Genomic DNA, 51,508 nt, shown 5'->3' on the forward strand with positions numbered 1-51,508 from the left:
CGAATTTTTTGCACAACTCTTTTTTCGCCTTTTTCTACTGTTTGAATACTTTTCGCTCCTTACGGGTAGATCTTGCACGATCTCCGCCATTTTCGGCTCGATCCAACCGGCTGTCTGGTTGTAATTCCACCAGCAAAGGATAGTATTGCCAGTAAATTATGATCTTATTACGGGGCTTTGTTATGTCTGATTCTATTCGTCGTTACCTAAATTACACTCCGATCCTTGGCCAGAAGGTAATGATCGATAAATCGAGCGTAGTGATCGGCAATGTTTTGCTCGGTGATGACGTCAGCGTGTGGCCGTTAGTTGCTATTCGCGGCGATGTAAATCAGGTCAAAATTGGTGCTCGCACCAATATTCAGGATGGAAGCGTCTTGCATGTCACCCATCAGTCCGAATACAACCCTACAGGTCATCCTCTTATCATCGGCGAAGACGTGACCGTCGGACATAAAGCGATGCTTCACGGCTGCACGATTGGTAATCGCGTATTAGTCGGGATGGGTTCGATTCTGCTGGATGGCGCGGTTATAGAAGATGATGTGATGATTGGCGCTGGCAGTTTAGTTGCGCCCGGTAAAAGATTAGTCAGTGGTTACCTTTATATGGGAAGCCCGGCTAAGCAGATTCGTCCGTTAACCCCCGCAGAGCTGGAAGGATTGATTTACTCGGCAAACAACTATGTACGTTGGAAAGATGATTACCTGGCTGAAGAAAAGTAATACCCCCCTTCTTGTTCTCTATCTATATAGAGGGAAACAATAGACTCCCTCTATATAGACATATATCTGATGCCTAAATAAAACGACACCTATGCCAATCAGTGGCCGAGTTCTTCGCTCAAAAGCGCTAATACCGGCGTAATCTCCGGCATCACGCCATGCCAAAGATAAAACGCATGCGCCGCCTGCCCTACCAACATTCCTAAACCATCGGCATACTGCGTTGCTCCCAACGCGGAGGCCCAAGTAAGGAAGGGCGTATCTCCCTGTTGATAAAACATATCGTAACAACGAGTGTTTGGGGCAATAAGAGAAGCAGGGAGTGCGGGAACGTCGCCATGAATGCCCGAAGCTGTAGCATTAATAACAAGATCGAAGCACTGCCCTTCAAGATCTGCCATTTCTACTGCTTCTATTTCGCCAAGGTGCCTAAACACTTCGGATAACTGCTGCGCCCGACTAAAAGTTCGGTTAGTAATAACGATCTTACAACCAAAAGAAAGCAGAGGCAGGATCACGCCACGCGCAGCGCCACCGGCACCGACCAGCAGGATACGATCCTGCGGCTTGATCAGCTCCAAACGCTCCAGATCGCTGAGCAAACCGATACCATCGGTGTTATCTCCGAGTAAGCGGCCATCTTCCAAAACCTTTAAGGTATTCACCGCACCGGCAAATTCGGCACGCTCAGTTAACTCCGCCGATGCTGCATAAGCCCGCTCTTTAAATGGCGTGGTGATATTTGCACCTTTCGCCCCCTGAGCAAAAAACGTAGCCAGCGTTGTTTCGAACTCATCATGAGGAGCCAGCACCGTTCCGTAATGATGCTCAATACCCGTTTGGGCGGCAAAAAGGGCATGTATTCGCGGCGACTTACTATGGGCTATCGGATTGCCAAAAACTGCAAACGGTTGTTCCACTCTCTTTCCTTAACCTTGACGGAAACGCTCACCGGTGAGGGCATCACGAATTTCAGATGGATTTAAACGCCCGCCCACCAGCCCGGACAATACTGCCAGATCGGTTCCAAGCTGCTTTCGAACCTCTTCTTCCGTACGGCAAGGCTCTAACCCACTGAGGTTCGCGCTGGTTGAAACCAGAGGCTTTCCATAATAGGTACACAACTGTTGCACTAAGGGATGGTCGCTAACCCGAACGGCCAGAGAGTCAAAGTGCCCCGTCAGCCAACGAGGCGTCGTTTTCCTGGCTGGAATAACCCATGTCACCGGACCGGGCCAGCTGGCAAATATTGTTGCGCGTTGCGTTTCATCTAACTGCGAGTCATCAATATAAGGCAAGAGTTGCTCATAATTTGCTGCAATCAGAATCAGCCCTTTCTGCCAGGGACGCTGTTTTAACGCCAGCAAAGCATTTACCGCTTTTTCACTATCGGGATCGCAACCCAGGCCGAATACAGCCTCAGTTGGATAGGCAATAACGTCTTCTTGCTGCAAAGCTTGCAGTACACCTTCAAAAAGGGAGATATCTTCTTTACACATGGGTTCTTACTCGATTGCCACTGGTTTCCCACATAATTTGCTAGCACAAAAACGCTTCACGCCCTGCGCAGTGCGTTTTTCCATTAGAAGCGGGTAGTGGCAATGGGCACATTCTCCGGCTATAGGTTGCTGATTAAGCGCAAATTGGCAGTCAGGATAGCGATTACAAGCGTGAAAAACCTTTCCAAAACGGGATTTACGTTGCAACAGTTTTCCCTTACCGCATTGTGGGCAAGTAATAGATGTTTCATCTGGTTTATCGATAACTTCGGTATGGTCACATTCAGGATATTTGCTACAGCCAATAAACATACCGTAGCGCCCTTGTCGTAACACCAATACCGCCTGACACTTCGGACATTCCTGCCCTTCCAACACTTTAACTATGTGTCCGTCCGCCTGCGCCTTTAACGGCCGCATATATTGGCATTCGGGGTAATGAGAACAACCAAGAAACGGGCCATGACCACCGCGGCGGATCACTAATGCTGACCCACACTCAGGGCAGGACCCATTATCCTTCGCAGTTGCAGTTTTTGTCATAACGCTTTCTCTAATCGATTAATCTGCGCCGATATTACCACCTAGTGCAGATAACCCTCATTAACTTCAAAGAGCAATTCTTCCATCTGTTGATAGGCATTTTCATATTCAGGCACGTTGAACAGCACCATCAGCACCACCCATTTAAGATCTTCCAGATCAAACTCGGCTGAATCGAGCGCCATAATACGATCAATAACCATTTCGCGGGTATCGAGTTTTAGCACATTAATTTGTTCGAGGAATAGGATAAAACCACGGCATTCGACGTCCAACTTCATGATTTCTTCAGGAGTATAGATACGAAGCGCCAAAGGATCGGCACTGTACTGATAAGGCGCTATTTCACCTTCCTGTAAATCAGCCAACGCCTCCAGCCAATTCAAGGCGTTATAGATGTCTTCACGATAGAAACCCGCATCCGCTAGATCGTCAGTAATTTTGTCCTGATCGGCGAGCATTTCGGTGTCGTTATGCATGTATGTTTCAAATAGGTACATCAAAACGTCGAACATGGCCTGCCCTCCTTATTCGGACATAGCCGCCGGGTACAGCTGCGATCCACCCTGCTAACTCCAGCTCGAGTAATTTCACTACGATTTCTGGCACAGTATGGCCGGCACGTTCGGCGACGACATCAATGGGTGTCACCTCATATTCTACGTTAGCCAACACATCAGGAAATGGCAATTCAAGTTGCGGTTCTGGCGCAGAAATAATTTCTTCCATAGGCAAAGGTAGCCAATGTAAGGAACTCCCCAGCTGCTCAATGACCTCCCGCGGATGGCAAACCAGGTTCGCTCCTTGCTGAATCAGCCAGTGTGTCCCTTCACTCCCAGAGCTATCGAGTGAGCCGGGTAGAGAGAAAACTTCCCGGCCTTGCTCCAAAGCATACCGAGCCGTAATCAAAGAGCCACTTTTACGCGTTGCTTCAATGACGATCACCCCCGCGCTTAGCCCACTTATAATTCGGTTTCTCCGAGGGAAATGAGCGGCAATAGGTAATGCCGTAGATAAAAACTCAGAAACCAGCGCACCGCCATTTGCCTCAATTTCTTGCGCCAATCGCCCGTGCCGCTTGGGATAAATATTGGCAAGCCCACTCCCTAGAACCGCAATAGTTTTACCACCGCAACCCAATACTGCCTGATGGCAAATACCATCAATTCCTAACGCCAACCCGCTAGTAATCGCCAGGCCACTTTGAGCAAGTTCAGCAGCAAAATAACGCGCCCAACGCTCTCCGTAATGGCTGTAACTCCGACTGCCAACCATCGCTATCTGCGATGCAGGTAATAGCTCTTTATTTCCAGAAACAAACAACAGCAAAGGGGGCGATAAAATCGCCATTAACTGCGCTGGATAGCCAGGCTGACCATAGACCAGTAAATGGTGGCCAGGTTGTTCCAGCCAGGATAACGTCTTCTCGATATAACGCGGGTTTAGGCTCCAAAATTGTTGAATTTGTTTATCATAAAGCCCCGATTTCCGTAGTGCTTCTGCGCTGATATCACTGAGTTTTAGCAACCCAATCCCTAGTAAGCGACTTTTGCTGGTATCAAGCCCCTGAACTCCATTGATCCTTAGCCATAGCTCCGTTGCTAACATTCCCCCTCCCTGGCGGATTTGTCTGTCAACATCAATTTGTTCAATTGGTAGTCGATGCTGTCAATCGGAGCCAAAAATGTCTAGAATAGAGACTGAATATCATTCACCAATCGGACGCAGATCTAGATATTTATGTCAGTATTACAGGTGTTACATTACCCAGACGACCGGCTGCGCAAAGTTGCTGCGCCGGTAAAAGAAGTCAATGCAGAAATCCAACGCATCGTGGACGATATGTTCGATACCATGTACGCAGAGGAAGGCATTGGGCTTGCCGCTACGCAAGTAGATGTCCATCAGCAGATTATCGTTATCGATGTTTCTGAAAACCGCGATCAGCGCCTGGTCTTAATCAACCCTGAGCTGCTGGAAAAAAGCGGTGAAACCGGTATTGAAGAAGGCTGCCTCTCTATTCCTGAGCAACGCGCCCTGGTTCCTCGCGCAGAAAAAGTCAAAGTCAGAGCCTTGGACCGTGATGGGAAACCTTTTGAACTGGAAGCAGACGATCTGTTAGCGATCTGTATCCAGCACGAAATGGATCATTTGGTTGGCAAACTGTTCGTGGACTATCTGTCGCCTCTGAAGCGTCAGCGTATCCGCCAAAAGCTGGAAAAACTGGCTAAGCTCAACGCGCGCGCTAACTAATCCTTTTTTATGCAGGAAACCAAACGTGTCTGATTCATTGCGGATTATTTTTGCCGGAACGCCTGATTTTGCAGCGCGTCATCTTGACGCGCTACTTTCTTCCAAGCACCAGATTATCGGGGTTTTCACTCAACCCGATCGCCCTGCTGGCCGAGGTAACAAACTCACTCCAAGCCCGGTAAAGGTTTTAGCTGAGCAACACGATATTCCTGTTTTTCAGCCAAAATCTCTGCGGCCAGAAGAAAATCAGCATCTGGTAGCCGATCTTAACGCCGATATCATGGTCGTGGTGGCTTATGGCCTCATCCTGCCAAAAGCGGTGTTGGATATGCCACGTTTAGGTTGTATTAACGTACACGGTTCTCTGCTGCCCCGTTGGCGTGGAGCTGCGCCAATCCAGCGTTCACTCTGGGCTGGGGACAAAGAAACCGGTGTCACTATTATGCAAATGGACGTCGGGTTAGATACCGGCGATATGCTGTATAAAATTGCCTGCGATATACAGCCGGAAGATACCAGCGCGAGCCTATACGACAAACTCGCTGAACTTGGGCCACAGGGTATGCTGGCCACGCTACAACTGTTAGCGGAAGGTAAAGCCAAACCGGAAGTACAGGATGAAAGTCTGGTGACTTATGCGGAAAAACTGAGCAAAGAGGAAGCCAGACTGAACTGGTCACTTTCTGCTGCTCAGCTAGAACGCTGCATTCGCGCCTTTAATCCCTGGCCGGTTAGCTATTTTGTCATCGACGAACAGCCGATAAAAGTTTGGCAAGCTCATGTTCTACCCGCGGCATCTAATACTTTACCCGGCACCATAGTACAGGCGGATAAACAGGGTATTCAGGTGGCGACGGCTGACGGCGTGCTGAATATTACTCAGTTGCAGCCAGCAGGGAAGAAACCGATGTCGGCGGCAGATTTGCTCAATTCGCGACGCGAATGGTTTACCGTCGGTAATCAGTTGGCATAACCGACGAATTTTAACAACGACTTCATCGCCCGATACTTCACTATCGGGCTATTCTTTCCCTTTATTTTGCTGACATTTGTCAGCTTTTTTGGCTATGAAAAACACATATAACCTCCGCAGCATCGCTGCCAAAGCAATTAGCCAGGTACTGGATCAAGGGCAATCTCTCAGCACCGTCCTTCCTGGTCTCCAGAAAAATATCTCCGATAAAGACCGCGCGCTGTTGCAGGAGTTGTGTTTTGGGACTTTACGCGTGCTGCCGCAGCTGGAATGGTGTATTCAGCAGCTAATGGCACGTCCGATGACGGGTAAACAGCGGGTCTTTCATTACCTGATCATGGTGGGCATTTACCAATTGCTGTACACCCGGATCCCACCTCATGCGGCTTTGGCTGAAACGGTAGAAGGCGCCGTAGCCCTAAAGCGACCACAGCTTAAAGGTTTGATTAATGGCGTATTGCGCCAATTCCAACGCCAGCAGGTAGAGTTGTTGGAACGCGCAGCCAATCATGACAGCCGCTATTTGCATCCAAGCTGGTTACTGGCTCGAATTAAAAAAGCCTACCCGGAGCAATGGCAGCAAATCATCGATGCCAACAATCAAAAACCGCCGATGTGGCTGCGCGTTAGTCGCTTACACCATAGCCGAGCAGATTATCTGGAATTGATGCAACAAGCGGGTATTGAAGCGGAACCTCACGCTGAATACGCCGATGCCGTTCGTTTGATCACTCCATGTGCGGTAAACGATCTGCCTGGTTTTGCTCAGGGTTGGGTGACGGTGCAAGACGCCTCAGCTCAAGGCTGCGTTGATCTGCTCGATCCGCAGAACGGCGAACAGATCCTCGATTTATGCGCTGCACCCGGCGGTAAAACCACCCATATTCTCGAAGCCGCTCCCAAAGCGCACGTATTGGCGGTAGATATTGATGAACAACGTCTTAGCCGCGTAAAAGAAAATCTGCAACGCCTGCAACTGAATGCGGTGGTTAAGGTCGGTGATGGTCGTACACCTGATGACTGGTGCGAAGATAAGCTATTCGATCGTATCCTTTTGGATGCGCCTTGCTCTGCCACCGGCGTGATTCGTCGTCATCCAGATATCAAATGGCTGCGCCGTGACAGCGATATTGCCGATCTTGCCCAATTGCAGTCAGAAATTCTTGAGGCTATTTGGCCTAAGCTGAAGAAAGATGGCGTGATGGTTTACGCAACCTGCTCAATTTTGCCGGAAGAAAACCAACAGCAGATCGCCGCATTCTTGCAGCGCCATCCGGAAGCGCGTTTAGTAGAAACAGGCTCAGCGGCTCATCCCGGTAAACAAAACCTTCCTCACCCGGAAGACGGTGATGGCTTCTTTTACGCTAAGCTAATTAAAGGCTAATCAAACCTCAGAGTAGCGGTTATTGTTAGGCCTTCGGGCCTACTTTCAGGGTAAACAGAGAACGCGATGAAAATAATTATTCTCGGTGCGGGACAGGTTGGCGGGACGCTGGCAGAAAATTTGGTCGGTGAAAACAACGATATTACCGTTGTGGATACCAATACCAATCGGCTTCGTCAATTACAGGACAAGTTCGATCTGCGCGTAGTACAAGGTCACGGTTCGCACCCACGGGTGCTGAGAGAAGCCGGCGCAGAAGATGCAGATATGCTGGTTGCTGTCACTAACTCCGATGAAACCAACATGATCGCCTGTCAGATCGCCTACTCATTATTTAATACACCTAACCGTATCGCTCGTATTCGCTCTCCTGAATATATCCGTGAATCTGAGAAGCTTTTCCTACCGGAAGCTGTCCCAATTGATCATCTTATATCGCCGGAACAGTTAGTAATCGATTATATATATAAGCTGATTGAATATCCTGGCGCACTTCAGGTAGTTAATTTTGCCGAAGGTAAGGTCAGTATTGCCGCAGTAAAAGCTTATTACGGCGGTCCTCTGGTGGGCAATGCCTTATCTTCACTACGCGAACATATGCCGCATATTGATACGCGAGTAGCGGCTATATTTCGTCAAGACCGACCTATTCGTCCACAGGGTTCAACTATTATCGAAGCCGGTGATGAAGTCTTTTTTGTCGCCGCCTCCCAGCACATTCGCGCAGTAATGAGTGAATTACAGCGACTGGAAAAACCCTATAAGCGAATTATGATTGTTGGCGGTGGTAACGTCGGCGCCGGATTGGCATTACGATTAGAAAAAGACTACAGCGTAAAATTAATTGAACGTGACCAGCAGCGAGCGGCTGAATTAGCGGAGATGCTACACGACACTATCGTATTTTACGGTGATGCCTCAGATCAGGAATTATTAGCCGAAGAACACATTGAGCAAGTCGATGTATTTATTGCCATCACCAATGATGACGAAGCTAATATTATGTCTGCCATGCTAGCCAAACGTATGGGGGCCAAAAAAGCCATGGTGCTCATTCAACGCAGTGCTTATGTAGATTTAGTGCAAGGCAGTGTAATTGATATTGCCATTTCACCACAGCAAGCCACGATTTCCGCACTGCTCGGCCATGTGCGCAAAGCAGATATTGTTAGCGTGTCTTCACTGCGACGCGGCGTAGCAGAAGCTATCGAAGCTGTCGCTCATGGTGATGAAAGTACATCTAAAGTAGTAGGACGAGTGGTTGAAGATATTAAATTACCGCCGGGTACTACGATTGGCGCTATTGTACGTGGAGATGAAGTGCTTATCGCTAATAGCAGCTCGGTTATTCAACAAGGTGACCACGTTGTAATGTTTATTACCGATAAAAAATTCGTTCCTGACGTTGAACGCTTGTTCCAACCAAGCCCATTCTTCTTATAAGGCTATAATCTTAATTTCAGGGACGAGTGAATTAATTAAAACTATTCCCATGGGAAAGGATGAAAAATTTCCTATAATTCTTGAGGTACAGGGATTTCTGTTAGTTAAGATTGTTTCGTTTAATTTTGAAGGGGTGTTGCTATGAGCTTTATGAAAGAATTTCGTGAATTTGCCATGCGTGGGAATGTGGTTGATTTGGCGGTCGGTGTTATTATCGGTGCCGCTTTCGGGAAGATTGTTTCCTCGCTGGTCGCAGATATTATCATGCCACCTCTAGGACTGTTATTAGGCGGCGTGGACTTCAAACAATTCCATTTCGTACTACGTGAAGCCCAAGGTGCGATTCCTGCAGTTGTCATGAATTATGGTTCATTTATTCAAAGCATTTTTGATTTCGTTATCGTTGCACTGGCAATCTTCTCTGCAATTAAGCTGATGAATAAAATGCGTCGCGAAAAAGCAGAAGAACCAGCGGTACCACCGGCACCAACTACGGAAGAAAAGTTATTAGCCGAGATTCGTGATTTATTAAAAGAACAACAAACTAAATAATCACGATTTCAGTACGTCAAAAGCCATCGTAAGATGGCTTTTTTTATTCCTTAAAACCAGAAGGCCAGTGGTAAAGAATCTGCTGATTGTTTGCCACTGGCCTCCCAGTTACCGCCTTTCGCGTGTTTTGTTTTACGCTGATAGCTGCCTTTCCCTTTACTATTTTTCTCTATTCGCTGCCTGAACAGTGGGTCATGTAACAATGCTTCCAGAGCATTATCTTTAATTTTGCCTTTAGTGTGACGGTAAGTAGTCATGGTAGATCCTCATTGTAATAAACATTGTTTGAAAAACGTTCGAATCATACTGCTGTTCGTCCAGTAATGAAATAACTAGGCAAACAAATTTAGTTTCGCGAGGTTTCGTCCGTAGCGCCTTGCTCCAGCGCTTCTAAGATCGAACAGTAAGTGCTGGTATGGTGGCTACCGCAACAGGCATCGCTTAAACGTTTGAGAGATTCCCGCATTTTCTGCAATTCTTTAATTTTCCCCTCAACTTCACTGAGTCTGGAATCGACGATCGATTTGGATTCCTGACATGTATGATGCTCAGGATCGACTCGGATCGATAATAGTTCCGCGATCGTCTCCAGAGTAAAACCTAACTGTTTGGCATATCGGATAAAGCGTAAACGCTGTAAATCCTGTTCATTATATAAGCGATAACCGCCTTCAGTACGAATGCCATGTTCCATCATTCCCTGTTTTTCATAATATCGCACCGTATCAGGTGTGACATCGGCCAGCTTGGCCAATTGACCTATTTTCAACATCCTGATTCTCCAGACAGTTTTTCGGATAATGGCAGCTGATAATCACCGTGCAAAAAATCGGTATTCAATCCCGCTTGTTTCAACTTCAGTTCGAGTAAACCCAGCCGCTTCGATAATTTCTGATACTCCGCTTCATTGTGATCTAATTGCGCGAGTAGATGAATAATAGTCAGTGCTTCTTGCCGATCTTGTAACTCGACGGGAATATAGCCAGCATTCTTCAGAATTCGATAACTGACCCTAAGCTCAGTAGGAATATGAGTATCATCATCAAGTTCCAGGGGCACACCAAAACCGGGCAAATTTTCAAGTTCACCCTTTTTTTGCGCATCCATTATGTGCCTTTCAGCCCATTCATCAGTTAATGACATACACGTAGTTCCCAGCTTTAACCGATATACATAGCATAACGCATTAGGATGCAGATAATAAGCGAGGGAAATAATCACGAAGAACGGCTAAGACGGTCTTATTTTGGGCAGGGCTGTCAATAGACGTAAAAAAACCGGGCAAGCCCGGTTTTTTTACGCGTTCACAGATTACTCTGCAGCTACTACTTCTGCTTCAGACGCAGCACGATCAACCAGCTCGATGTAAGCCATCGGAGCGTTGTCGCCTGCACGGAAGCCACACTTAAGAATGCGAGTGTAACCACCGGCGCGGCTCGCGAAACGCGGGCCTAGCTCGTTAAACAGTTTTGCCACGATCTCGTTATCACGAGTACGGGCGAATGCCAGACGACGATTAGCAACGCTGTCGGTCTTGGCAAGAGTAATCAGCGGCTCAACAACGCGACGCAGCTCTTTCGCTTTCGGCAGGGTCGTCTTGATGATCTCATGACGAACCAAAGAGCCGGCCATGTTACGGAACATAGCCTGGCGATGGCTGCTGTTACGGTTCAGTTGACGACCACTCTTACGATGGCGCATGACCTTATCCTTCTCAGTAAAACCTTAACCTGTGATCCGGTTACTCGTCAGCAATACTTGCTGGCGGCCAGTTTTCCAGGCGCATGCCCAGAGACAGACCACGTGACGCAAGCACGTCTTTAATCTCAGTAAGAGATTTTTTACCCAGGTTCGGCGTTTTCAGCAACTCAACCTCGGTACGCTGTACCAGATCACCGATGTAGTGGATAGCTTCTGCCTTGAGGCAGTTAGCAGAGCGGACAGTCAATTCCAGATCGTCAACAGGGCGCAGCAAGATCGGATCGAACTCTGGCTTCTCTTCTTTGACTTCCGGCTGACGTACATCACGTAGGTCAACGAAAGCTTCAAGTTGTTCAGCCAAGATAGTGGCCGCACGGCGGATCGCCTCTTCAGGATCGATCGTACCATTGGTTTCCATCTCGATGACCAGCTTGTCCAAGTCGGTACGCTGTTCTACACGCGCTGCTTCAACATTGTAGGCAATACGCTCTACAGGGCTATAGCATGCGTCTACTAACAGACGACCAATTGGGCGCTCATCTTCTTCCGAATGAATTCGGGCAGAAGCCGGCACATAACCACGACCGCGCTGAACTTTGATACGCATGCTAATAGATGCGTTTTCATCGGTCAGGTGGCAGATCACGTGTTGCGGCTTGACGATTTCGACATCACCATCATGGGTGATATCGGCTGCAGTCACAGGGCCAATGCCAGACTTATTCAGGGTAAGTATAACTTCATCTTTTCCTTGAACTCTCACCGCCAGCCCTTTCAGGTTGAGCAGGATCTCCAGGATATCTTCCTGTACGCCTTCTTTGGTGCTGTACTCATGCAGTACACCATCAATCTCAACCTCGGTCACCGCGCAACCCGGCATAGATGAAAGCAGAATACGGCGCAGTGCGTTGCCGAGAGTATGGCCAAAGCCACGCTCTAACGGCTCAAGGGTCACCTTGGCGTGCGTCGAACTGACTTGCTCGATATCTACCAGGCGCGGTTTTAGAAACTCTGTCACAGAACCCTGCATTGTGTCCTCTCTTTGGTACTAAGCTTTACTTGGAGTAAAGCTCGACGATCAGGTGTTCGTTAATGTCCGCAGACAGATCAGTACGTTCAGGAATACGTTTGAACACACCTTCCATCTTAACAGCATCAACTTCCAGCCAAGTCGGCTTTTCACGCTGCTCAGCCAGCTCCAAAGCTGCCTTCACACGAGACTGCTTTTTAGCTTTCTCACGGATGCTGACTACGTCATTCGGAGATACCTGATAAGAAGCGATGTTAACAACGCGACCATTTACCATGATAGCTTTATGACTAACCAGCTGACGTGATTCAGCACGAGTTGCGCCAAAGCCCATACGGTAAACTACGTTGTCCAGACGGCCTTCCAGCAATTGCAACAGGTTTGCACCTGTGTTGCCTTTCAGACGTGCTGCTTCTTTATAGTAGTTACGGAATTGACGCTCCAGAACACCATAGATACGGCGAACTTTTTGTTTTTCACGTAACTGCACACCGTAATCAGACAGACGCGGTTTACGCGCACCATGCTGACCAGGTGGTTGTTCAATCTTACACTTGGTGTCAATCGCGCGAACGCCAGACTTAAGGAACAGGTCTGTGCCCTCACGACGGCTCAGCTTGAGCTTAGGACCCAAATATCTTGCCATTTTCTCTCTCCAACAAACCTAAAAGCAACGTTATACGCGGCGCTTTTTCGGCGGACGACAACCGTTATGAGGAATCGGAGTCACATCAGTAATATTAGTGATGCGGAAACCAGCCGCGTTTAACGCGCGAATAGTTGACTCACGACCAGGACCAGGTCCTTTAACCATAACTTCCAGGTTCTTAATACCGTATTCTTTCACTGCTTCTGCGCAGCGCTCTGCTGCAACTTGCGCTGCAAACGGAGTAGATTTACGAGAACCACGGAAACCGGAACCACCGGCTGTTGCCCAACCCAAAGCGTTACCCTGACGATCAGTAATGGTAACGATGGTGTTGTTGAAAGAAGCATGGATATGAGCCACACCGTCAGAGACTGTCTTTCTTACACGCTTGCGTGCACGAATAGGTGCCTTTGCCATTATTCAATCACCCCGATTATTTCTTGATCGGTTTACGCGGACCCTTACGGGTACGTGCGTTGGTCTTAGTACGCTGACCGCGAACTGGTAGACCACGACGATGACGCAAACCACGATAAGTCCCAAGGTCCATCAGACGCTTGATGCTCAGGGTCACCTCACGACGCAGATCACCTTCTACAACGTACTTGGCAACTTCGTCACGCAGCTTCTCGATTTGCTCTTCAGACAGCTCACTGATCTTAACATTTTCAGCAATACCCGCAGCGACACAGATAGCCTGTGAACGGGTCTTACCGATACCGTAGATCGCGGTTAAAGCGATAACAGTATGTTTCTGATCAGGAATGTTAATGCCTGCTATACGGGCCACTATGCACTCCTACTATTTTATACGGCAATACCATTCTGAAAAGCCCGTTTTCAGGATACTCAAATAGCATTGCTGTCACATACAAAAGATTGGCTGGCTAATCTAGCCAGCTCAACCCAACTTTGCAAGAAAAATATGCAAGATAAATCAGCCTTGACGCTGTTTATGCTTTGGTTCGGCACTGCAGATTACGCGAACGACACCGTTACGCTTAACAATTTTGCAGTTACGACATAATTTCTTGACGGAAGCACGAACTTTCATTTTTACTCTCCGTAACTTCTCAAACATATCTGATTAGCGATTATAGCCTTTCAGATTTGCTTTCTTCAATGCAGACTCGTACTGACTCGACATCATTAGAGTTTGCACTTGAGCCATAAAGTCCATGATGACCACAACTACGATTAGTAGTGAGGTACCACCAAAGTAAAATGGTACTTTCATCGCGTCACGCATGAACTCCGGGATCAGGCAGATGAAAGTAATATACATCGCACCAATTAAGGTCAGACGCGTCATTACTTTATCGATGTACTTCGCCGTTTGCTCTCCCGGACGAATTCCTGGCACGAATGCACCGGACTTCTTCAGGTTATCTGCTGTTTCACGCGGGTTAAACACCAACGCCGTGTAGAAGAAACAGAAGAAGATGATTGCAGACGCATAGAGTAACACATAAAGCGGCTGTCCCGGCTGCAAATACATCGAAATAGTCGTCAGCCAGTTCCAACCTGTCCCGCCCCCAAACCATGATGCAATCGTGGCAGGGAACAGAATTATGCTGGAAGCGAAGATTGCGGGAATAACCCCAGCCATATTCACTTTCAACGGTAAGTGTGTGCTCTGTGCTGCATAAACACGACGACCCTGTTGACGTTTCGCATAGTTAACGACGATACGACGTTGACCACGTTCAATGAAAACAACGAAGAAGGTTACTGCAAACACTAATACTGCAACCAACAGCAACAGGAGGAAGTGCAGGTCGCCTTGCCGAGCTTGCTCGATGGTATGACCAACTGCCGGCGGGAGACCCGCGACAATACCAGCAAAGATTATGATTGAGATACCGTTACCGATACCGCGTTCAGTAATCTGTTCACCCAGCCACATCAGGAACATAGTCCCGGTAACCAGGCTCACAACAGCGGTAAAATAGAAGGCAAAGCCTGGATTTAATACCAGACCTTGCATCCCAGGCATATTCGGCAGACCGGTAGCAATACCGATCGACTGGAATATAGCCAATACCAACGTGCCATAACGGGTGTACTGGCTAATCTTACGACGGCCAGCCTCCCCTTCTTTCTTTATTTCAGCTAACGCTGGATGAACCACCGTCAGCAGCTGGATAATAATTGACGCCGAAATATACGGCATAATACCCAGGGCAAAGATCGAAGCACGACTGAGAGCACCACCAGAGAACATGTTGAACATTTCAATGATGGTGCCTCTCTGCTGCTCGAGCAATTTGGCAAGCACAGTGGCATCGATACCAGGAATCGGAATAAAAGAGCCGATACGGAAAACAATAAGCGCACCGATAACAAACAAAAGTCTGCGCTTCAGTTCGCCTAATCCGCCTTTAGCACTTTGAAAATCTAATCCTGGTTGCTTAGCCATCTGCTACTTATTCCTCAATTTTACCGCCAGCAGCTTCGATAGCAGCACGAGCGCCTTTGGTGACACGCAGACCACGCAGAGTTACCGGACGAGTGACTTCGCCTGAAAGCATAACTTTCGCGAATTCAATCTGGGTACCAACAACGTTAGCGGCTTTCAGCGTGTTCAGGTCGATTACGTCGCCTTCCACTAAAGCCAGTTCAGACAGACGAACTTCTGCCGTGATCATTGCTTTGCGAGAGGTGAAGCCGAATTTCGGCAGACGACGATATAACGGCATCTGACCACCTTCAAACCCACGACGTACGCCACCGCCAGAACGTGAGTTCTGACCTTTGTGACCACGACCAGCGGTTTTACCCAGGCCAGAACCGATACCACGACCTACACGCTTAGGCGCATGCTTGGCACCATCAGCCGGAGACAGAGTATTTAAACGCATCTGTTACTCCTCAACTTTAACCATGTAGGAAACCAAGTTGACCATACCACGCACAGCAGGAGTATCCTCACGCTCTACAGTATGACCAATACGACGCAGACCTAAACCGAGTAGAGTTGCCTTATGCTTTGGCAAACGACCGATGCTGCTTTTTGTTTGAGTTACTTTAATAGTCTTTGCCATGGTTATTTCCCTAGAATTTCTTCGACGGACTTACCACGCTTGGCAGCGACCATTTCTGGGGATTTCATATCTTCCAGAGCTGAAATAGTTGCACGAACCACGTTGATCGGGTTAGTGGAACCATAGGCTTTGGCCAATACGTTATGAACCCCTGCAACTTCCAGAACGGCGCGCATTGCACCACCGGCGATGATACCGGTACCTTCGGAAGCTGGTTGCATGAATACGCGAGAACCCGTATGAGCACCTTTAACAGGGTGCTGCAGAGTGCCGCCATCCAGAGCAACGTTAATCATAGCGCGACGGGCTTTTTCCATCGCTTTTTGGATCGCTGCTGGAACTTCGCGTGCTTTGCCGTAGCCAAAACCAACGCGACCGTTACCATCACCAACTACTGTCAGTGCGGTAAAGCTGAAAATACGGCCACCTTTTACGGTTTTAGATACGCGGTTTACCGCGATCAGCTTTTCCTGCAGTTCGCCAGCTTGTTTTTCGATGTGTGACATCTTACACCTCTACCTTAGAACTGAAGGCCAGCTTCACGGGCAGCATCTGCCAGTGCCTGGACTCGACCATGATATTGGAAACCGGAACGGTCAAAGGATACTTTAGTAATCCCTTTTTCCAATGCGCGCTCAGCAATAGATTTGCCTACAGCTGCTGCGGCATCTTTGTTGCCGGAGTACTTCAATTGCTCATTGATAGCTTTTTCTAAAGTAGAAGCTGCTACCAAAATTTCAGAACCGTTTGGTGCAATAACCTGCGCGTAAATATGGCGTGGGGTACGATGTACCACCAGGCGAGTCGCACCCAGTTCTTTGAGCTTGCGGCGTGCGCGGGTCGCACGACGGATACGAGCTGCTTTCTTATCCATAGTGTTACCTTACTTCTTCTTAGCCTCTTTGGTACGCACGACTTCGTCGGCGTAACGGACACCCTTGCCTTTATAAGGCTCAGGACGACGGTAGGCACGCAAATCTGCCGCAACCTGACCAATCACCTGCTTATCTGCGCCTTTCAGCACGATTTCAGTTTGGGTCGGGCACTCTGCAGTGATGCCAGCCGGCAATTCATGGTCAACTGGATGAGAGAAGCCTAAGGCCAAATTCACCACATTGCCTTTAACTGCGGCACGGTAACCTACGCCTACCAGTTGAAGCTTTTTAGTGAAGCCGTCGGTAACACCAATAACCATTGAGTTCAGCAGTGCACGAGTGGTACCCGCTTGGGCCCAACCGTCTACAGCGCCTTCGCGTGGAGCGAAAGTCAGTGTATTTTCTTCTTGCTTAACAACAACGGAGCTATGGATGGTACGAGTCAGCTCGCCGTTTTTACCCTTTATCGAAATAACCTGACCGTTGAGTTTTACCTCTACGCCGGCAGGAATGACGACGGGTGCTTTTGCAACACGAGACATTCTTTCCTCCCGAATTAAGCTACGTAGCAGATAATCTCGCCACCAAGACCAGCCTGGCGAGCTGCACGATCGGTCATAACACCTTTAGAGGTAGAAATAACAGCGATACCCAAACCGGCCATAACTTTTGGCAGCTCATCTTTTTTCTTATAGATGCGCAGACCTGGACGGCTGATACGTTGAATGCTTTCTACCACTGCCTTGCCCTGGAAGTACTTAAGTACTAAGACCAGTTCAGGCTTGGTGTCGCCTTCGATTTTAAAATCTTCAATAAAACCTTCTTCTTTCAGAACCTTGGCAATTGCCAGTTTCAGTTTGGAAGAAGGCATGGTGACCGCTACTTTGTTCGCGGCTTGACCGTTACGGATACGGGTCAGCATATCCGCGATCGGATCTTGCATGCTCATCTGTATTTACTCCCGTGATTCAATTGGTGAAATTACCAGCTAGCCTTTTTAAGGCCCGGGATTTCACCGCGCATTGCGGTTTCACGGACTTTAATACGGCTCAACCCGAACTTCCGCAGGAAACCATGCGGACGACCAGTTTGGTTGCAGCGGTTACGCTGACGGGACGGGCTGGAATCACGCGGCAGAGACTGCAGCTTCAGAACAGCATCCCAACGTTCTTCATCGGATGAGTTCACACCAGAGATAATAGCTTTTAATTCCTCGCGTTTAGCGCGGTATTTGTTAGCTAGTTTCACGCGAACAACTTCGCGTGCTTTCATTGATTGCTTAGCCATCAGTAACCCTACCTTACTTGCGGAATGGGAAGTTAAAAGCAGCCAACAATGCACGGCCTTCATCATCGGATTTCGCAGTAGTGGTAATGGTAATATCCAAACCACGCACGCGATCGACTTTATCGTAGTCGACTTCCGGGAAGATGATCTGCTCGCGCACGCCCATGCTGTAGTTACCACGGCCATCGAATGACTTAGCGGACAAGCCACGGAAGTCACGGATACGTGGAACAGCAATGGAGATCAGTCGCTCTAAGAATTCCCACATGCGTTCGCCACGCAGGGTTACTTTACAGCCGATCGGATAGCCCTGACGGATTTTGAAGCCTGCAACAGATTTGCGGGCTTTGGTGATCAACGGTTTTTGACCGGAGATTGCTGTCAAGTCAGCTGCTGCGTTATCCAGCAGTTTCTTGTCAGCGATCGCTTCACCAACACCCATGTTCAGGGTGATCTTCTCGACCCGAGGGACTTGCATGACAGAGTTGTAGCCAAACTGAGACATCAGTTGTTTGACCACCTCGTCTTTGTAGTAATCATGCAGTTTCGCCATCGTATTACTCCAAATTACTTGATAGTTTCGCTATTAGACTTGAAGAAGCGTACTTTTTTGCCGTCTTCGAATCTAAAGCCTACACGGTCAGCCTTACCGGTTGTCGCGTTGAACAGCGCAATGTTAGAAACCTGAATAGCAGCTTCTTTTTCAACAATGCCGCCTGGTTGGTTCAGGGCCGGAACCGGCTTCTGATGTTTTTTAACCAGGTTGATACCTTCAACAATGACCTTACCAGCAGACAGGACATTCTTTACTTTACCGCGCTTACCTTTGTCTTTCCCGGTTAGCACGATAACTTCGTCATCACGACGGATTTTCGCTGCCATGGTTCGCTCCTTAGAGTACTTCTGGTGCCAGAGAGATAATTTTCATGAACTTCTCATTACGCAGTTCACGAGTTACCGGCCCAAAAATACGCGTGCCGATTGGCTGCTCGCTGTTATTATTTAAAATAACGCAAGAATTGCCATCGAAGCGAATGACAGAACCGTCCGGGCGACGTACACCCTTCTTGGTGCGCACCACTACCGCCTTCAGCACATCGCCTTTCTTCACCTTGCCACGAGGAATTGCTTCCTTAATGGTGATCTTGATGATGTCGCCGATGCCTGCGTAGCGACGGTGCGAGCCACCTAGAACCTTGATACACATTACGCGACGTGCACCGGAGTTGTCGGCCACGTTCAGCATAGTCTGTTCTTGGATCATGTTAGTGCTCCGCTAATGTCAACTACTACTTTAGGACCCAGAATAGGTCGTTTAAAAGCCCCACTAATGAGGGCGCGGCATTATAACACCGGTTCCAAATTATGGGTAGAAAAAATAAACGGCTCACTTTCTGAGCCGTTTATTCTATGCGAGTTGGCTACTCTATTACAGAATCGCTTTCTCTACAACGCGAACAAGGGTCCAAGACTTAGTCTTTGACAATGGACGGCATTCGCGGATTTCTACCACGTCACCGATTCCACATTCATTGTTCTCGTCATGTACATGCAATTTCGTCGTACGACGGATGAATTTCCCATAAATAGGGTGTTTCACCACACGTTCGATAGCAACAACCATGGATTTCTCCATTTTGTCACTAACTACGCGACCTTGCAGAGTACGAGTTTGGTCAGTCATTACGCACCCGCCTTTTCAGTCAGTAAAGTCTTAACACGTGCGATATTACGACGCACTTGTTTCGACAGGTGAGTTTGTTGCAGCTGGCCACTAGCCGCCTGCATGCGCAAATTAAATTGCTCACGCAGCAGGTTGAGCAGCTCAGTGTTCAGCTCTTCAACGCTTTTTTCACGCAGCTCTTGTGCTTTCATTACATCACCGTCTTAGTTACAAAGGTGGTTCCGACAGGCAGTTTTGCTGCCGCGAGCTTGAATGCTTCGCGAGCAGTTTCTTCCGGCACACCAGCCATTTCAAACAACATTTTTCCTGGCTGGATCAGGGCAACCCAATACTCTACGTTACCCTTACCTTTACCCATACGCACTTCGAGCGGCTTCTCAGTGATCGGTTTGTCCGGGAATACACGGATCCAGACCTTACCTTGACGCTTAATTGCACGTGTCATCGCACGACGGGCTGCTTCGATTTGACGAGCCGTCAGGCGGCAACGGCCACAAGCTTTCAGGCCGAACTCACCGAAGCTAACATCCGTACCCTGCGCCAGGCCACGGTTACGGCCTTTGTGCATCTTACGGAATTTTGTACGCTTTGGTTGTAACATCAGCGATTCTCCTTACTTGCGGCCTTTACGCTGCTGCTTTTTAGGTTGAGCAGCCGGTTCCGGTTGTTCAACAGCAGCCATACCACCCAAGATCTCACCTTTGAAGATCCATACCTTAACGCCGATTACACCATAAGTGGTGTGCGCTTCAGATGTGTTGTAATCGATATCCGCACGCAGAGTATGCAACGGAACACGACCTTCACGGTACCATTCGGTACGCGCGATTTCAGCACCGCCAAGGCGGCCGCTTACTTCAACTTTGATACCTTTAGCGCCAAGACGCATTGCGTTCTGTACAGCACGCTTCATAGCACGACGGAACATAACGCGACGTTCCAGCTGTGAAGTGATGCTGTCAGCAACCAATTTTGCGTCCAGTTCCGGTTTACGGACTTCGGCGATGTTAATCTGCGCAGGAACGCCAGCGATATCCGCTACGACCTTACGCAGTTTTTCGACATCTTCACCTTTCTTGCCGATAACGATGCCAGGGCGAGCAGTGTGAATAGTCACACGGATACTCTTCGCTGGACGTTCGATAACGATGCGAGAAACGGAAGCTTTCACCAGTTCCTTAGTCAGGAATTGGCGAACTTTAAAGTCGCTGTCCAGGTTGTCAGCGAATTCTTTGGTATTCGCATACCAAGTAGAGTTCCAAGGTTTGACAATACCCAGGCGAATACCGTTAGGATGTACTTTCTGACCCATTGCTAGTCTCCAGAGTCTCAGCGATCGGACACAACCACAGTAATGTGGCTGGTGCGCTTCAGGATGCGATCTGCACGACCTTTTGCACGAGGCATAATGCGCTTCATGCTTGGGCCTTCGTCTACGAAGATCTTCGTGACTTTCAGATCATCGATGTCAGCGCCATCGTTGTGTTCTGCGTTAGCAATGGCAGACTCCAGTACCTTCTTAACCAAACCAGCAGCTTTCTTGTTGGTATAGGCCAGAGTTTCCAGAGCTTGCGACACTTTCTTACCGCGAATCAGGTCCGCTACCAAGCGAACCTTCTGAGCAGAAGAACGAGCGTGGCGATGTTTAGCGATAGTTTCCATCTCTTCCTCCTACCTTAGCGCTTTTTAGCCTTTTTATCGGCCGCATGGCCGCGATAAGTACGGGTCGGCGCGAATTCACCCAATTTGTGACCGACCATTTCATCGGAAACAAAGACAGGAACGTGCTGACGACCATTATGGACAGCGATGGTCAAACCGATCATATTTGGAAAGACCGTTGAACGACGGGACCAAGTCCGAATAGGCTTCTTGTCTCCGCTTTCCACCGCTTTCTCTACCTTCTTCAGCAAGTGCAGGTCAATGAAGGGACCTTTCTTGAGAGAACGTGGCATGGCTTATCCTCTAATTATTTTTTACTACGGCGACGTACGATGAACTTATCAGTACGCTTGTTGCTACGGGTCTTCTTACCTTTGGTTTGAACGCCCCACGGGGTTACCGGGTGCTTACCAAAGTTACGACCTTCACCACCACCGTGTGGGTGATCTACCGGGTTCATCGCAGTACCGCGAACGGTAGGGCGAATACCACGCCAACGACTTGCACCTGCTTTACCCAGCACACGCAGCATGTGTTCAGCGTTACCGACTTCACCTAAGGTGGCGCGGCAATCAGCTTGAACCTTGCGCATTTCGCCGGAGCGCAGACGCAGAGTAACGTAGGAACCGTCACGAGCAACGATCTGAACGTATGCACCAGCAGAACGAGCCATCTGGCCGCCTTTACCTGGTTTCATCTCTACGTTATGAACCGTTGAACCAACTGGGATGTTGCGCATAGGCAGGGTGTTACCTGTCTTGATTGCAGCATCAACGCCAGATTGGATCTGGTCACCAGCTTTCAGGCCTTTTGGCGCCAGGATGTAACGGCGTTCGCCGTCTTTGTACAGAACCAGCGCGATGTTCGCGGAACGGTTCGGATCGTATTCCAGACGCTCAACCACTGCAGGGATACCATCTTTGTTGCGTTTGAAGTCAACCAGACGATAATGCTGCTTGTGGCCACCACCGATATGACGGGTGGTGATACGGCCATTGTTGTTACGACCACCGCTTTTGCTTAATTTCTCAAGCAGCGGGGCATAAGGTTTACCCTTGTGCAGCTCAGGGTTAACCACTTTAACAACGTGGCGACGACCCGGAGATGTAGGTTTACATTTAACAATTGCCATTGTTTACTCCTCCGACTTACTCTGCGCCGCCGATGAAGTCCAGATTCTGGCCTTCTTTCAGGGTGACGTAAGCTTTTTTCCAGTCGCTACGACGACCAACACGCTGACCGTGACGCTTACTCTTGCCTTTAACCAGCAAGGTGTTAACGTCTTCAACTTCGACTTCAAACAGTTTCTGCACTGCAGCTTTAATTTCTGCTTTGGTCGCGTCGATGGCAACTTTGAGAACGATGGTGTTACTTTTTTCCATCGCAGCGGACGCTTTTTCAGATACATGCGGCGCGCGCAGTACTTTCAGCAGACGTTCTTCACGAATCATGCCAGCATCTCCTCAACTTGCTTCACAGCATCAGCAGTCATAACCACTTTGTCGAAGGCGATCAGGCTAACTGGATCGATACCTGCTACATCGCGAACATCAACCTTGTACAGGTTGCGAGCTGCCAAGAACAAGTTCTCGTCAACTTCACCAGTTACGATCAGCACATCTTCCAGAGCCATATCTTTCAGTTTCTGTGCCAGCAGCTTAGTTTTAGGCGCTTCTACAGAGAACTTCTCGACAATGATCAGACGATCTTGACGTACCAATTCGGACAGGATGCTTTTCAGCGCGCCGCGGTACATCTTTTTGTTTACTTTCTGACTGTGGTCCTGAGGCTTCGCAGCAAAGGTCACACCACCTGAACGCCAGATCGGGCTCTTTACAGAACCTGCGCGTGCACGGCCGGTACCTTTCTGGCGCCACGGTTTTTTACCGGAACCAGTCACTTCAGCGCGGGTCTTCTGAGCGCGAGTACCTTGACGGGCACCTGCTGCATAAGCAACAACAACCTGATGTACCAGCGCTTCGTTGAAATCACGACCGAAGGTAGTTTCGGAAACAGTCAGCGCGCCTTGCGCGTCTTTCAATACTAATTCCATTGCTATCCCCTTACGCCTTCACAGCTGGTTTAACGATCAGGTTGCCACCGGTTGCGCCCGGTACAGCACCCTTAACCAGCAGCAGGTTGCGCTCAGCGTCAACACGTACTACGTCCAGGCTTTGAACGGTTACACGCTCGTCACCCAGGTGGCCAGCCATTTTCTTGCCTTTGAACACTTTGCCCGGAGTCTGGTTCTGACCGATAGAACCCGGAACGCGGTGAGACAAGGAGTTACCATGGGTAGCATCTTGGGTACGGAAGTTCCAGCGCTTAACAGTACCGGCAAAACCTTTACCTTTAGATGTACCTGTAACATCGACTTTCTTAACGTCTGCGAAAATTTCAACGCTAATTTCTTGACCAGCAGTGAATTCTTGACCTTCTGCAAGGCGGAATTCCCACAGGCCACGGCCAGCTTCTACGCCAGCTTTAGCGAAGTGACCCGCTTCCGGTTTGGTAACGCGGTTAGCTTTTTTAGCACCGGTAGTTACTTGAACGGCACGGTAACCGTCGTTCTCAAGGTCTTTGACCTGAGTTACGCGGTTTGCTTCAATTTCGATAACGGTTACTGGGATTGAAACGCCATCTTCAGTGAAGATACGAGTCATGCCCACTTTTTTACCGACTAAACCAATCATTGTTTCAACCTCTCAATCGCTCAATGACCTGATTAACCCAGGCTGATCTGCACGTCTACACCGGCAGCCAGATCCAGACGCATCAGAGCATCAACGGTTTTCTCGGTTGGCTCAACGATGTCAACCAGACGCTTGTGAGTGCGGATTTCGTACTGATCGCGCGCATCTTTATTGACGTGCGGAGAAACCAGAACGGTAAAGCGCTCTTTGCGGGTCGGCAGCGGGATCGGACCGGTGACCTGCGCACCAGTGCGCTTGGCAGTCTCGACGATTTCCGCAGTTGATTGATCGATCAAACGATGATCAAACGCTTTCAGGCGGATACGGATTCTTTGGTTCTGCATGAGACCAGAGCTCCAATTATTTATAAACATAAATGATTACTACTCAGACCCATTTCGATTGATGGGAGAGTGTAATCGTTCAACATATAACCCCCAAATCGGGAGTATTGTTCGGAAGTATCATTTAGCTACTCCCGACAGATCAAATTCAATCTGACCAACCAAGATTAGGTAGGCACGCGCATTATACGTAAATTCGGGCAGTAAGCAAGTCACTGTTGAAAATCTATGCGAGAACTTACGTATTTAGCCATTCATCTCAAGTTTTAGTGAATTTACTTATTATCACACTACGTTACTATAGGTGAGTAACAAATATTGACCAATACAGGGAGAGGGAGAGTTGGTCATCCATATATTCGCAAAAGGGACTATGCCATGGCTCATAATTGCCGGAGTATTCTACTACTTGTTATCGTATGTTTCATGACTCAAGCAATAGCGAGTACGCGCTCGATTTTTCCCCTGCAGGCCTACAACCAAAGCCCTACCTATTGGTTTCCACCCAACGCCCCCGATTATACTAAACCCTTAGTTTCCGCCAAACTTCAGCAGCAAGCTCATCAAAACCTACTCAAACACTATTTCGGCGGCAGCCCTACCTCTTCTTCGCCTTGGGATGAGCACTATGTTCAGCAAAAGCTATCGGATAAAGGAACGGATAGTATCGCTTCTTCTATAAAGAAAGTATTAGAGCGCTTTGACAATGTAGATGCCAAGGGAGATAGCATTAATTACGGCAGTAATTATCGTCCCTATACACAAACATGGATTGATAGCATTCGTACCAATGTGCCGCTAACTCAGTTCAAGAAGCTACATTTTCACGCTGCACAGAGAGGAATAACCGTAAGTCAAACGATGGTTAGAGTGCTCCCTACCAATGATCCTAGCTTTTATAGCGATGCTATCGCGGGTGAAGGTTACCCTTTCGATAACCTGCAAGAATCGCGGCTACACATTGGAACGCCCATTTATGTCATTGGGCATAGTGCCGATACTCTGTGGAGTTTCATTATGAGCCCAGACTTACAGGGATGGGTGCTGTCTAATTCTATTGCCTATGCCGATGAGGCTTTTATCCAACTATGGCGAAGTGCGGCAAAAAAAAAGATGGCGGTAATAACCGACTTCAACGTAGCGTTGACTGAGCCACATCAATCTCGTATTTATGCCAGTGATGACATGGGGAGCATTCTCCCACAGCTTGACGCCCAACACCTGATGATTCCGGTGGTTAACAATCGGCAACAAGCTGTTATACATATCGCCAGAGTAGCGCCCGACAAAATAAGTACCCTACCGCTCACTGCAAGCCGTAAGAATTTTGCGTTACTGATTCAGCGTTCACTAGGTCGCCCTTACGGATGGGGAGGCTTGTACGGCTACAACGATTGTTCGAGCGAATTAAAAAATCTGATGACCGCATTCGGGTTTTGGCTCCCCACTCACTCTTCAAAACAAATCACTCAGGGAAAAACCGTTGATTTAAGCCAATATCCGCCAAACGAGCGCCTAGACTTTCTGGCTAAGCATGGTCGGCCTTTTATGACCCTCATTCATATTCGGGGACATATTATGCTGTACGTAGGAAACACTGATGAAGAACGGCCGATGACCTTTCAAAACATATGGGGCTTAGGGCCGAAAGATCGTAGCAGGAGATCTATTATTGGGCAGGCAGTTCTGTTCCCTCTATTGCTTTCTTATCCAGAAGATCGCTCTCTGGCATCTTTGGCGGCAGGCCCTATATTTCAGATCAGTTATCTCGACCAGCCTAGCTATATCGATAAATCTTAGTGCACAGTGTATATAGTGCTGGTAAGTAAGTACTGCGCCACCCTCAATTGAATAGACAAAAAGTGAGCACCGTTGAGATACTCACTTTTTTGTTATCCCAGCATTGTGGCACAACAGCTTAGTTAATCTTCCCTAGCTGCGCCTGAGAGTAGTTCTGTATACCTAAACGTTCTATCAGGCTCAGTTCAGTTTCCAGCCAATCAATATGTTCTTCTTCATCGGTCAGAATTTCTTTAAGCAGATCGCGAGTAACATAATCATGTATCGAATCAGCATAAGCGATGCCTTCACGTAAATCTTTGGCGCCGCTTAATTCCAGAGCCAGATCCGACCTGAGCATCTCCTCGACGTCTTCGCCAATATTGATTTTGCCTAAATCCTGTAGATTAGGAATACCCTCGAGAAACAGAATCCGCTCAATGTAACGATCTGCATGTTTCATTTCATCGATGGATTCGTGGTATTCCTTATCATTCAGACGGATAAGTCCCCAGTTTTTAAACATTCGCGCATGCAGGAAGTATTGATTGATAGCAACCAGCTCGTTTCCGAGTAGTTTATTGAGATGAGAAATTATTTTTTTATCGCCTTTCATAGATAAGCCCTCCGCTTCCAGTACTAAAAGTGTAGTACCAGATGGCAAAGAGTGGGGAATCTTATCCCACCTATGTTTTAAGCAACGTCATTCATTTCTGGAATATTCGCACACTCCTCGATCAAAATTTCTCTCGCCTGCCGGATACATTTTCCGCAATCAGTTCCGATTGGAACCAGTTGGCGTAGTTGCTTCAAAGTATGGGGATGATGCTGGCGAACAGCATTGCGGATGACTTTATCAGACACTCCATTACACAAACATACGTACATATAAGGCTCACTTCTTAACCAATGCCGTAAGTGTAAATGGGAATGCTTTTTATTTCAATTAAGATTATTTTCTTTTGATATAAAAAAGGGCGCCGGAGCGCCCTTTTAACTTAATCAGTAAAGAAATTAAGAGATTACTTTAGCAACAACACCAGCGCCTACAGTACGGCCGCCTTCACGGATTGCGAAACGCAGACCGTCATCCATCGCGATTGGGTGGATCAAGGTAACTTTCATGTTGATGTTGTCACCTGGCATTACCATCTCAACGCCTTCTGGCAGTTCGATAGTACCGGTCACGTCAGTTGTACGGAAGTAGAACTGTGGACGGTAGCCTTTGAAGAACGGAGTATGACGGCCGCCTTCGTCTTTGCTCAGAATATAAACTTCTGAATCAAAGGTAGTGTGTGGTTTGATAGAACCTGGTTTAGCCAGAACCTGACCACGTTCGATATCTTCACGCTTAATACCACGCAGCAGAACACCAACGTTCTCACCAGCACGGCCTTCGTCCAGCAATTTGCGGAACATTTCAACGCCAGTACAAGTAGATTTAACAGTATCTTTGATACCAACGATCTCTACTTCTTCACCAACTTTAACGATACCGCGCTCTACACGACCAGTTACAACAGTACCACGGCCGGAGATGGAGAATACGTCTTCGATAGGCAGCAGGAACGGCTTGTCGATAGCACGTTCTGGTTCTGGGATGTAAGAATCCAGGAAGCCAGCCAGTTCGATGATTTTAGCTTCCCACTCAGGAGCGCCTTCCAGTGCTTTCAGCGCTGAACCGCGAACTACTGGGATATCGTCGCCTGGGAAATCGTAAGTAGACAGAAGTTCACGAACTTCCATTTCTACCAGTTCCAGCAGCTCTTCGTCGTCAACCATGTCGCATTTGTTCATGAATACGATCATGTAAGGAACGCCAACCTGGCGACCCAACAGGATGTGCTCACGAGTCTGTGGCATAGGGCCATCAGTTGCAGCAACAACCAGGATAGCGCCATCCATCTGCGCAGCACCGGTGATCATGTTTTTAACGTAGTCGGCGTGACCTGGGCAGTCAACGTGCGCGTAGTGGCGAGTCGGGGTGTCATATTCAACGTGAGAAGTGTTGATGGTGATACCACGAGCTTTTTCTTCTGGCGCGTTATCGATCTGATCGAATGCACGAGCGTTACCGCCGTAGGTTTTAGCCAATACGGAAGTGATTGCAGCAGTCAGGGTAGTTTTACCATGGTCAACGTGGCCGATAGTACCGACGTTTACATGGGGTTTGGTACGTTCAAATTTTTCTTTAGACACGACTATATTCCTTACTCTTGTGCTCTCCCACTTATGAGAGAGCACTGGATCATTGTTTTAAACCCGAAAGCTTATTTGCCACGGGCTTCGATAACGGCTTTAGCGACGTTGCTAGGTGCTTCAGCATACTCCAGGAATTCCATGGAGTAAGAAGCACGGCCCTGAGTCTGAGAACGCAGGTCAGTAGCATAACCGAACATTTCAGACAACGGAACCTTGACGCGAACGGTTTTACCGGTAGCAGTATCTTCCATACCTTCGATGATACCGCGACGACGGTTAAGGTCGCCCATTACGTCACCCATGTAATCTTCTGGGGTTTCGACTTCAACCTTCATGATTGGCTCAAGCAGAACTGGTTTAGCTCGTTTGAAACCTTCTTTAAAGGCGATAGAACCGGCTAATTTAAACGCCAATTCTGAGGAGTCAACGTCATGGTAAGAACCGTAATGCAGACGAATCTTAACGTCAACAACCGGATAACCTGCCAATGGACCAGCTTTCAGCTGTTCCTGGATACCTTTATCAACGGCTGGGATGAACTCTTTAGGAATAGAACCACCAACGATTTCGTTGACGAATTCATAACCTACGCCACCCGGTGGCAGCGGAGACATGTCGATAACAACATGACCGTACTGACCACGACCGCCTGATTGTTTAGCGTGCTTACCTTCCACGTCCTTAACAGTGTCGCGGATGGTTTCACGGTAAGCAACCTGAGGTTTACCGACGTTTGCTTCCACGTTAAATTCGCGGCGCATACGGTCAACCAGGATATCCAAGTGCAGCTCACCCATACCAGCGATGATAGTCTGACCAGATTCTTCGTCAGTCCAAACGCGGAATGATGGATCTTCTTTTGCCAAGCGACCCAGAGCCATACCCATTTTTTCCTGGTCGGCTTTGGTTTTTGGTTCAACAGCAACAGAGATTACTGGCTCTGGGAACTCCATACGTTCCAAGATGATAGGATTAGCTGGGTCACACAGGGTGTCACCAGTAGTCACATCTTTCAGACCGATCGCTGCTGCGATGTCGCCTGCGCGAACTTCTTTGATCTCTTCACGTTTGTTGGCGTGCATCTGTACGATACGACCCAGACGCTCACGCTGTGAACGCACTGAGTTCAACACGGTGTCGCCGGAGTTTACAACGCCAGAGTACACGCGGAAGAAGGTCAAGTTACCAACAAACGGGTCGGTAGCAATTTTGAACGCCAGTGCAGAGAATGGCTCGTTGTCAGATGAATGACGAACAGCCGGGGTATCTTTACCATCGTCCAGAATACCGTTGATAGCTTCAACGTCAGTTGGAGCCGGCAGGTATTCGATAACCGCATCCAGCATCGCCTGTACGCCTTTGTTTTTAAACGCAGAACCACAGGTTACCAGAATAATTTCGTTGTTCAGAACGCGTTGACGCAGAGCTTTCTTGACTTCAGCCTCGGTCAGCTCTTCGCCGCCCAAGTATTTGTCCATCAGCTCATCTGAAGCTTCAGCTGCAGATTCAACCAGGTTCTGGTGCCATTCTTTAGCCAGCTCAACCATGTCAGCAGGGATATCTTCGTATTCGAAGGTAACGCCCTGATCTGCATCGTTCCAGTTGATGGCTTTCATTTTCACCAGATCGATAACGCCGGTGAATTTCTCTTCTGCGCCGATTGCCAGTTGCAATGGAACTGGATTCGCGCCCAGACGAGATTTGATCTGACCAACAACTTTCAGGAAGTTAGCACCCATACGGTCCATTTTGTTAACGAACGCGATGCGTGGAACTTTATATTTGTTAGCCTGACGCCATACGGTTTCAGACTGCGGCTGAACACCACCAACAGCACAGTAAACCATTACAGCACCATCAAGAACACGCATGGAACGTTCTACTTCGATGGTGAAGTCAACGTGTCCTGGGGTGTCAATGATGTTGACGCGGTGTGGCTCAAACTGCTTAGCCATACCAGACCAGAAGGCCGTGGTTGCAGCAGAAGTGATGGTAATACCACGTTCCTGCTCCTGTTCCATCCAGTCCATGGTGGCTGCGCCGTCATGAACTTCACCGATTTTATGATTTACGCCGGTGTAGAACAGAATACGTTCGGTAGTGGTGGTTTTACCGGCGTCGATGTGAGCACTGATACCGATATTACGATAGCGCTCAATGGGTGTTGTACGAGCCATTTGATTCCTCTATTCCTAGGGCGTTCAAGTTCAGTTAACCCATGCGGGTTGGCTAATTGAAGCGCCCGCATGGTTAGCATTACTACTGCGTGGTAATTACCAGCGGTAGTGGGCGAACGCCTTGTTGGCTTCTGCCATGCGGTGAACGTCTTCACGTTTCTTAACAGCAGAACCTTTGTTCTCTGCTGCGTCAGACAGTTCATTCGCCAAGCGCAGAGCCATGGATTTATCACCGCGTTTACGAGCAGCATCAACGATCCAACGCATTGCCAGGGCATTACGACGAACCGGACGAACTTCTACTGGTACCTGGTAGGTTGAACCACCAACGCGGCGAGACTTAACTTCTACAGTCGGGCGCACGTTATCAAGAGCAGTTTCAAACGCTTCCAGGTAGTCTTTACCAGAACGCTGAGCCAGGGTTTCCAGCGCGGTATAGACGATTGCTTCTGCAGTAGATTTTTTACCATCTACCATCAGGATGTTTACAAATTTGGCCAGTAACTCAGATCCGAACTTAGGATCTGGCAAGATTTTACGTTGACCAATAACACGACGACGTGGCATGGAAATACTCCGTTGTTAATTCAGGGTTGTCCAAAACTCTAAGAGTTTATTTTGACATTAAAGTGAAAATGTTTGGCCTTACTTAACGGAGAACCATTAAGCCTTTGGCTTCTTCACGCCGTACTTAGAACGAGCTTGCTTACGGTCTTTAACACCTGAGCAGTCAAGCGCGCCGCGAACGGTGTGGTAACGCACACCTGGCAAGTCTTTAACACGACCGCCACGGATCAGGATCACGGAGTGTTCCTGAAGGTTATGACCTTCACCGCCGATGTAGGAGGTGACTTCAAAACCGTTAGTCAAACGCACACGGCAAACTTTACGCAGTGCGGAGTTTGGTTTTTTCGGGGTGGTGGTATATACGCGGGTACATACACCACGTTTCTGCGGGCAGGCTTCCAGTGCAGGAACGTTGCTCTTAGCAACCTTCATGCTACGTGGCTTGCGAACCAGCTGGTTAATCGTTGCCATTATTAAAAAAGCTCCTGGGTTTTTGCTTCGTAAACACGTGATAAATCCCCCTCGTATGCACTAAGGGCAGAGTACGAGGACGCAGAATTTTATGGCTGACTACCTAAGGTGTCAAGAAATATACAGCATTAGTCGTATTACCATGCCAAGTGTTGACGATGTTTAGTGGTTAAATCGACGAAGTGAGTATAGCCGATCGCTAGTATTTTGTCTGAATTTTGACCAACCAAACCACGCGCAGCCAGATCATTTTCCAGAACATAGAGAGAAGCTAAGTTATTTAACAATATGTTAAGAACATCGGCGTCTTTTAACGTCGCTAGCACTCCATCCTGCAAAAACAGAATGGCATCTTCGTCGGTGGTCAGTCTCAGCAGCGCGGATAAATCGCATTGAAAAGGTGAACGGCTGAAGGTATACAACATATTTAGTATCCTGATACGGTCAAAATGTCAGCACAACGTCGTAAGCGGCTAACTGTTGGCGTAACTTTTCAGGCGCTAACACTTCAACATCCAACACCCAATCTTTGGCCTGAGCCAGACCGCGTTGCCGTAATGCCTCTGCGCACATATAACACTTTTCTACGTCATAAAGTGGTAAGACACCGAAAGTGGCAATATAGTTTCTGGCCAGAATTTTTTCCGGCTGTTGTTGCGGAAGTAACTGGAATACGCCATCCGAGACAAAAAACACGCCGATATCTTCGCTGAGAGCCGAAGCCGCCAATAGCGCGTCTAGTCCTTCCCGGCCACTCGCGTTTCCGTGTGGGCCTTGAGTGAAAACAAAAGCGATAGATTTCATGCCCATCTCTAAAATTGCGCGATCAAAATTGAACAACGCGGTCACAGGTCAGCGCCGCTTCGGCCAGCGAACCCAATCCGCTCAGAGTAAAACCGGGCTGTAGATTGGCGGCGGCCAGATCAAGCTGCTCCGCCTCATGCCGATCGCAGATTCCTCGCCGCAACGCCGCGGCCACACACACATTGAGCTCAATCCCATTCTGCTGCGCCAGTTGTTGCCACGCGCGAACCAGATCAAACTCATCGCTGGCAGGCGAAGTCAGTTGATTGGCGTTCAGCACCCCTTCCCGATAGAAAAAAATGCTGACCAATTGATGGCCCGCCGCCAGCAACGCCTGAGCAAACTGATAAGCACTGCTGGCCTGCTGAGTACCATAGGCAGGGCCGGTAACCAATAGGCAGTAACGCAGCATTAGCGCTCGTGCCCGATAAGATCGCCGCTTTTGAACTGGCGAATATACAGATAAACCGTATGCTTCGAGATATTCAACCGCTCCGCCACTTGGTTAATGGCATCTTTAATATCAAAAATACCCTTCTCATAAAGATTGAGCACCACCTGGCGATTTTTCGCATTGTTAGACACATTGCGATCCGCATTCACCTCTTCAATGGTGAATTCCAGCGTTTGCGCCACCAGATCATCCACCGATGACGCAAAGTTGACGGAAGAAGGAACTTCCTGCGTTTCCGGTGGCATAAATGTCTGAATAATTTGTGAGAAAGGCACATCCAGATTCATGTTGATACACAGCAAGCCAATCACTCGCTGAACGCGATTACGAATAGCAATAGTGACGGATTTCATCAATACGCCGCTTTTTGCGCGAGTGAAATAGGCGCGAGAGACGCTACTGTCCGCACCGGCCATATCGTGCAGCATACGCAGCGCCAGATCGGTTATCGGCGAACCAATCTGACGGCCAGTATGTTCACCGTTGGCAATTCTGACGGCTGAACACTTAAGATCTTCCAGCGAATGCAGAACAATTTCACAATGTCCGCCAATCAACATGGCCAAGCCATCAACGACGGCCTCGTATGATTTCAGTATTTCATAATCTGTTTGACTGAACGGACGTTCATCCAGTAAATCCAGTTCACTGGTTTCGCCAGTTAAAAGCGAATTAGACATCGAAGACACCACCCTCTAGGTAGAGCCTGTCTCAATAGCAACGGGCAGACTCATAACTCAATATCTTGGAATATAAGCTTAGCAAATATGCCAAAGCTAAATCCTTGCGTTTGTGCGTGGTATTGACGTTAAGCCCACAACCCATAAGCGTCAAGTTATCCAAGAGCAGAAGCGCAAAATGAATCAGCAGAATACAAAAAAAAACCGCCGCGAAAGCAATTCGCAACGGTCTGTGCTGTTCGCCAAAGCGATACTAAGCTATTTCCGAATTATTTTTGGGCTTTTGCTTCAGCTTCTGCGGCGGTTTTTTCAGCAGCGACGTCGGCTTTAGGAGCAGCTTTCACATCCAGCAATTCCACGTCGAATACCAGAGTGGAGTTAGCGGGGATCCCCGGAACGCCGGTTTTACCGTAAGCCAGTTCTGGTGGGATGACCAGAGTGATTTTGCCGCCTTTCTTGATTTGTTTCAGACCTTCAGTCCAGCCTGGAATAACGCCGTCCAGACGGAAAGACAGTGGCTCGCCGCGTTTGTATGAATCATCAAAGACGGTGCCGTCAGTCAAAGTACCTTTATAGTTAACTACTACGGTATCACTGTCTTTCAGCGCGTCACCAGCACCTGGTTTTTCAACTTTATACAGCAGGCCGCTCGCGGTTTTCTTCACGCCTTTTTCTTTAGCAAAAGTATCGCGGTACTTGGTGCCTTTATCTGAATTTTCTTTCGCATCTTGCGCCATCTTGGCCTGAGCCGAGGATTTCACACGAGCTTCAAAACCTTGCAGAGTTTTTTCAATTTCTTCGTCAGTCAGCTTAGATTTATTGGCAAAAGCGTCCTGAACACCGGCGATCAACTGGTCTTTATCCAGTTTGATTCCCAGTTTTTCTTGTTCTTTCAGCGAGTTGTCCATATAACGACCTAAGGATGCACCCAGTGCATATGCAGATTGCTGGTCGTCATTTTTGAACTTGCTGTTAGTCGTTGCTGCCGCGTCAGGAGTTTTTACCGCGTCAGCAGCCATAGCCTGAGTTGCATTCAGGGTCAATGCCATGGTTGTAGCCAGCAAGGTTACTTTAAACAATGATTTCATCCATTTCTCCAATGGCTCAGGGCTTCTTACCCCAAGCAACGATTGTGTATGTTTCAGTACTATAACTGCCGGAGCGAAGACAAAACAATCTCCGAATCTACAGTATGCAGTGATATTTCGACTTTTTTTATCACAAGAAGTTTCCTTTTTATTGTTCTCACTCTCTGCGCAAGGCATTCCGCGGCGTTTACAGGTAGAATCTCTGACATCGCTGTCGCTCCGGCATGCGGCCATCGCGGCAGGAATCGATGACAGAATCGTCGTTAGCAGTTATGAGAGGAAATACTATGGAAGCGTCTTTGTTCGAACAACGGCTTGAAATGCTGGAAAGTCGTCTGGCGTTTCAGGAAGTGACAATTGAAGAATTGAATTTGATTGTGACTGAACACCAGATGGAAATGACCAAACTGCGGGAACACCTGCGTTTGCTGACGGATAAATTACGGGCCTCCCAGCCTTCAATGTTGGCATCACAGGCAGACGAAACGCCCCCACCTCACTATTGAGGTTTATTTGCGGCACAAAAAAGCCAGCCTTGCGGCTGGCTTTTTCATTGACGATCGTGATGCCTTAGTGGCAACCACAGCCGCCTTTACCGCAACCGCCGCCCTGTTGAGCGTGGTCATGGCCGTGGTCATGGTCGTGATCGTGGTCGTGACCGCCGCAGCAGCCGCCGCCGTGTTCATGGTGATGATCGTGCTCACCGTGTACGTGGCCGTGTTGCAGTTCTTCTGCAGTCGCTTCGCGAATGGCAACAACTTCAACGTTGAAGTTCAGATCCTGACCAGCCAGCATATGGTTACCATCAACCACAACGTGCTCGTCTTCCACTGCGGTAATTTCTACCGGTACTGGACCCTGATCGGTGTCAGCCAGGAAGCGCATACCGACTTCCAACTCGTCAACACCCATAAATACGTCTTTCGGTACGCGCTGAACCAGATTTTCATCATAGTTGCCGTAACCGTCATCAGCACTTACACGCACATCAAAACGGTCGCCCGCCTCGTGGCCTTCCAACGCTTTTTCCAAACCGGAAATCAGGGAGCCGTGTCCGTGCAGGTAGTCCAACGGCGCACTCACCGGAGACTCATCAACTAACACACCGTCTTCTGTACGTACCTGGTAAGCCAGGCTGACCACTAGGTCTTTTGCTACTTTCATGACATCTCCTACCCTTGGAACAAAAATTGGCACAGATTGTAGCGGAAATCTGAACCCCTGTACCCTTCAGCATAAAAAATCGCTGAGGATAACGCTACTTTGGATCAAAAATACCGATAACTTGCTCTTTCGGGCGGACATGCTGATTGACCTGCTCGTCAGTTTGACGCTGATGATGGCCACACTTCACACACTCCACGACTTCCACCTGATCTTCACGCCATAAAGCGAGAGTATCCATAGCCTTACACTGCGGGCAGGTAGCGCCGGCAATAAAACGTTTACGGGTTACAGACATGCTGATTTCTCCGGTTTACTCGTGTTCATCCCAGCCATCAAGCTGCCTGCTTTCATGCAGCATTTCTCGTTGGAAAATATCTTCCAGCTCGCGACGGGCCTCTTTGACTCTGGAAATCTGCGCCACATCGCCATGGTGCGGCGGCATCAGCTCACGCAGCATACGCATATCCAAACGACGGAAATGCTGCTGCGCCCGATAAGCCTGATGCGGATGCATACCCAGTTGTCGTAATGTTTTACGCCCCAGTTCCAGCGCACTGGAGAAAGTTTCGCGGGTAAAATCCTTCACGCCGCTTTGCAATAATTCATGTGCTTCCACGCGGCCTCTGGCGCGGGCCAGAATATGTAAATTGGGGAAGTGTTGCTGACATAAATGCACCAATGTCATGGTGTCTTCCGGCTCATTACAGGTAATCACTATGGCTTTGGCTTTCTCCGCGCCGGCGGCACGCAGCAGTTCTAGTTCGGTTGCATCGCCATAATAAACCTTATAACCATATTTGCGCATCACGCCTACGGCGCTAACGTCCCGTTCCAATACGGTAATACGCATTTTGTTTGCCATCAGCAGACGGCCAATAACCTGCCCGAAGCGCCCAAAACCTACAACGATAACCTGCGGATCGTTGTCTTCCACGAAAGGTTTTTCGTCGCTTTCTTCCGGAGCGTTATAACGGCGAGACAGAATACGATCGATACCTTGCATCAATAACGGTGTAGTCATCATTGATAAAGTCACGACCACCAGCAGCAGCGCGAGTTGATCGACACTTAATACATGCTGACTAAAAGCCGCAGAGAATAGTACGAAGGCAAACTCACCGCCCTGACTCAGCACACCGGCAAACTGAAGCCGCACTGAACGCCTCAGGCCAAAGGCTCTGGCCAACCCATAAAGTACCGTGGCTTTGATGGAAACCAGCGCCAATACGCCAAGTAATACTTCCAGCAGATGGGTAAAGATAACGCCAATATTCAGCGCCATCCCCACTGAGATAAAGAACAGGCCGAGCAATAAGCCTTTAAAAGGCTCAATAGCGATTTCCAGTTCATGCTGAAATTCACTTTCCGCCAACAGGATTCCGGCGATAAATGTCCCTAACGCCATCGACAGGCCCAGCGCATCCATAAATATTGCCGAACCTAGCACGACCAGAAGCGCGGCGGCGGTAAACACCTCACGCACGCCGGAGGCAACAATATAACGAAATAACGGGCGTAGCAGGTATCGCCCTCCGATGAGCATGCCAGCAAAAGCGGCCACTTTCAGAGCGATTCTCGCCCAATCGTTAGCGCCCCCACCGCCGCCCGCCAAAATGGGAATCAGCGCCAATGCGGGAATAACAGCCATATCCTGAAATAACAATACGGAGAAACCAAGTTGGCCGCCTTCGTTACGGTTCATCCCTTTTTCACGCATAAGCTGAAGTGCCATTGCGGTTGAGGACATGGCTAAACCGATGCCACCAATGACCGCGGCCTGCCAGGCAAACTGAGTGAAATAGAGCAGCGCGCCCAAAACCGTCGCGGTGATGATCACCTGCCCCGCTCCGACGCCAAAAATAGAGCGCCTCAATTGCCAGAGTTTGGCTGGATTAAGTTCCAGACCAATGATGAACATCAGGAAAACAACGCCTAGCTCAGAAAAATGCAGAATCTCATCCACATCGCGAATAAAACCCAGCCCCCAAGGGCCAATGGCGATACCGGCAATCAGGTATCCCAATACCGCTCCAATACCCAATCGTTGTGCGATAGGTACCGCAACGACAGCTGCAAACAAAAACAGTAAAATTGCGGTTAATAGCGCCGAGCCTTCCATAATTATGGCCTCCCTTGTGGCAACGGAGAAGCTAACCACTCGGCGTAGGCCTGCGCATGGTTGGACAACACTTCCGGCTTTTGCCGACGCGCCCAGTAAACAATCATCGGATTTATCCAATGCATATGACACATAGACGCAGTCAATTCGAACGGGCGCAGAATGTCATCCATCGGATATTGGTTATAGCCGCCGACTCGATATGTCCCTTCAGGTTCGCCGGTGGTAATCACCGAACGCCAGTATTTTCCCCGCAGAGCATGGCCTCCGACGCCATTGGCAAACCCGCGCGCCAGTACGCGATCCAGCCATTCCTTTAATAAGGCCGGGCAACTATAGGTATAAAGCGGATGTTGGAAGACAATGACCTGATGCTCACGCAGTAGCTGTTGCTCGTGATGAACATCAATAAAGAAATCCGGATAATGTGCGTAAAGATCGTGCACAGTGACATGCGCTAGCTGCTTTACCGGTTGCAGTAAAACCCGATTGGCGACCGAGTCCTGTGATTCCGGATGGGCATACAGCAGCAAAACCTTCGGCGGCTGTGACATCATTCCCCTCCAAAGCGTCGTCAGGGTGCGGGTTTTCCGTTACCATGCGTCGCAAGACTTAAAATAGGGCGTTTAACGCCCTGTTTGTACCCAAAGTAGAAGTAGTGGGTATTGCAGATTAGGCTAGAAACTAATGCCTCTGCGACCTCAGGTACTAAGGGTTACCTTAATATAATGACAATTTAACATACTCTAAACATACGGCACTCTATGATTGTTTTCTCTTCGCTTCAAATTCGACGCGGGACTCGCGTCTTGCTGGACAATGCTACAGCGACCGTCAATCCGGGCCAGAAGGTCGGGCTGGTAGGTAAAAACGGCTGTGGCAAATCGACCCTGCTGGCCTTGCTGAAAGGCGAAATGAGCGCCGATGGGGGCAACGCCACTTTCCCCAATAACTGGGCGCTGGCCTGGGTTAATCAGGAAACCCCGGCGCTAGATATGCCAGCGATAGAGTATGTTATCGACGGCGACCGTGAATTTCGTCAGTTGGAATCCGAATTACAGGCCGCCAACGAAAAAAACGACGGTCATGCTATTGCTACGGTACATGGGAAACTCGATGCCATTCAGGCCTGGACCATTCAGTCTCGCGCAGCCAGTCTGCTAAATGGCTTAGGCTTTTCGCAGGATCAGTTGCAGCAGCCCGTTCATTCTTTCTCTGGCGGCTGGCGAATGCGCCTTAATCTGGCACAGGCTCTGGTATGTCGTTCTGATTTGCTGCTGCTGGATGAACCGACCAACCATTTGGATTTGGACGCCGTAATCTGGCTGGAAAAATGGCTGAAAAGCTATTCAGGTACGCTAATCCTGATTTCCCACGATCGGGATTTCCTCGATCCTATTATCGATAAGATTCTGCATATTGAACAGCAGTCGCTAAATGAATATACCGGCAACTATTCATCTTTCGAACGCCAGCGTGCGACCAAGCTCGCTCAGCAGCAATCGATGTATCAACACCAGCAGGAAAAAGTCGCGCATCTGCAACACTATATTGACCGTTTCCGCGCTCAGGCGACCAAAGCCAAGCAGGCACAAAGCCGAATTAAAATGCTCGAACGCATGGAAATGATTGCGCCAGCGCACGTTGATAACCCGTTCCGCTTTAGCTTTCGCACGCCGGAAAGCCTGCCCGATCCGCTATTGCGAATGGAGAAAGTCAGCGCCGGCTACGGCGATAAAACCATTCTGCAATCTATTAAGTTAAATCTGGTTCCCGGCTCCCGTATCGGTCTGCTCGGACGCAACGGGGCAGGTAAATCTACGCTAATCAAATTGCTGGCTGGCACGCTGGAACCACAAAGCGGTGAGATCGGTTTGTCGAAAGGCATCAAACTAGGTTACTTCGCTCAGCATCAGTTGGAATTCTTACGTGCGGATGAATCCCCGCTCCAGCATATGAGCCGTTTGGCGCCGAAAGAGCCGGAACAGCAACTGCGGGATTATCTGGGCGGCTACGGTTTCCAGGGTGATCAAGTCACAGATCCGACCGCTCGATTCTCCGGTGGAGAGAAAGCGCGTCTGGTATTGGCGCTGATTATCTGGCAGCGCCCTAACCTATTGCTGCTGGATGAACCGACCAACCATCTGGATTTAGATATGCGGCAGGCACTCACCGAGGCGCTAATTGATTTTGAAGGCGCATTGGTCGTTGTTTCCCACGATCGTCACTTATTGCGTTCTACAACTGACGATTTGTATCTGGTTCACGACGGCAAAGTCGAGCAATTTGACGGCGATCTGGAGGATTATCAGCAGTGGCTGGTCGATTTACAGCGTCAGCAGTCACAGCAAGGTAGCCCGGAAAAAGAAGTCTCTGGAAATAGCGCCCAGCAGCGTAAAGACCAAAAACGCCGCGACGCTGAGTTCCGCACGCAAACCCAGCCACTGCGTAAGCAAATCATGACGCTGGAAAAACAAATGGATAAGTTGAGCGCCGAACTAGCCGCCGTGGAAGATGAATTGGCAGATTCTGCGCTGTACGATATCTCCCGCAAGAGCGAGCTAACCGAATGTTTGCAGCGGCAAAATCAGGTGAAATCCAAACTGGAAGAAACCGAAATGAATTGGCTGGATGCCCAGGAGCAATTAGAGCATCTGACTAAGGAATTTGAAGAAAATTAAGCGTTTCCAAGCTGAAAACTGCCGCTATTCATGGATGATCGCGGCATGGAAAAAATTGATATCAGCATTATTGTGCCGGTGTTTAACGGCGAAGCCTACCTAGCCACGCTGCTTGATTCATTGAGCAGTCAGTCAGGCGTATCTTTCGAAATCATCGCTATCAATGATGGCTCCAGCGACGGCAGCGCCGCCATACTCACGGATCGCGCCCGCCGTCACTCTTTTCTGCGCGTCATACATCAACCCAATCAAGGTTTATCCATTGCCCGTAATCAGGGCATTGCTCAGGCAAAAGGGCAATGGGTCGCATTTGCCGATTGCGATGACTGGCTAGCGCCGAACGCACTGCAAATCTGGCTACAACAGGCCACAGAACAGCAGTTGGATCTACTGATTGGCAACGGCTATCGTTTCTGCGGCGAACCCACTCAGCAGAGCGTCAAACCTTTATTACCCGAACAACGCTGGCAAAAGACGCTCACCGGAAAACAATGGATTATCCACAGCGTCGCACAAAACAACTGGCTGCATTTTTGCTGGCTACAACTGATCCGTCGAGAGCTAATCCAGGCGCATCAATTAACTTTTACGCCTCATCAGCTCCATGAAGATATTTTATGGACCACTCGGCTGGCGTTAGCCGCACAGCGCGTAAATTACTGCCCTGAACCGCTTTATGGCTATCGCACCGCGCCCCACTCCATCACCAGAAAACACTGTTTTCATCTAAGAATGTTACGAGCAGCGAGTTATCTCGATATTATCAGCGAATTAGTCCGTATTGCGGCGCAATCAGAGCCAGTGCTGAGCAAGGCACTGCTACGCCACGCTAATCGAGAAAGCGGCCAGCTATTAGGCTTAACCCGTTGGCAAACCAGAACCTGCGCAGAGCGTAGCCAGCTTGCCAGACGTTTCAAAGAATTAGGATTGGAAATGCCCTTAATCCGGGGAGCGATCGGCCTGCGGGATTTCTGGCGGGCGCTACGTTGCATTATCATTTTCCGCCGCTACGCCAGACAAAAACCTTCACTTAAGGCCGATAAAAGGGTTTGTCACCGAGGATCGTGGCCCGATGCATAATCCGACGCTCCGGCAAATAATCCGCATTGGCGTAATGCTGGGTAACCCGATTATCCCAAATAGCCACGTCATCCTGCTGCCAACGCCAGCGCACCTGAAATTCGGGTTTCGTCGCGTGAGCAAACAGGAATCCCAACAAAGCCTCACTTTCTTTAGCGCTTAATTCATTGATTTTTGTCGTAAAACCTTCATTAACGAATAACGCCTGACGGCCACTGACCGGATGGGTGCGTACCACCGGATGCAAAAGCGGCGGATTCTTCTCTTTCGCCAGCAGCCAGCGTTGGTGATCTTCCAGCGTAGCCCGATGCTTATGCTCAGGGAATGATTTAGTAAAATCATGCTCGGCCTGCAATCCCGCCAAAAGCTGCTTAAACGGGGCAGATAGCGCCTCGTAGGCCGCGATGCCGCTGGTCCATAGAGTGTCACCGCCGGTAGCAGGTAGATGCTTCGCCGCCAGAATGGCACCCAACGGCGGATTGGCGATGAAAGTCACATCCGTATGCCAGTTATCATTATCCGGCGGATTATCATCGTGAGTATCCAGTACGATAATTTCCTCACACTCTTTGGCGTGTGGATAAACTGGATGAATATGCAGGTCGCCAAAACGCCCCGCCAAATCTCGCTGCTGCAACGGCGTTATCGGCTGATTACGCAGAAAGAGCACCTGATGTTTGAGCAACGCATGATAAAGCTGCTCAAATTGACTATCGCCCAATGGGCGGGAAATATCGATATTTTCGATTTGTGCGCCGATATAAGGCCCAAGGGGATTAACCACTAAACGTTCGTTCATTGTTGCACTCCGTACCAAGGGGTTAAGCGGCGCTGAATGGCCCGAAGCCCTAATTCCATGCTGAAAGCGATTATTGCGATTACGCCGATACCGGCGATAACCACATCCGTTGCTAAAAATTCACCGGCAGACTGCACCATAAATCCCAGACCTCGCGTGGCTGCAATCAGCTCGGCGGCGACTAAAGTAGACCAACCCACGCCCAGACCAATGCGGATGCCGGTCAGAATCTCGGGTAAGGCACTCGGCAATACCACATGTCGTAATACCTGCCAACGGTTGGCACCCAATGCTTGCGCGGCTCTGACTCGCACCTGCGCTACGCTGCGCACACCGGCTACCGCAGCCAGAGTAATAGGCGCGAAAATGGCTAAATAAATCAGCAAAATCTTGGATGTCTCACCGATGCCAAACCAAATCACCATCAGCGGTAAATAAGCCAAAGGAGGTACGGGCCGATAAATTTCAATCAGCGGATCCAATATGCCGCGTACCGTCGGACTTAATCCCATAGCAATGCCGGTTGGGATTCCCAGCGCGATTGCCGCTAATAAAGCCAGCATAATCCGCCCAAGGCTGGCGGCTAAATGCTGCCACAGCGTAGCGTCCATAAAGCCTTGTGGGCTGGCAATGGTCATGAGCTGATGCAGCACTTGCTGCGGCGCAGGAAGAAAGAGCGGGCTAATCAGTTGCAGCGCCGTAACGCTCCACCAAATCACTAATATCAGCGCTAACGTCAGCAAACTTAACCCTAAACTGCGGGGCAATAACTGCCCGATAGAGCGAACGAATCGGCGGCTAATTCGCCCTGAAGATGCCGTATTCGGTGCCGAAGAACGCAATGTGCTGTGCAGGCTCATATCAAAGCCTCTCGCTGCTGGAATACTTTACTCAGCACATATTCACGCTGAGCAATGAATTCTGGATCTGACTTAATTGAGCGGCAGGCTTCGCCATTGGCATATCGCTGACCAAAATTGAGCGTCAACCGTTCCACCACCTGCCCCGGCCCTGACGATAACAACAGTAGCTCGCTGGCTAAAAAAACAGCTTCTTCAATATCATGGGTAATTAACAGCACCTGCTTACCGGTATCGCGCCAAATATTCAGTAACAGTTCTTGCATCTGCTCACGCGTGAATGCATCTAGCGCACCGAAAGGTTCATCCAACAGCAGCAAGCGCGGCTCAACCGCCAATGCACGAGCTATTCCGACGCGCTGGCGCATACCGCCAGAGAGCTGCCAGATAAAGTGATGCTCAAAACCGCTTAATCCGACCTCGCCCAGCATTTTCAACGCCGTTTCACGTCGCTGCGAGGGATCCATTCCAGCCAGTTGAAGACCGAATTCCACGTTGCTAATCACATCTCGCCACGGCAGCAATCCTTCATGCTGAAACACCACGCCGCGATCGGCACCCGGCCCAGTAATCGGCACACCGTCTAAAGTGATACTTCCCGCCGAGGGTTGAATAAAGCCGGCAATCAGGTTCAATAACGTGGTTTTTCCGCATCCTGATGGCCCAAGCACCACCACCAGTTCGCCGGAGGCTATATTTAACGACACATTTTTTAATGCCGCTTTTCCCTGATATTCCGCACTCAGGCCGCTGACGTTTAGCATCTGGCCTCCTAAGGCTGCGGCGCTGCTTGTACCGCTTTAACAAAGCGGTCGGTAACGTAATCGCTGTAATCCTCAGCAACCTGCGGAATTTTCCCCTGCGCTTTCAGGAAGGCGGCAGTATCGGCAATCGCCTTATCCACGGGTTTGCTCAGTTGGGTAATTTGCTCGGCTACCGGTAAATAAGTATTTCCCTTCACTAATTCGGGAATCTGAGCTTCCGGCACGCCGCTCAAACGGGAAAGCTGTTGTAGATTTTGCGCGTTTATCAGCCATTGGTTCGGTTGAGACAAATAAGCCTGCTGCGCATCCAGCGCGCTACGGGCAAAGGCGGTCACAACTTCAGGATGCGCCTTGGCGAAATCTTTTCTCACCACCCATACATCCAGCGTTGGTGCCCCCCAGCGCCCGACTTCCGCCGAATCGGTCAACACTTTGCCTGTTTTCGCTAATTCATTTACCGCAGGTGCCCAAACATAAGCGCCATCAATATCTCCGCGCTGCCACGCCGCCGCAATGGCCGGCGGTTGTAAATTCAGGATAGTGACCTGATCGGGCTTTATCCCCCAATGTTTTAACGCCGCCAACAGGCTGTAATGCGTTGTAGAGATAAAGGGAACCGCAATGCGTTTGCCGATCAGTTCCTGCGGCGTTTTGATGTCTTTTTTCACCACTAAAGCTTCGGAACTACCGAGTTGAGAAGCCAGCAAAAACACTTCAATGGGAACCTGCTGACTGGCAGCAACTGCCAATGGGCTGGAACCCAAATTGCCAATTTGTACATCGCCAGAGGCCAGTGCGCGCACCACGCTGGAGCCACTGTCAAATTTGCGCCAATCGACCTTGGCTCCGGAGAGTTTGGCAAAACTGTTTTCTGCCTGTGCCACTTTCGCCGGTTCCGCAGCCGTCTGGTAGGCCACGGTAACGTCCACCGCGTGGGCAGCAGTCGTTGCCAGCGACAACACCAATAAACTCAAAGAGAAAGGTTTGAACGCCATGGTTTGCTCCACTTGGATAAAGTTGCCATTCAGTGACATCACTGCAGCAGGAGCGCAAAGACGCTCGGTATCCACAGTTGTACCCAAGAGAGATAACGACATAAAAGAATAAAAAAATATTTTTTATTCTTTTGATGAATAAGAGATAAATAAAACGGCAGAGTGAAGCTCGAGCCAATAAGAGGATCTGGGGTGAGTATCGCTGTCACAGACCCGGAGGGAAATAACCTATGAGTCTGATTCAGCGCATAAAAATCGAGATATTAATTACAACACAATTGCGCCTTGCAGAAATATCTTGGCATAACCGGCAATCACCGTGCGATCGCCTTTCAAGGTACAGAAAAGCTCGCCTCCCCGATGCGATATTTGGCGGGCATGGAGACTATTTTTACCTAAACGCGCGGCCCAATATGGCATCAAAGTACAGTGCGCCGAGCCGGTCACCGGATCTTCATTTCCACCCAACGTAAAGAAGCGCGAAACGAAATCGACTTCATCGCCGGGGGCGGTAACGATCACACCACGCCCCATTTTTTCGATCAGTTCGCCAATATCAGGCTGCAAATCATGTACCTGCTGTTCCGACGCCAATACTACTAATAGTGATTTAGCCTGCAACACCAGCTGAATGTCCACGTCCAGCAGCTTAGTTAAAATGTCTGGTGTAGCAATAGCTTGCGGCGGTAGAGAAGGGAAATTCAAGGATAACAGTTCAAAATCTTCGGCTTCGCGCTTCACATAAAGCTCGCCGCTGGCAGAACGAAAGACAATGTCACTCAAGGCCGGATTGACATGGCTGAACATCACATGCGCCGCTGCCAGCGTTCCGTGTCCGCACAAATCCACTTCCCGCGTTGGCGTAAACCAACGAATCGCAGTTTGATCCCCATCATCCCAAATAAAACTGGTCTCAGGTAAATGCAATTCCGCAGCAATGGCTTGCATGTGCTCTGTCGTTAACGGACGTTTTAGCAGGCAGACGCCAGCCGGATTACCCAGCAGACCCTCGCCAACAAAGGCATCTACGTGAAAATAGTTAAAATCGCTCAAATCGATATCCTATAGCAGCAAAGTATTGATGTGATTAATGCCAGATCAGAAGCACACAGGCCGCCGTCAATATCCCCATCGAGACATTAAAGGTAAACCAGGCGCGGCGGCTACGCAGCATTTGGCCGATCACACTACCGAAGCCCAACCAGACGATACCGCACACCAGATTGACCAAAAACATACCCAAGCTAATCATCACGATGGAATGATCATAGGCGGCACCGGCCAGACTGAAACTGGCAACCGAGCCTAATCCCATCAACCAAGCCTTTGGATTAAGAAATTGTAGCAGCCAGCCTTGATACAGACGCATCGGTTTAGGCGGTGCAACGTCGGTTTCGAGTTTTTGATAGGCAGAAGTGGCAACTTTCCATGCCAACCACAGTAAATAGAGGCTACCCAGAACTTTCAATGCCAGATGCAGCGAAGGGTAAATCAAAATCAGGCTGCCCACGCCGAATGCCACGAACAACAACACACTTTGCATTCCCAGCATAATGCCCAACATCAGCCAAATGGAGCGAGTAAAGCCAAAGTTAGCGCCAGAAGCAGTCAACAACATATTATTTGGACCAGGCGTGATTGCGGCAACCCAAAGAAAACCTAACATCGAAAGAAATAAACTTAGCTCCATGAAACGGGTGCCTCTCACCCTTGAAATAGATGCGATATACCATTGAAGCTAACAGTGTGATATTGATCATACAAGAGCAATAGCATGATTTAAATTCATCTTATGTATGAGATCTTTCGCCCGCTAGCCGGTGCCAGTAACCCACATTTACAGACTCTGTTACCCCGCCTGATCCGGCGTCGAATACGTCTCCAGCCGTTTTGGCAGCGCCTAAACCTGCCCGATGGAGATTTTGTCGATCTCGCCTGGAGCGAAGATCCAGACCTCGCCAGAGAAAAACCCAGAGTCGTACTGTTCCACGGTCTGGAAGGCAGCTTCTACAGCCCTTATGCTCACGGCCTGCTGCATGCCTGTCGAGAACAGGGCTGGCTCAGCGTAGTCATGCATTTTCGCGGCTGTAGTGGAGAACCTAATCGTAAATCCCGCATTTATCATTCCGGCGAAACGGAAGATGCCCGTTTTTTCCTACAGTGGCTGAGGGACAGCTATGGTCAGGTACCAACCGCTGCCGTCGGCGTCTCTCTAGGCGGCAATATGCTAGCCTGCTATTTGGCGCAACAGGGGGAAAATAGCCTATTGGAAGCTGCGGTCGTGGTTTCCGCTCCACTCATGCTGGAACCTTGTGCCTACCGTCTGGAACAGGGATTCTCACGGGTCTATCAACGTTATTTGCTCGATCAACTCAAACTTAACGCGACACGTAAATTATTAAGCTATCCCGGCAGCCTACCGCTGGATTTATCCCAGCTAAAAAACTTACGCCGGATACGCGATTTTGATGACGTCATCACCGCACGAATACACGGTTTTACCGATGCGCTGGATTATTATCGCCGCTGTAGCGCCCTACCCCTATTACCGCAGATCCGTACACCGCTGCTGATTATTCACGCTAAAGACGATCCTTTTATGACGCCAGACGTTATTCCCGTTCAAACGGCATTACCGTCGAATATTGAATATCAGTTGACGGAACACGGGGGTCACGTTGGTTTTGTCGGCGGCTCTATAAAACAACCGAAAATGTGGCTGGAACAGCGTATTCCGGCCTGGCTATCCCCTTATCTGGAGCAAAAATGATTATTCCATGGCAACAAATAGACAGCGCTACGCTGGAAAATTTGATCGAAGCTTTCGTGCTACGCGAAGGAACCGACTATGGCGAACAGGAACGATCGTTGGAACAAAAAGTGGCCGACGTACGCCGCCAGTTAGTCAGCGGCGAAGCCGTATTGGTGTGGTCGGAACTGCATGAAACAATCAATATTATGCCTAAAGCGCTATTTCGTGCCGGCTCAGAAGAGCAAGAATAATCCGTCACTCACTCTGTTATTTCACCGTGGTGTCCAACGCGATACCACAGTGAAACAAGATGACAAAACCGCCGCTTTGCCCTAAAAGTAACTATCAGCTATTTTTCTTCGGCCATTATCCCCAGCTCATTACTGGCAGATAAATCATAATAATCCTTTGAAAAATATAACAATAACTCAGTACCCTACGGAGCAGAACCCCTATGTCAGCCAAACATCCGGTGATTGCAGTAACAGGCTCAAGCGGTGCAGGAACCACAACGACCAGCCTGGCTTTTCGTAAGATATTTCAACAACTAAACATACGAGCAGCCCAAATCGAAGGGGACAGTTTCCACCGCTACACACGCCCGGAAATGGATGCAGCGATCCGCAAAGCGCGGGATCTTGGCCGCCACATTAGCTATTTTGGGCCTGAGGCGAATGATTTCGGTTTACTGGAGCAAAGCGTGTCTGAATACGGCGAGCACGGCCGAGGACGCTCACGCAAGTATCTGCATACTTACGACGAAGCCGTTCCCTACCATCAGGTGCCTGGAACTTTCACTCCTTGGGAGCCACTGCCAGAACCCACCGACGTTTTATTCTACGAAGGTTTACACGGCGGCGTAGTGACCGAACACCATGATGTAGCTAAACATGTCGATCTGTTGGTTGGCGTTGTCCCAATAGTGAACCTTGAGTGGATACAGAAACTGGTTCGGGATACCGGTGAGCGTGGCCATTCACGAGAAGCAGTGATGGATTCCGTGGTGCGTTCGATGGATGATTATATTAATTACATCACACCTCAGTTTTCCCGAACTCATATCAACTTCCAGCGGGTGCCAACTGTAGATACATCCAATCCTTTTGCAGCCAAAGCTATTCCGTCTTTGGATGAAAGTTTTGTGGTGATCCATTTCCGCGGGCTGGATCAAATTGATTTCCCTTACCTTTTGGCGATGCTGCAAGGTTCATTCATTTCAAATATCAATACATTGGTTGTTCCCGGCGGAAAAATGGGGCTGGCAATGGAATTAATCATGGCGCCTTTGGTACAACAATTATTAGAAGGAAAGAAAATCGGCTGATTCCGGCAGAGCCAATCAATACGTAACCTCTAATAAATGAAGACGGCTATCATTTGATAGTCGACTCTTATCAGTGAATAATCCATATAAAAATAATAAACAAAATCATAATTAAATACATCAACAAATTAATCACTTTTATTTAAAATAAAACAGTGCTAGTTTTTATTCGCCCATTACTGTTTCATACCCAATAAGCCATGCTGGAAAAACTTAAGGAGTGTATAAATGGAAATAGCGGGTATTGGCCGTACTGCACTTATAGAGACCGATAGATTAAGAAGAAATGGAAGCTGCGTATTTTCCACATATGAATATAGCAACCCGACTGGCAGCCATACAGATAGAATATTCATTCATGCAATAAATGAATTGGAAAACAATATTATCTTCTTTCCCACGGGCTAAAAGATAATGGCTCAATTGCGAAAATTGAGTACGCAATCTTGCCCCTAGCTCTAATTACCGTTTTATTATGCTTTTCAATTTAGTTATCGGAAGCAGTGGGTTAGCAACCCCCTCTCCGGCTCAGCGTTTTATCGGTATTACCAACATGATTCTCTGTGCTATTGGTACAGTTCTATACATCACAGTATCAAAGAAGGTGTTTCTATATGGCTGGCACACCCATGAGCGCCTAACGCTAAGGAATATCATTACATGACTAATCGCCGCTATTTATTTAAGCAACAATAGAAATTTATTACTGATAGATAAATATCACGCAGCACCTATTTCTAGGCTTATTATCGTAGAATATATTTTTGTTGTTTATCTTATTCAGATAACCATGTTCTATTTAACAGATATTCAGGTGTCGCTAAATTTATTAACACTACCTATTTTCACATTGTTATTGTCGTACCTCGACGAACGTATTCTGATTTCATCAAGGAGTATTTTTTCATTAAGGTTCATACTGGCAATGTTGCTGTTTATGTCCGTTTATAAATTAAAGACCATTCGATAACATGGAGTTAAACATGATTAAAGTCGTCATTGTTGATGGTTTTTCTTCCGGAAAATTTCTGGCGAAGGAACTATTTGATGCGGGTTGCTTGCTATTACACATTTCGTCTAGCGCTGATTTACATGATTACTACTATTATGGGTTTGATTATTCGATCTATTCGTCGCTACTCACCCATCAAAACTTATCCGATACCAACCAGGATGTTGCGCTATTCGCCCCCGATTACATCATTGCCGGAGCTGAAAGTGGCCTTTTGCTCTGCGACGAACTCAATCATCGCTTTGGTTTGCCTTTTGCCAATGACTATAACCATAGCGAAGCCCGCAGAAACAAATATGCCATGATTGAAACCATTACCCATGCCGGTTTAGCTGCCGCACGACAAACCACCGCCAGCGAATGGCCAGCCGCCGAAGGTTGGATTAAATCTCATCACGGCTACCCCGTCGTACTAAAGTCGTTGGCCAGCGCAGGCTCTGAAGGCGTATTCATTTGCCATTCTCAGGCAGAGGCTGAAGACGCATTTGTTCAAATAATGGGTAGCTACAGCAAATTAAATGCGGTTAATCAGCAGGTGTTAATTCAGGAATATCTCGACGGCGTGGAATACGTGGTGAATATGGTTTCACTGATGGGCAGACCGCTGGTAACTGAAGTTGTCCGTTACACCAAACTTCGTCTTGCTTCAGGGCGGATTCTTTATGATATCGATGAAATTCTGGATGCATCCTTCGAGCATTATCAGGCGCTGGTTAGTTACACTCGCCAGGTAATTGAGTCATTAGGAATTCGCAATGGCCCTAGCCATGCAGAAGTGATGTTAACAACGTCGGGGCCTAAATTAGTCGAGGTGGCCGCCAGAACGGACGGAATTCTGCGTCCTACCATATCGGCGCGTACCACCGGATTGGGGCAAATTTGTGCCACGGTTATGGCAATCACCGCACCGACGCAGTTTCTGTCATTTACCGAATGCCATCCGTCATACCAGCTACAAAATTACTCTTACAATATCGGCCTGATTAATAGACATAAAGGTATCTTCCATCAGCAGGATTTTTTATCCGAACTTCTTACTTTACCGTCTTTTTCACTGGCTGATTTTTATGTAGAAGAAGGTGATGCTATTGGGGTCACTCAGGATGTTTTCAGCCAGCCAGGTGCTATTTATCTGGTTCATTCTGACGCAGAAACCATTCGCAATGACTATCTAACGATCAGGCGCCTGGAAAACGACGGCGTTTATCTTAAAAATGTATAGGAATAAATACGATAACAGCCTGATAGAAAATCAAAAAATTGAACCGCGGCGATTGACTGTGAAATATGAATCGCGGTGAGTAAGGGAACAGCGGGGGATTTAACGATTTAAGATGTTTGAGTCTTTGAGTCTTTGAGTCTTTGAGTCTTTGAGTCTTTGAGTCTTTGAGT

Annotated in this window: 71 protein-coding genes; 14 read left to right on the forward strand and 57 right to left on the reverse strand. The window is 48.7% G+C overall.

Translation table 11 applies throughout. From position 1 onward, the window contains the following. Window positions 1-182 precede the first annotated feature (182 nt). Complete coding sequence (locus tag ACQ4OC_RS17950) at window positions 183-725, forward strand: gamma carbonic anhydrase family protein (RefSeq protein WP_064518392.1); 543 nt, start codon at window positions 183-185, stop codon at window positions 723-725. 98 nt (window positions 726-823) lie between these two features. Here the strand turns inward: ACQ4OC_RS17950 and aroE are convergent, their stop codons facing one another. From aroE to dprA, 5 genes are read right to left on the reverse strand one after another with little or no spacing between them, the layout of a single operon-like run. Further along, window positions 824-1,645, reverse strand: a complete 822-nt coding sequence (gene aroE, locus ACQ4OC_RS17955; RefSeq protein WP_064515551.1) for a shikimate dehydrogenase — start codon at window positions 1,643-1,645, stop codon at window positions 824-826. Window positions 1,646-1,654: 9 nt separating this feature from the next. Continuing rightward, window positions 1,655-2,224, reverse strand: a complete 570-nt coding sequence (gene tsaC, locus ACQ4OC_RS17960) for an L-threonylcarbamoyladenylate synthase type 1 TsaC (protein ID WP_064515553.1) — start codon at window positions 2,222-2,224, stop codon at window positions 1,655-1,657. A gap of 6 nt (window positions 2,225-2,230) precedes the next feature. Further along, the gene (locus ACQ4OC_RS17965; RefSeq protein ID WP_064515555.1) at window positions 2,231-2,767 is read right to left on the reverse strand and encodes a DNA topoisomerase family protein; all 537 of its coding nucleotides are present in this window, start codon (window positions 2,765-2,767) and stop codon (window positions 2,231-2,233) included. A 41-nt stretch (window positions 2,768-2,808) separates the two neighbouring features. Continuing rightward, entirely contained in the window at window positions 2,809-3,282 is a 474-nt protein-coding gene (locus ACQ4OC_RS17970) for a DUF494 family protein (RefSeq protein ID WP_064515557.1), read from the reverse strand. After that, entirely contained in the window at window positions 3,254-4,375 is a 1,122-nt protein-coding gene (gene dprA, locus ACQ4OC_RS17975; RefSeq protein ID WP_120805390.1) for a DNA-protecting protein DprA, read from the reverse strand. The genes ACQ4OC_RS17970 and dprA overlap by 29 nt, the downstream gene beginning before the upstream one ends. A gap of 132 nt (window positions 4,376-4,507) precedes the next feature. Here dprA and def point away from each other — a divergent pair, with 132 nt between their 5' ends. The 5 genes from def (at window position 4,508) to mscL (ending at window position 9,372) form a co-directional block, all read left to right on the forward strand. Continuing rightward, window positions 4,508-5,020, forward strand: coding sequence for a peptide deformylase (def, locus tag ACQ4OC_RS17980; RefSeq protein ID WP_049597199.1), 513 nt, complete (start codon window positions 4,508-4,510; stop codon window positions 5,018-5,020). 25 nt (window positions 5,021-5,045) lie between these two features. Further along, window positions 5,046-5,993 carry a methionyl-tRNA formyltransferase gene (fmt, locus tag ACQ4OC_RS17985; protein ID WP_064515560.1) on the forward strand — a complete coding sequence of 316 codons (948 nt, stop codon included), beginning with the start codon at window positions 5,046-5,048 and terminating at the stop codon, window positions 5,991-5,993. Window positions 5,994-6,087: 94 nt separating this feature from the next. Continuing rightward, the gene (gene rsmB / locus ACQ4OC_RS17990; protein WP_430971475.1) at window positions 6,088-7,377 is read left to right on the forward strand and encodes a 16S rRNA (cytosine(967)-C(5))-methyltransferase RsmB; all 1,290 of its coding nucleotides are present in this window, start codon (window positions 6,088-6,090) and stop codon (window positions 7,375-7,377) included. Between the two features lie 66 nt (window positions 7,378-7,443). After that, window positions 7,444-8,820, forward strand: a complete 1,377-nt coding sequence (gene trkA / locus ACQ4OC_RS17995) for a Trk system potassium transporter TrkA (protein WP_064515564.1) — start codon at window positions 7,444-7,446, stop codon at window positions 8,818-8,820. Window positions 8,821-8,961: 141 nt separating this feature from the next. Next, window positions 8,962-9,372: a large-conductance mechanosensitive channel protein MscL gene (gene mscL / locus ACQ4OC_RS18000; RefSeq protein WP_064515566.1), complete on the forward strand. Its 411-nt coding sequence runs from the start codon at window positions 8,962-8,964 to the stop codon at window positions 9,370-9,372. 50 nt (window positions 9,373-9,422) lie between these two features. Here the strand turns inward: mscL and ACQ4OC_RS18005 are convergent, their stop codons facing one another. The 31 genes from ACQ4OC_RS18005 to rpsJ form a co-directional block, all read right to left on the reverse strand. Next, window positions 9,423-9,629, reverse strand: coding sequence for an alternative ribosome-rescue factor A (locus ACQ4OC_RS18005; protein ID WP_064515568.1), 207 nt, complete (start codon window positions 9,627-9,629; stop codon window positions 9,423-9,425). Between the two features lie 89 nt (window positions 9,630-9,718). Continuing rightward, a complete protein-coding gene (gene zntR / locus ACQ4OC_RS18010) occupies window positions 9,719-10,144 on the reverse strand; it encodes a Zn(2+)-responsive transcriptional regulator (protein ID WP_064515570.1) in 426 nt (141 codons plus the stop codon). Further along, the gene (locus ACQ4OC_RS18015) at window positions 10,138-10,515 is read right to left on the reverse strand and encodes a DUF1992 domain-containing protein (protein ID WP_430971476.1); all 378 of its coding nucleotides are present in this window, start codon (window positions 10,513-10,515) and stop codon (window positions 10,138-10,140) included. The genes zntR and ACQ4OC_RS18015 overlap by 7 nt, the downstream gene beginning before the upstream one ends. Before the next feature lie 168 nt (window positions 10,516-10,683). Further along, window positions 10,684-11,073, reverse strand: coding sequence for a 50S ribosomal protein L17 (gene rplQ / locus ACQ4OC_RS18020; RefSeq protein WP_064515571.1), 390 nt, complete (start codon window positions 11,071-11,073; stop codon window positions 10,684-10,686). A 40-nt stretch (window positions 11,074-11,113) separates the two neighbouring features. Beyond that, window positions 11,114-12,103: a DNA-directed RNA polymerase subunit alpha gene (locus tag ACQ4OC_RS18025; RefSeq protein ID WP_002438685.1), complete on the reverse strand. Its 990-nt coding sequence runs from the start codon at window positions 12,101-12,103 to the stop codon at window positions 11,114-11,116. A 25-nt stretch (window positions 12,104-12,128) separates the two neighbouring features. Continuing rightward, complete coding sequence (gene rpsD, locus ACQ4OC_RS18030; RefSeq protein ID WP_002218949.1) at window positions 12,129-12,749, reverse strand: 30S ribosomal protein S4; 621 nt, start codon at window positions 12,747-12,749, stop codon at window positions 12,129-12,131. Window positions 12,750-12,779: 30 nt separating this feature from the next. After that, window positions 12,780-13,169: a 30S ribosomal protein S11 gene (gene rpsK, locus ACQ4OC_RS18035; RefSeq protein WP_002218948.1), complete on the reverse strand. Its 390-nt coding sequence runs from the start codon at window positions 13,167-13,169 to the stop codon at window positions 12,780-12,782. A gap of 16 nt (window positions 13,170-13,185) precedes the next feature. Then, complete coding sequence (gene rpsM / locus ACQ4OC_RS18040; RefSeq protein WP_004702348.1) at window positions 13,186-13,542, reverse strand: 30S ribosomal protein S13; 357 nt, start codon at window positions 13,540-13,542, stop codon at window positions 13,186-13,188. A gap of 147 nt (window positions 13,543-13,689) precedes the next feature. Further along, entirely contained in the window at window positions 13,690-13,806 is a 117-nt protein-coding gene (rpmJ, locus tag ACQ4OC_RS18045; protein WP_002227352.1) for a 50S ribosomal protein L36, read from the reverse strand. Window positions 13,807-13,839: 33 nt separating this feature from the next. Then, window positions 13,840-15,171 carry a preprotein translocase subunit SecY gene (gene secY / locus ACQ4OC_RS18050; RefSeq protein ID WP_004718611.1) on the reverse strand — a complete coding sequence of 444 codons (1,332 nt, stop codon included), beginning with the start codon at window positions 15,169-15,171 and terminating at the stop codon, window positions 13,840-13,842. A 7-nt stretch (window positions 15,172-15,178) separates the two neighbouring features. Next, on the reverse strand, window positions 15,179-15,613 hold the full coding sequence (gene rplO, locus ACQ4OC_RS18055) for a 50S ribosomal protein L15 (RefSeq protein WP_004718608.1): 435 nt from the start codon (window positions 15,611-15,613) through the stop codon (window positions 15,179-15,181). A 3-nt stretch (window positions 15,614-15,616) separates the two neighbouring features. Beyond that, a complete protein-coding gene (gene rpmD, locus ACQ4OC_RS18060) occupies window positions 15,617-15,796 on the reverse strand; it encodes a 50S ribosomal protein L30 (protein ID WP_012147215.1) in 180 nt (59 codons plus the stop codon). 2 nt (window positions 15,797-15,798) lie between these two features. Next, on the reverse strand, window positions 15,799-16,302 hold the full coding sequence (gene rpsE, locus ACQ4OC_RS18065; protein ID WP_049597207.1) for a 30S ribosomal protein S5: 504 nt from the start codon (window positions 16,300-16,302) through the stop codon (window positions 15,799-15,801). Between the two features lie 14 nt (window positions 16,303-16,316). Then, window positions 16,317-16,670, reverse strand: a complete 354-nt coding sequence (gene rplR, locus ACQ4OC_RS18070; RefSeq protein WP_049597208.1) for a 50S ribosomal protein L18 — start codon at window positions 16,668-16,670, stop codon at window positions 16,317-16,319. 9 nt (window positions 16,671-16,679) lie between these two features. Beyond that, window positions 16,680-17,213, reverse strand: coding sequence for a 50S ribosomal protein L6 (rplF, locus tag ACQ4OC_RS18075; protein ID WP_064515574.1), 534 nt, complete (start codon window positions 17,211-17,213; stop codon window positions 16,680-16,682). Between the two features lie 14 nt (window positions 17,214-17,227). Further along, window positions 17,228-17,620, reverse strand: a complete 393-nt coding sequence (gene rpsH, locus ACQ4OC_RS18080) for a 30S ribosomal protein S8 (RefSeq protein ID WP_049597210.1) — start codon at window positions 17,618-17,620, stop codon at window positions 17,228-17,230. A gap of 32 nt (window positions 17,621-17,652) precedes the next feature. Continuing rightward, window positions 17,653-17,958, reverse strand: a complete 306-nt coding sequence (rpsN, locus tag ACQ4OC_RS18085; protein WP_049597211.1) for a 30S ribosomal protein S14 — start codon at window positions 17,956-17,958, stop codon at window positions 17,653-17,655. A gap of 13 nt (window positions 17,959-17,971) precedes the next feature. Next, window positions 17,972-18,511: a 50S ribosomal protein L5 gene (rplE, locus tag ACQ4OC_RS18090; RefSeq protein WP_004718595.1), complete on the reverse strand. Its 540-nt coding sequence runs from the start codon at window positions 18,509-18,511 to the stop codon at window positions 17,972-17,974. Window positions 18,512-18,525: 14 nt separating this feature from the next. After that, the gene (rplX, locus tag ACQ4OC_RS18095) at window positions 18,526-18,840 is read right to left on the reverse strand and encodes a 50S ribosomal protein L24 (protein ID WP_004709242.1); all 315 of its coding nucleotides are present in this window, start codon (window positions 18,838-18,840) and stop codon (window positions 18,526-18,528) included. 10 nt (window positions 18,841-18,850) lie between these two features. After that, window positions 18,851-19,222: a 50S ribosomal protein L14 gene (rplN, locus tag ACQ4OC_RS18100; RefSeq protein WP_049597212.1), complete on the reverse strand. Its 372-nt coding sequence runs from the start codon at window positions 19,220-19,222 to the stop codon at window positions 18,851-18,853. Window positions 19,223-19,387: 165 nt separating this feature from the next. Next, window positions 19,388-19,642, reverse strand: coding sequence for a 30S ribosomal protein S17 (rpsQ, locus tag ACQ4OC_RS18105; RefSeq protein ID WP_004718590.1), 255 nt, complete (start codon window positions 19,640-19,642; stop codon window positions 19,388-19,390). Further along, window positions 19,642-19,833, reverse strand: a complete 192-nt coding sequence (gene rpmC, locus ACQ4OC_RS18110) for a 50S ribosomal protein L29 (protein WP_005159843.1) — start codon at window positions 19,831-19,833, stop codon at window positions 19,642-19,644. The genes rpsQ and rpmC overlap by 1 nt, the downstream gene beginning before the upstream one ends. Further along, the gene (rplP, locus tag ACQ4OC_RS18115; protein ID WP_038242806.1) at window positions 19,833-20,243 is read right to left on the reverse strand and encodes a 50S ribosomal protein L16; all 411 of its coding nucleotides are present in this window, start codon (window positions 20,241-20,243) and stop codon (window positions 19,833-19,835) included. Before rplP ends, rpmC begins: the two co-directional genes overlap by 1 nt. A 12-nt stretch (window positions 20,244-20,255) precedes the next feature. After that, window positions 20,256-20,954, reverse strand: a complete 699-nt coding sequence (gene rpsC, locus ACQ4OC_RS18120) for a 30S ribosomal protein S3 (RefSeq protein ID WP_004718588.1) — start codon at window positions 20,952-20,954, stop codon at window positions 20,256-20,258. 17 nt (window positions 20,955-20,971) lie between these two features. Beyond that, window positions 20,972-21,304 (reverse strand): 50S ribosomal protein L22, encoded by a 333-nt coding sequence (gene rplV / locus ACQ4OC_RS18125; RefSeq protein ID WP_004391423.1) that lies wholly within the window; start codon window positions 21,302-21,304, stop codon window positions 20,972-20,974. Between the two features lie 14 nt (window positions 21,305-21,318). Further along, the gene (gene rpsS / locus ACQ4OC_RS18130; RefSeq protein WP_002213430.1) at window positions 21,319-21,597 is read right to left on the reverse strand and encodes a 30S ribosomal protein S19; all 279 of its coding nucleotides are present in this window, start codon (window positions 21,595-21,597) and stop codon (window positions 21,319-21,321) included. Window positions 21,598-21,611: 14 nt separating this feature from the next. Beyond that, the gene (gene rplB / locus ACQ4OC_RS18135) at window positions 21,612-22,436 is read right to left on the reverse strand and encodes a 50S ribosomal protein L2 (protein WP_025376653.1); all 825 of its coding nucleotides are present in this window, start codon (window positions 22,434-22,436) and stop codon (window positions 21,612-21,614) included. 16 nt (window positions 22,437-22,452) lie between these two features. Continuing rightward, a complete protein-coding gene (gene rplW / locus ACQ4OC_RS18140) occupies window positions 22,453-22,755 on the reverse strand; it encodes a 50S ribosomal protein L23 (protein ID WP_049597213.1) in 303 nt (100 codons plus the stop codon). Next, window positions 22,752-23,357 carry a 50S ribosomal protein L4 gene (gene rplD, locus ACQ4OC_RS18145; protein ID WP_064515576.1) on the reverse strand — a complete coding sequence of 202 codons (606 nt, stop codon included), beginning with the start codon at window positions 23,355-23,357 and terminating at the stop codon, window positions 22,752-22,754. Before rplD ends, rplW begins: the two co-directional genes overlap by 4 nt. 10 nt (window positions 23,358-23,367) lie before the next feature. Next, window positions 23,368-23,997, reverse strand: coding sequence for a 50S ribosomal protein L3 (gene rplC, locus ACQ4OC_RS18150; protein WP_049597215.1), 630 nt, complete (start codon window positions 23,995-23,997; stop codon window positions 23,368-23,370). Window positions 23,998-24,029: 32 nt separating this feature from the next. Then, window positions 24,030-24,341, reverse strand: coding sequence for a 30S ribosomal protein S10 (gene rpsJ, locus ACQ4OC_RS18155; RefSeq protein WP_004718576.1), 312 nt, complete (start codon window positions 24,339-24,341; stop codon window positions 24,030-24,032). A gap of 426 nt (window positions 24,342-24,767) precedes the next feature. Between rpsJ and ACQ4OC_RS18160 the strand changes: the two genes are divergently transcribed. Further along, complete coding sequence (locus ACQ4OC_RS18160; protein WP_430971477.1) at window positions 24,768-26,141, forward strand: SH3 domain-containing protein; 1,374 nt, start codon at window positions 24,768-24,770, stop codon at window positions 26,139-26,141. A gap of 118 nt (window positions 26,142-26,259) precedes the next feature. Here ACQ4OC_RS18160 and bfr read toward each other — a convergent pair whose 3' ends face one another. From bfr to fkpA, 11 genes are all read right to left on the reverse strand, one after another. Then, the gene (gene bfr, locus ACQ4OC_RS18165; RefSeq protein WP_120805380.1) at window positions 26,260-26,736 is read right to left on the reverse strand and encodes a bacterioferritin; all 477 of its coding nucleotides are present in this window, start codon (window positions 26,734-26,736) and stop codon (window positions 26,260-26,262) included. A 77-nt stretch (window positions 26,737-26,813) separates the two neighbouring features. Then, the gene (bfd, locus tag ACQ4OC_RS18170; RefSeq protein WP_071665759.1) at window positions 26,814-27,008 is read right to left on the reverse strand and encodes a bacterioferritin-associated ferredoxin; all 195 of its coding nucleotides are present in this window, start codon (window positions 27,006-27,008) and stop codon (window positions 26,814-26,816) included. Window positions 27,009-27,134: 126 nt separating this feature from the next. After that, window positions 27,135-28,319, reverse strand: coding sequence for an elongation factor Tu (tuf, locus tag ACQ4OC_RS18175; protein WP_064515581.1), 1,185 nt, complete (start codon window positions 28,317-28,319; stop codon window positions 27,135-27,137). Between the two features lie 71 nt (window positions 28,320-28,390). After that, the gene (gene fusA, locus ACQ4OC_RS18180) at window positions 28,391-30,499 is read right to left on the reverse strand and encodes an elongation factor G (protein ID WP_064515583.1); all 2,109 of its coding nucleotides are present in this window, start codon (window positions 30,497-30,499) and stop codon (window positions 28,391-28,393) included. 96 nt (window positions 30,500-30,595) lie between these two features. Further along, window positions 30,596-31,066 carry a 30S ribosomal protein S7 gene (gene rpsG / locus ACQ4OC_RS18185; RefSeq protein ID WP_004702306.1) on the reverse strand — a complete coding sequence of 157 codons (471 nt, stop codon included), beginning with the start codon at window positions 31,064-31,066 and terminating at the stop codon, window positions 30,596-30,598. A gap of 96 nt (window positions 31,067-31,162) precedes the next feature. Continuing rightward, window positions 31,163-31,537 carry a 30S ribosomal protein S12 gene (gene rpsL / locus ACQ4OC_RS18190; protein WP_004718567.1) on the reverse strand — a complete coding sequence of 125 codons (375 nt, stop codon included), beginning with the start codon at window positions 31,535-31,537 and terminating at the stop codon, window positions 31,163-31,165. A gap of 137 nt (window positions 31,538-31,674) precedes the next feature. Continuing rightward, window positions 31,675-31,962 carry a sulfurtransferase complex subunit TusB gene (tusB, locus tag ACQ4OC_RS18195; RefSeq protein WP_064515585.1) on the reverse strand — a complete coding sequence of 96 codons (288 nt, stop codon included), beginning with the start codon at window positions 31,960-31,962 and terminating at the stop codon, window positions 31,675-31,677. A gap of 19 nt (window positions 31,963-31,981) precedes the next feature. Then, entirely contained in the window at window positions 31,982-32,347 is a 366-nt protein-coding gene (gene tusC, locus ACQ4OC_RS18200; RefSeq protein WP_120805418.1) for a sulfurtransferase complex subunit TusC, read from the reverse strand. A gap of 16 nt (window positions 32,348-32,363) precedes the next feature. Further along, a complete protein-coding gene (tusD, locus tag ACQ4OC_RS18205) occupies window positions 32,364-32,753 on the reverse strand; it encodes a sulfurtransferase complex subunit TusD (protein ID WP_064515587.1) in 390 nt (129 codons plus the stop codon). After that, a complete protein-coding gene (locus tag ACQ4OC_RS18210; RefSeq protein WP_064515590.1) occupies window positions 32,753-33,475 on the reverse strand; it encodes a helix-turn-helix transcriptional regulator in 723 nt (240 codons plus the stop codon). The genes tusD and ACQ4OC_RS18210 overlap by 1 nt, the downstream gene beginning before the upstream one ends. Window positions 33,476-33,744: 269 nt before the next feature. Further along, window positions 33,745-34,563 (reverse strand): FKBP-type peptidyl-prolyl cis-trans isomerase, encoded by an 819-nt coding sequence (gene fkpA, locus ACQ4OC_RS18215; protein WP_064515591.1) that lies wholly within the window; start codon window positions 34,561-34,563, stop codon window positions 33,745-33,747. 287 nt (window positions 34,564-34,850) lie between these two features. On the opposite strand from fkpA, the gene ACQ4OC_RS18220 reads away from it, so the two are divergent. Then, window positions 34,851-35,069: a protein SlyX gene (locus ACQ4OC_RS18220; protein ID WP_049597224.1), complete on the forward strand. Its 219-nt coding sequence runs from the start codon at window positions 34,851-34,853 to the stop codon at window positions 35,067-35,069. 64 nt (window positions 35,070-35,133) lie between these two features. Here the strand turns inward: ACQ4OC_RS18220 and slyD are convergent, their stop codons facing one another. From slyD to kefG, 4 genes are all read right to left on the reverse strand, one after another. Continuing rightward, complete coding sequence (gene slyD, locus ACQ4OC_RS18225; protein ID WP_064515592.1) at window positions 35,134-35,727, reverse strand: peptidylprolyl isomerase; 594 nt, start codon at window positions 35,725-35,727, stop codon at window positions 35,134-35,136. A gap of 94 nt (window positions 35,728-35,821) precedes the next feature. Beyond that, entirely contained in the window at window positions 35,822-36,025 is a 204-nt protein-coding gene (locus ACQ4OC_RS18230) for a YheV family putative zinc ribbon protein (protein WP_049597226.1), read from the reverse strand. A 15-nt stretch (window positions 36,026-36,040) separates the two neighbouring features. Further along, complete coding sequence (kefB, locus tag ACQ4OC_RS18235) at window positions 36,041-37,849, reverse strand: glutathione-regulated potassium-efflux system protein KefB (protein WP_064515593.1); 1,809 nt, start codon at window positions 37,847-37,849, stop codon at window positions 36,041-36,043. Window positions 37,850-37,851: 2 nt separating this feature from the next. Beyond that, the gene (kefG, locus tag ACQ4OC_RS18240) at window positions 37,852-38,403 is read right to left on the reverse strand and encodes a glutathione-regulated potassium-efflux system ancillary protein KefG (RefSeq protein ID WP_064515595.1); all 552 of its coding nucleotides are present in this window, start codon (window positions 38,401-38,403) and stop codon (window positions 37,852-37,854) included. Between the two features lie 210 nt (window positions 38,404-38,613). Here kefG and ACQ4OC_RS18245 point away from each other — a divergent pair, with 210 nt between their 5' ends. After that, complete coding sequence (locus ACQ4OC_RS18245; RefSeq protein WP_064515597.1) at window positions 38,614-40,530, forward strand: ABC transporter ATP-binding protein; 1,917 nt, start codon at window positions 38,614-38,616, stop codon at window positions 40,528-40,530. 45 nt (window positions 40,531-40,575) lie between these two features. Continuing rightward, the gene (locus ACQ4OC_RS18250; RefSeq protein ID WP_064515598.1) at window positions 40,576-41,610 is read left to right on the forward strand and encodes a glycosyltransferase; all 1,035 of its coding nucleotides are present in this window, start codon (window positions 40,576-40,578) and stop codon (window positions 41,608-41,610) included. Here the strand turns inward: ACQ4OC_RS18250 and tauD are convergent. The 6 genes from tauD to ACQ4OC_RS18280 all read right to left on the reverse strand — a co-directional run bounded on the left by tauD (window position 41,561) and on the right by ACQ4OC_RS18280 (window position 46,718). Next, entirely contained in the window at window positions 41,561-42,409 is an 849-nt protein-coding gene (gene tauD / locus ACQ4OC_RS18255) for a taurine dioxygenase (RefSeq protein WP_120805372.1), read from the reverse strand. The two genes, ACQ4OC_RS18250 and tauD, sit on opposite strands and share 50 nt — an antisense overlap. Then, entirely contained in the window at window positions 42,406-43,269 is an 864-nt protein-coding gene (tauC, locus tag ACQ4OC_RS18260) for a taurine ABC transporter permease TauC (protein ID WP_064515600.1), read from the reverse strand. Before tauC ends, tauD begins: the two co-directional genes overlap by 4 nt. After that, window positions 43,266-44,033 (reverse strand): taurine ABC transporter ATP-binding subunit, encoded by a 768-nt coding sequence (gene tauB / locus ACQ4OC_RS18265; protein WP_430971479.1) that lies wholly within the window; start codon window positions 44,031-44,033, stop codon window positions 43,266-43,268. The genes tauC and tauB overlap by 4 nt, the downstream gene beginning before the upstream one ends. A gap of 8 nt (window positions 44,034-44,041) precedes the next feature. Continuing rightward, the gene (gene tauA / locus ACQ4OC_RS18270) at window positions 44,042-45,028 is read right to left on the reverse strand and encodes a taurine ABC transporter substrate-binding protein (RefSeq protein ID WP_430971480.1); all 987 of its coding nucleotides are present in this window, start codon (window positions 45,026-45,028) and stop codon (window positions 44,042-44,044) included. A gap of 267 nt (window positions 45,029-45,295) precedes the next feature. Then, window positions 45,296-46,081: a PhzF family phenazine biosynthesis protein gene (locus tag ACQ4OC_RS18275; protein ID WP_120805370.1), complete on the reverse strand. Its 786-nt coding sequence runs from the start codon at window positions 46,079-46,081 to the stop codon at window positions 45,296-45,298. A gap of 34 nt (window positions 46,082-46,115) precedes the next feature. Beyond that, entirely contained in the window at window positions 46,116-46,718 is a 603-nt protein-coding gene (locus tag ACQ4OC_RS18280; protein ID WP_064515605.1) for a LysE family translocator, read from the reverse strand. A 102-nt stretch (window positions 46,719-46,820) separates the two neighbouring features. Between ACQ4OC_RS18280 and ACQ4OC_RS18285 the strand changes: the two genes are divergently transcribed. The 4 genes from ACQ4OC_RS18285 to ACQ4OC_RS18300 all read left to right on the forward strand — a co-directional run bounded on the left by ACQ4OC_RS18285 (window position 46,821) and on the right by ACQ4OC_RS18300 (window position 51,338). Then, entirely contained in the window at window positions 46,821-47,798 is a 978-nt protein-coding gene (locus tag ACQ4OC_RS18285; RefSeq protein WP_064515607.1) for a hydrolase, read from the forward strand. Further along, on the forward strand, window positions 47,795-48,031 hold the full coding sequence (locus ACQ4OC_RS18290; RefSeq protein WP_049597236.1) for a YheU family protein: 237 nt from the start codon (window positions 47,795-47,797) through the stop codon (window positions 48,029-48,031). The genes ACQ4OC_RS18285 and ACQ4OC_RS18290 overlap by 4 nt, the downstream gene beginning before the upstream one ends. 203 nt (window positions 48,032-48,234) lie before the next feature. After that, window positions 48,235-49,104, forward strand: coding sequence for a phosphoribulokinase (locus ACQ4OC_RS18295; protein ID WP_064515610.1), 870 nt, complete (start codon window positions 48,235-48,237; stop codon window positions 49,102-49,104). Between the two features lie 983 nt (window positions 49,105-50,087). After that, complete coding sequence (locus ACQ4OC_RS18300; protein ID WP_120805368.1) at window positions 50,088-51,338, forward strand: ATP-grasp domain-containing protein; 1,251 nt, start codon at window positions 50,088-50,090, stop codon at window positions 51,336-51,338. Window positions 51,339-51,508 lie beyond the last annotated feature (170 nt).

The organism is Yersinia sp. J1 (genome assembly GCF_050586585.1).
Taxonomy (GTDB): domain Bacteria; phylum Pseudomonadota; class Gammaproteobacteria; order Enterobacterales; family Enterobacteriaceae; genus Yersinia; species Yersinia entomophaga.

What these genes read in the sequence shown, in the direction of transcription:
- ACQ4OC_RS17950 (WP_064518392.1), top strand. Translation starts at nt 183, where the DNA reads ATGTCTGATTCTATTCGTCGTTACCTAAATTACACTCCGATCCTTGGC.
- tsaC (WP_064515553.1), bottom strand. Translation starts at nt 2,224, where the DNA reads ATGTGTAAAGAAGATATCTCCCTTTTTGAAGGTGTACTGCAAGCTTTG.
- ACQ4OC_RS17965 (WP_064515555.1), bottom strand. Translation starts at nt 2,767, where the DNA reads ATGACAAAAACTGCAACTGCGAAGGATAATGGGTCCTGCCCTGAGTGT.
- ACQ4OC_RS17970 (WP_064515557.1), bottom strand. Translation starts at nt 3,282, where the DNA reads ATGTTCGACGTTTTGATGTACCTATTTGAAACATACATGCATAACGAC.
- dprA (WP_120805390.1), bottom strand. Translation starts at nt 4,375, where the DNA reads ATGTTAGCAACGGAGCTATGGCTAAGGATCAATGGAGTTCAGGGGCTT.
- def (WP_049597199.1), top strand. Translation starts at nt 4,508, where the DNA reads ATGTCAGTATTACAGGTGTTACATTACCCAGACGACCGGCTGCGCAAA.
- rsmB (WP_430971475.1), top strand. Translation starts at nt 6,088, where the DNA reads ATGAAAAACACATATAACCTCCGCAGCATCGCTGCCAAAGCAATTAGC.
- trkA (WP_064515564.1), top strand. Translation starts at nt 7,444, where the DNA reads ATGAAAATAATTATTCTCGGTGCGGGACAGGTTGGCGGGACGCTGGCA.
- mscL (WP_064515566.1), top strand. Translation starts at nt 8,962, where the DNA reads ATGAGCTTTATGAAAGAATTTCGTGAATTTGCCATGCGTGGGAATGTG.
- ACQ4OC_RS18005 (WP_064515568.1), bottom strand. Translation starts at nt 9,629, where the DNA reads ATGACTACTTACCGTCACACTAAAGGCAAAATTAAAGATAATGCTCTG.
- zntR (WP_064515570.1), bottom strand. Translation starts at nt 10,144, where the DNA reads ATGTTGAAAATAGGTCAATTGGCCAAGCTGGCCGATGTCACACCTGAT.
- ACQ4OC_RS18015 (WP_430971476.1), bottom strand. Translation starts at nt 10,515, where the DNA reads ATGTCATTAACTGATGAATGGGCTGAAAGGCACATAATGGATGCGCAA.
- rplQ (WP_064515571.1), bottom strand. Translation starts at nt 11,073, where the DNA reads ATGCGCCATCGTAAGAGTGGTCGTCAACTGAACCGTAACAGCAGCCAT.
- ACQ4OC_RS18025 (WP_002438685.1), bottom strand. Translation starts at nt 12,103, where the DNA reads ATGCAGGGTTCTGTGACAGAGTTTCTAAAACCGCGCCTGGTAGATATC.
- rpsD (WP_002218949.1), bottom strand. Translation starts at nt 12,749, where the DNA reads ATGGCAAGATATTTGGGTCCTAAGCTCAAGCTGAGCCGTCGTGAGGGC.
- rpsK (WP_002218948.1), bottom strand. Translation starts at nt 13,169, where the DNA reads ATGGCAAAGGCACCTATTCGTGCACGCAAGCGTGTAAGAAAGACAGTC.
- rpmJ (WP_002227352.1), bottom strand. Translation starts at nt 13,806, where the DNA reads ATGAAAGTTCGTGCTTCCGTCAAGAAATTATGTCGTAACTGCAAAATT.
- secY (WP_004718611.1), bottom strand. Translation starts at nt 15,171, where the DNA reads ATGGCTAAGCAACCAGGATTAGATTTTCAAAGTGCTAAAGGCGGATTA.
- rplO (WP_004718608.1), bottom strand. Translation starts at nt 15,613, where the DNA reads ATGCGTTTAAATACTCTGTCTCCGGCTGATGGTGCCAAGCATGCGCCT.
- rpmD (WP_012147215.1), bottom strand. Translation starts at nt 15,796, where the DNA reads ATGGCAAAGACTATTAAAGTAACTCAAACAAAAAGCAGCATCGGTCGT.
- rpsE (WP_049597207.1), bottom strand. Translation starts at nt 16,302, where the DNA reads ATGTCACACATCGAAAAACAAGCTGGCGAACTGCAGGAAAAGCTGATC.
- rplR (WP_049597208.1), bottom strand. Translation starts at nt 16,670, where the DNA reads ATGGATAAGAAAGCAGCTCGTATCCGTCGTGCGACCCGCGCACGCCGC.
- rplF (WP_064515574.1), bottom strand. Translation starts at nt 17,213, where the DNA reads ATGTCTCGTGTTGCAAAAGCACCCGTCGTCATTCCTGCCGGCGTAGAG.
- rpsH (WP_049597210.1), bottom strand. Translation starts at nt 17,620, where the DNA reads ATGAGCATGCAAGATCCGATCGCGGATATGCTGACCCGTATCCGTAAC.
- rpsN (WP_049597211.1), bottom strand. Translation starts at nt 17,958, where the DNA reads ATGGCTAAGCAATCAATGAAAGCACGCGAAGTTGTTCGCGTGAAACTA.
- rplE (WP_004718595.1), bottom strand. Translation starts at nt 18,511, where the DNA reads ATGGCGAAACTGCATGATTACTACAAAGACGAGGTGGTCAAACAACTG.
- rplX (WP_004709242.1), bottom strand. Translation starts at nt 18,840, where the DNA reads ATGGCAGCGAAAATCCGTCGTGATGACGAAGTTATCGTGCTAACCGGG.
- rplN (WP_049597212.1), bottom strand. Translation starts at nt 19,222, where the DNA reads ATGATCCAAGAACAGACTATGCTGAACGTGGCCGACAACTCCGGTGCA.
- rpsQ (WP_004718590.1), bottom strand. Translation starts at nt 19,642, where the DNA reads ATGACTGACCAAACTCGTACTCTGCAAGGTCGCGTAGTTAGTGACAAA.
- rpmC (WP_005159843.1), bottom strand. Translation starts at nt 19,833, where the DNA reads ATGAAAGCACAAGAGCTGCGTGAAAAAAGCGTTGAAGAGCTGAACACT.
- rplP (WP_038242806.1), bottom strand. Translation starts at nt 20,243, where the DNA reads ATGTTACAACCAAAGCGTACAAAATTCCGTAAGATGCACAAAGGCCGT.
- rpsC (WP_004718588.1), bottom strand. Translation starts at nt 20,954, where the DNA reads ATGGGTCAGAAAGTACATCCTAACGGTATTCGCCTGGGTATTGTCAAA.
- rplV (WP_004391423.1), bottom strand. Translation starts at nt 21,304, where the DNA reads ATGGAAACTATCGCTAAACATCGCCACGCTCGTTCTTCTGCTCAGAAG.
- rpsS (WP_002213430.1), bottom strand. Translation starts at nt 21,597, where the DNA reads ATGCCACGTTCTCTCAAGAAAGGTCCCTTCATTGACCTGCACTTGCTG.
- rplB (WP_025376653.1), bottom strand. Translation starts at nt 22,436, where the DNA reads ATGGCAATTGTTAAATGTAAACCTACATCTCCGGGTCGTCGCCACGTT.
- rplW (WP_049597213.1), bottom strand. Translation starts at nt 22,755, where the DNA reads ATGATTCGTGAAGAACGTCTGCTGAAAGTACTGCGCGCGCCGCATGTA.
- rplD (WP_064515576.1), bottom strand. Translation starts at nt 23,357, where the DNA reads ATGGAATTAGTATTGAAAGACGCGCAAGGCGCGCTGACTGTTTCCGAA.
- rplC (WP_049597215.1), bottom strand. Translation starts at nt 23,997, where the DNA reads ATGATTGGTTTAGTCGGTAAAAAAGTGGGCATGACTCGTATCTTCACT.
- rpsJ (WP_004718576.1), bottom strand. Translation starts at nt 24,341, where the DNA reads ATGCAGAACCAAAGAATCCGTATCCGCCTGAAAGCGTTTGATCATCGT.
- ACQ4OC_RS18160 (WP_430971477.1), top strand. Translation starts at nt 24,768, where the DNA reads ATGACTCAAGCAATAGCGAGTACGCGCTCGATTTTTCCCCTGCAGGCC.
- bfr (WP_120805380.1), bottom strand. Translation starts at nt 26,736, where the DNA reads ATGAAAGGCGATAAAAAAATAATTTCTCATCTCAATAAACTACTCGGA.
- bfd (WP_071665759.1), bottom strand. Translation starts at nt 27,008, where the DNA reads ATGTACGTATGTTTGTGTAATGGAGTGTCTGATAAAGTCATCCGCAAT.
- fusA (WP_064515583.1), bottom strand. Translation starts at nt 30,499, where the DNA reads ATGGCTCGTACAACACCCATTGAGCGCTATCGTAATATCGGTATCAGT.
- rpsG (WP_004702306.1), bottom strand. Translation starts at nt 31,066, where the DNA reads ATGCCACGTCGTCGTGTTATTGGTCAACGTAAAATCTTGCCAGATCCT.
- rpsL (WP_004718567.1), bottom strand. Translation starts at nt 31,537, where the DNA reads ATGGCAACGATTAACCAGCTGGTTCGCAAGCCACGTAGCATGAAGGTT.
- tusB (WP_064515585.1), bottom strand. Translation starts at nt 31,962, where the DNA reads ATGTTGTATACCTTCAGCCGTTCACCTTTTCAATGCGATTTATCCGCG.
- tusC (WP_120805418.1), bottom strand. Translation starts at nt 32,347, where the DNA reads ATGGGCATGAAATCTATCGCTTTTGTTTTCACTCAAGGCCCACACGGA.
- tusD (WP_064515587.1), bottom strand. Translation starts at nt 32,753, where the DNA reads ATGCTGCGTTACTGCCTATTGGTTACCGGCCCTGCCTATGGTACTCAG.
- ACQ4OC_RS18210 (WP_064515590.1), bottom strand. Translation starts at nt 33,475, where the DNA reads ATGTCTAATTCGCTTTTAACTGGCGAAACCAGTGAACTGGATTTACTG.
- fkpA (WP_064515591.1), bottom strand. Translation starts at nt 34,563, where the DNA reads ATGAAATCATTGTTTAAAGTAACCTTGCTGGCTACAACCATGGCATTG.
- ACQ4OC_RS18220 (WP_049597224.1), top strand. Translation starts at nt 34,851, where the DNA reads ATGGAAGCGTCTTTGTTCGAACAACGGCTTGAAATGCTGGAAAGTCGT.
- slyD (WP_064515592.1), bottom strand. Translation starts at nt 35,727, where the DNA reads ATGAAAGTAGCAAAAGACCTAGTGGTCAGCCTGGCTTACCAGGTACGT.
- ACQ4OC_RS18230 (WP_049597226.1), bottom strand. Translation starts at nt 36,025, where the DNA reads ATGTCTGTAACCCGTAAACGTTTTATTGCCGGCGCTACCTGCCCGCAG.
- kefB (WP_064515593.1), bottom strand. Translation starts at nt 37,849, where the DNA reads ATGGAAGGCTCGGCGCTATTAACCGCAATTTTACTGTTTTTGTTTGCA.
- kefG (WP_064515595.1), bottom strand. Translation starts at nt 38,403, where the DNA reads ATGTCACAGCCGCCGAAGGTTTTGCTGCTGTATGCCCATCCGGAATCA.
- ACQ4OC_RS18245 (WP_064515597.1), top strand. Translation starts at nt 38,614, where the DNA reads ATGATTGTTTTCTCTTCGCTTCAAATTCGACGCGGGACTCGCGTCTTG.
- ACQ4OC_RS18250 (WP_064515598.1), top strand. Translation starts at nt 40,576, where the DNA reads ATGGAAAAAATTGATATCAGCATTATTGTGCCGGTGTTTAACGGCGAA.
- tauD (WP_120805372.1), bottom strand. Translation starts at nt 42,409, where the DNA reads ATGAACGAACGTTTAGTGGTTAATCCCCTTGGGCCTTATATCGGCGCA.
- tauC (WP_064515600.1), bottom strand. Translation starts at nt 43,269, where the DNA reads ATGAGCCTGCACAGCACATTGCGTTCTTCGGCACCGAATACGGCATCT.
- tauB (WP_430971479.1), bottom strand. Translation starts at nt 44,033, where the DNA reads ATGCTAAACGTCAGCGGCCTGAGTGCGGAATATCAGGGAAAAGCGGCA.
- tauA (WP_430971480.1), bottom strand. Translation starts at nt 45,028, where the DNA reads ATGGCGTTCAAACCTTTCTCTTTGAGTTTATTGGTGTTGTCGCTGGCA.
- ACQ4OC_RS18280 (WP_064515605.1), bottom strand. Translation starts at nt 46,718, where the DNA reads ATGGAGCTAAGTTTATTTCTTTCGATGTTAGGTTTTCTTTGGGTTGCC.
- ACQ4OC_RS18285 (WP_064515607.1), top strand. Translation starts at nt 46,821, where the DNA reads ATGTATGAGATCTTTCGCCCGCTAGCCGGTGCCAGTAACCCACATTTA.
- ACQ4OC_RS18290 (WP_049597236.1), top strand. Translation starts at nt 47,795, where the DNA reads ATGATTATTCCATGGCAACAAATAGACAGCGCTACGCTGGAAAATTTG.
- ACQ4OC_RS18295 (WP_064515610.1), top strand. Translation starts at nt 48,235, where the DNA reads ATGTCAGCCAAACATCCGGTGATTGCAGTAACAGGCTCAAGCGGTGCA.
- ACQ4OC_RS18300 (WP_120805368.1), top strand. Translation starts at nt 50,088, where the DNA reads ATGATTAAAGTCGTCATTGTTGATGGTTTTTCTTCCGGAAAATTTCTG.